The organism is Nocardiopsis sp. iso_237, from assembly GCF_056173345.1.
This window is the reverse complement of sequence record NZ_CM149669.1, coordinates 6,001,458-6,057,719: the sequence shown is the minus strand read 5'-3', so window position 1 is coordinate 6,057,719 and position 56,262 is coordinate 6,001,458. Positions and strand designations below refer to the sequence as shown.

The window sequence follows — 56,262 nt, the reverse complement described above, 5'->3', positions numbered from 1 at the left end:
GTACGACGCCGAGCGCTACGAGCAGGTCACCCGGGTGCCGCAGCTGGAACTGGAGAAGCCCGGCAGCGCCACCGACCGCCTCGTCGGGGAGCTGCTGCGGTCCCTGGGCAACGCCTCGGCCCACACGGACCTCCTCGCTGATCCGGAGTGACATTCGTGGGGTGAAGTCATGACACTCCGTCACTGTTGGTCGTCCGGAACACGGTGGATCCTGGAGGCGGACGACCAGGCAGGGTCCGGCCCCCCGGCACCCGGCCTCCGGAGAGCAACGAGAGGAACGACATGGCCCCGCTCGCCACGGACCCCATCGAGACCACGTCCCGCACCGCCGAGGCGGAGACCCCCGCCGAACCGTCCGTCGACCTCAGGCAGGAGGTGATGAAGGGGGTCGGAGGCCCGGTCGGGATGCTGTGCTCCGTCCTGCCGGTCGTGGTCTTCGCGCTGATCGTCCCCTTCTTCTCCCTGCTGGCCGCGATCGGGGGCGCGTTGGCGGCCGCCCTGGCGCTGACCGTGTTCCGGATCCGGCGCGGCGAGAAGCTCATGTCCGCGCTGGGCGGGGTCTTCGGCGTCGCCGCGGCCGGGGGTGTGGCCGCCGCGACCGGGTCGGCCAACGACTTCTTCCTGATCGGGATCTGGGCGTCCCTGGTCGGCGCGGTCGTCCTGTTCGTCTCGCTCGTCGTCCGCCGACCGCTGACCGGGGTCGTCTGGAACGCCGTGCACGGGGGCGGCCACGCCTGGCGCGAGGACCGGTCCGCGCTGCTCGTGCACGACCTCGCCACCGTCGCGGTGACGGTCATGTTCGCGGGCCGCTTCGCCGTACGGCAGTGGCTCTACGTCGCCGACTCCACGACCTGGCTCGCGGTCGCGGACACCGTGACGGGCCTCCCGCTGACGGCGCTGGCCGTCGTCGTGGTCGTCTGGGCGTTCCGCCGCTCCAGCCGTCGGCTCCTGGACTCCGGGGCGCGGGGCTGACCGGACGCCGCTCAGAGCTCCGACAGGGGCAGGGCACGGGTGGCGGTGATGGTGGGCAGCGCCCCCGGGGCGGACCGCCGGACCCGCCCGTGCACGGCGAGCAGTTCCGAACCGAACACCGCGCCGGCGGAGCGCCGCTGGGCCTCGGAGAACAGGACCACCTCGATGACCCCGCTGCGGTCCTCGACGCTGGTGAAGACCACACGCCTGCCGGAACGGGTGGGCGGGGTCTGGGTGCAGACCCGCACCCCGGCCACCAGGACCCGGGCGCCGTCCGGGAAGCGGTGCAGGTCCCGGGCCAGGACCAGGTTCCGGGTGGAGGCCAGCCTGGCGAAGTCCTCCGCATGGGCGTCCAGCCGGTGCCCGGAGAGCTCGTAGCCGAGGGCACGCAGCTCCTCGGTGACGCGGTCGGCGTGGGTCATCGGGGCGGCCGCCCCGGCGGGCACGGTCTCGGGGGTCTCGTCCAGGGAGAGCTGCCCGGGGGCGTCCCCGCGCCGGTGCTGGGCCTGGGCCAGGGAGTGCGCGTGCACGAGGACGTCGCGCCGGTCCGGGGCCCCCGGGGCGCCGGTGACCCCGGCCAGGGCGTCCAGCCCCCCGGCCAGGACGAGGTTGTCCAACGCCTCACGGGACAGCGACCCCCGCGCGAGGAGGTCCCGCAGACCGGTGAAGGGGCGCCGCGCCAGCAGGAGGTCGAGTTCGGCCCCGGTGACGGCGCCGAGGTCGGCCAGGGCCGGGCGCAGCCCCCAGCGCTCCCCGACCGGTTCCACGCCCCAGTGCCGCTGGGAGGCGTTCAGGTCCAGGCCGAGCACCCGCACCCCCATGCGGCGGGCGTCGTTGAGGAGCACCCGGCGCGGGTACATGCCGGGGTCGTGGGTCATCACCCCGGCGAAGAACGCGGCGGGGAAGTGCCGCTTGAGCCACGCGCTCTGGTACGTGGGCAGGGCGAACGCGGCCGCGTGGGCCTTGCAGAAACCGAAGTTGCCGAACGCGGCCACCAGCCGCCAGGTGTCGTCGACGGTACGGGCGTCGTGCCCCCGCTCGGACATCAGGGAGCGCACCTGTGTCTCCACCTCACGGCGGCCCTCCTCGGTGCCCAGCGCGCGCCGCATGGCCTCGGCGCGGTCCAACCCGCATCCGGTCATGGTGTCCACGGCGTGCAGGAGCTGTTCGTGGAAGAGCAGGGCCCCGCCGGTCTCGGCCAGCACCGGCGCGAGGTCGGGGTGGGGCAGCCGGGGCGGCTCGGAGCCCTCCCTGGCCCCGAGGTAGGCCGAGACCATGTCGGTGCCCATGGGTCCGGGGCGGAACAGGGAGATGTCCGCGATCAGGTCGGGCACCCCGTCCGGGCGCAGCCGGGACACCAGCTCCCTCTGCCCGGGGGACTCGATCTGGAAGCAGCCGAGGGTGTTCGAGGCCGCGACCATGTGCGCGGTGGCGGGGTCCCCGTCCGGCAGGGCCTCCAGGTCCGGGCGCCGCCCCGAGGTGCGGTCGATCTCGTCCAGGGTGTGCGCCAGGGCCGACTGCATGCGCACCCCGAGGACGTCCAGCTTGAGCAGCCCGAGGTGTTCCACGTCCTCCTTGTCCGCCTGGACCATCGGGTACCCGGCGCCGGAGGGCTGGGTGGGGACCCGGTCGCCCATGGCGTGGTCCGAGAGCACCAGCCCGCACGGGTGCATGGCCACGTGCCGGGGCAGGCCCGACAACCGCTCCGCGAGGGAGAAGAGCCTGCGCACGTGCTCGCTGTCCAGACCGTCCAGGCTCCGCAGCTCCGGGAGCTCGCGCGCGGTCTCGCTGATGCGGGAGGCCCGCACCCGGGGGAAGACCGAGGCGATGCGGTCCACCTCCACCGAGGGCAGCGACAGTGCCGCCCCGGCGTCCCGCAGGGCGCTGCGGGCGCGGTAGGTCTCCATCATGGCCACCGTCGCGCTGGCCCCCGGGTGGGAGGCGATGACCGCGTCGTAGGCCTCCAGCCGCCGGTCGGACTCCACGTCCAGGTCGATGTCGGGCAGGCCGGGGCGGCTCGGGGTGCAGAACCGTTCGAACAGCAGGCCGTGCTCCAGGGGGTTGATCGCGGAGATGCCCAACAGGTGCACGACGAGGCTGCCCACCGCGGAGCCCCGGGCGAAGCAGCGGATCTGCTTGTCCCGGATGGCCTGGGCGGCGTCGGCCACGGTCAGGAAGTAGCTCTCCAGCCCCAGACGGGAGATGACCTCCAGCTCGTGCCGGACCCGTTCGTCCGCGCGGCGGTCCCCCTCCAACCCGAGCAGGGCGGCGCCCCCGGTGACCCGGCCGCGCAGGTCGGCGGCGGCCTGGGGGCGTTCCGGCAGGTGCAGGCGGCCCCAGCCCAGGTCGGCGACGGGATCCAGGGCACAGGAGCTGCCCAGGGCGAGGGTGTGCGCGACCAGACGCCGGGCGCGCGTGCGGTCCCCGCCGCACACACCGACCGCGATCCGGAACATCTCCTCACCGGTGGCCAGGTGGGCGCTCTCGGTGCGCGGCGCGGGGCGGTAGCCGCCGGGGGCGTGCTGGCGGATGCGGTCCAGGGCGAGGGCCACCCCCGCCGACTCGGAGGTGGGGTAGCGCACGGCGTTGGTCAGCACGGCCAGGAGGTGCTCCTCGTCGGCCAGGCGCACCATGTCCCGGGCGGTGCGGCGCTGCCCGGAGGCGCCGTGGTCGTGCGGGGCCAGGGCGAGTTCCACACCCACCCTCCGCCAGGCGGTCACCAGGGCACGGGCGTGCAGGGGGCGGTCCTGGGCCACGGCGCGGCCCACGTCGGAGTCGGGCCCCAACAGGACCACCAGGCCCTCGTGGTGCTCGGCCAGCTGCTCCGGGAGCACGGCCACGGGCCCGGGAGCGCGGTGCACGGCGGTGACCAGGCGGCACAGGCTCGTCCAGCCCGGTGCGCCCCGGGCCAGCACCACGATCCGTCCGCCCTCGGGGGAGGCGAGCGCGAGGTCCACCCCCAGAGCGGGGCGCACCCCGGTCCGCTCACAGGTCCGGATGTGCTCGGCGACACCGAAGAGCCCGTCCCGGTCGGTGAGGGCCAGCACGGGCTGGCCGTCGAGCGCGGCGCGCTCGACCAACGCGGCGGGAGGGGCGGTGCCGTGCCGGAAGGAGAACGACGAGGCGGCGCGCAGGTGCGTGAACACCGGTCCTCCCCTCTCTGCGTGTGTTCACAGTCAGAGGGGAAGGCACTGCGATCGAATGCGTGTTCGATAACTGTAGCCTGAACTGGGCCAACGACAAGTCAAGAGGTTCCTGGGGGTGGGCCTGGCAGGATGGCCGCGAGGGCGGAACCGCCCCGTGAGACCGGAGGTCCCCGTATGGCTGGCAAGTTCACCGAGCTCGCGTTCGACTGCGCCGACCCGCACGCGCTCGCCCGGTTCTGGTGCGCGGTCCTCGACTACGAGGTGAAGGACGACGACGAGGAGGAGGGCTTCGTCTCCATCGGCGCCCCCGGCGAGGCCGGGGCGGGCCCGGTGGCCCCGATGCTGACCTTCGCGCGCGTGCCCGAGGGCAAGACCGTGAAGAACAGGCTGCACGTCGACGTCAACCCCACCGACAGGGAGCAGGACGAGGAGGTCCGGCGGCTGCTCGACCTGGGCGCCCGGCGCGCCGACGTGCCCCAGGACGACTTCAGCTGGGTCGTGCTCCTCGACCCGGAGGGCAACGAGTTCTGCGTCCTCTCCACCCGCCGCCCCTGAGAGGCACGTCGGCCCCTCCCGGCCCGGGGCACGTCGCCCCGGGCCGACCGCCCGCACTAGGCGGTCGAGGACCGTCCACCCAGGTGGCGGGCCAGGAAGCGTTCGAGCGTGCCGTACAGCTCGACGTTGCTGTCCGTGTTGACGAACCAGTGGCCCTCGGTCTCGTTCAGCAGGTACTCGACCTCGGCGCCCCGGGAGCGGAGCGCGTCGGCCACGCGGTCCGAGTGGCGGCGGTCGACCCGGACGTCGTTGGCTCCGTGGACCAACAGCACCGGAGCGGTGATGTCGTCGACCCGGCTGATGGGCGAGCGGGCGAGCATCTCGGCCTCCTGGCGGGGATCGTCCGGATCACCGATGTAGCGCAGGTAGCTGTTCTCGACGCCGCGGCGGGCGAACGGGACGACCGACCGGACCAGGTCGACCAGATCCGACATCCCGGTGTAGCTGACCGCGGCGGCGAACCGGTCGGGTGTGAACGCGGCCCCGACGAGCGCCGCGTAGCCCCCATAGGAGCAGCCGTAGACGGCGACCCGGTCCGGGTCGGTGTGGTCCTGCCCGACCGCCCAGTCGAGCGCGTCGATCAGGTCGTCGTGCATGCGTCCGGCGAACTGACCGATCGCGGCCTGCGTGTGGGCCTTGCCGTAACCGGTGGAGCCGCGGAAGTCGACCTGTAGGACCGCGTAACCGCGATTGGCCAGGAACTGGACCTCCGGGTCGTAGCCCCAGCTGTCCCGGTACCACGGTCCGCCGTGTACCAACAGCACGGTGGGTAGAGCACGCGGTTCGACCCCGGTCGGCAGGGTGAGGTGGCAGGGCAGGGGCAGGCCGTCGCGGGCCGTCAGCGTGATCGGGGCGACCGGGGTGAGTCGGTCCGGGTCCAGGTGCGGGAACGGCCGGAACAGGCGGCGCGCCCGCCCCGTCCCGTGGTCGTAGGACCAGGTGACCCCGGGATCGCGGTCGTGGGTGAAGTCGACGACCCAGCGCTGGGCCGTGGTGTCGCAGGACACGTGGGCCGGGTCGCCGTCGGACAGCTCCTCAAGTCGGGGCAGCACCGCGGCGAAGTGCGGGTCGAGCGCGTGGATCTCCTGACGTGCGCCGAGGTAGCGGGCGCCGAGGAGGTCCCCGGTGCCCGGGTGCAGGATGAGCGAGGACGGGAAACGCGGGTCGGCCTCGGGGCGGGGGGTGTCCAGGTCGAACTCGGGGTGGCCGTCCACCTCCGTCTCCTCGCCGGTCTCCAGGTCGATCCGGACCAGGCGGGTGCGGTCCGATCCGCGCGCGGATCCGGTCCACAGTCCCTCGCCGTCGGGGGTGAGGGCCACGGGCAGGAGCCCGAAGGGGGCGTCGGTGCCGGAGAACCGCGCGATCGGGCGCCGGTCACCTCCGAGCCATTCCGAGAGCACGTGGTCGCCCCCCTCCTCCATGGTGAAGGCCAGCAGCCGGTGCGGGGTGCGCAGCCAGCCCAGGACGTCGCCGGGGTTCTCCGCCACGCCGGTCAGTTCTCCGGTGTCCAGGTCGAGTTCGAAGAGGTCGATCAGGTCGGGACGGCGCAGGTTGAGCTGGACATGGGCCGTGCCGGGCCGACCCGGCGAGAGTTGCGTGCCGAGCAGCCGTACGCCCTCGTAGGGGGTCAGGTCGACCGGGGGCTCCTCGGGCCGGGTCGTGTCGACACGGTGCAGGTGCCAGTTCTCGTCGCCGTCGGCGTCCTGCTGGAACAACAGGTAGCGGCCGTCGGTACTCCAGTGGAAGGTCCCGACGTCGCGCCGGGTGTCCGAGGTGACGCGTCGGGCCCCCGGGGCGTCGGGGTCGGCCCAGTCCGAGTCCAGGTCACGGACGAACACGTTGAGCCGGTCCCGCCACGGGGCGAGGTAGGCGACCTTCGTGCCTCCCGGCGACAGCACGGCACGACTCCGGGTCGGCGGGCCGAAGAACTCCTCGACGGCCAACAGGGTGGGAGCGGTCATGGTGGATCCCTACGGTCGGGTGGGTACGGGCACCACCCAGTCCAGACCCCGACGTCGCGTCCGACTCAAGCCCCTTCGTCGTGGCGTGGGTCACGTTGGGGCCCGTTGGGCTGGTTCAGTCGCTGCTGGAGCTGGCGCAGCGCCCGCAGCTGCACGGGCCCGAGGTTCCGCTCGTTCAGCTGCTCCAACAGCTCCGGGGCCTGCGGGTCGAACGGGGGCAGCCCGTCCAGCCCGGCCATGACGGGCCTGACGTGCACGAGGAGCGCTTCGATCAGCGAGGAGACCTCGTCGTCCGAGGTGTCGGCGTCGAGCGCGTAGAAGCGCGCGGTGAGTGGCGCGGGCACGGCCAGACCGCCGAACAGGGCGCCGAACGCCTCCGGGCCGAGGAGGTGCGCGGCCAGGACCACCTGCTCGTGTTCGTGCCGGGCCATGTCCGTGGGGGTCCCCGTCTCGGGGGCGTGCCGCCATTCCGAGAGCTCCGGAGGCAGGTCCAACGGGGCGCCGCTGCGCCGCAGCGAGGCGATGTCGGCCCGTCGCCGGGTGAGCAGTTCGATCTCCGCCTCGGCCTGGCGGTCGAGCTCGTCGAGGAGCTCCTCCGCGGCCTCCGGATCGTTCAGCACCGAGGGCAGCGCGGACAGCTGGACACCCAGCGAGGCCATCCTGGTGATGCGCAGGAGGCGGACGAGATGGCCCACGTCGTAGCGCCGGTAGCCTCCGCTCGACCGGGGCGGCTCGGGCAGCAGCCCGATCTGGTGGTAGTGGCGCAGCGTGCGGACGGTGACGCCGGCCAGCGCGGCGAGTTCGCTGCTCAGCAACGGGCGGCTCCTTCGCTGAGGGTGGGTCCCCGGACACTGTCGCGCGGCCCTTCCCGGAAGCCGTCGAGCCCCGCTGGGAAGATCGCACACGATCCCGAGCGGGGTCCTCCCTGTCTCCCGACGAGGTTTGACTCTCGATCACGCTGTGGGAACGAACAGAGGACCGATGCGGCGATGGTACGGACACCGGGGGGCTGACTTTCCGTCGGCTCGGGTGTTCACCAGGCCTACGCGCACCGCCTTCACCTTCCCGACCTGGCACTCATCGGAGCCGAGTGGCGGTCGCGGCGGGTGGCGTGACCGGACGCCGCGATCGCCCGCCGCTGCGGTAGAGTTGTCCCGGCGACGGCCGGGAGTCAGGCTCCAGGCCGCAGCGCGGGCCTCTAGCTCAATTGGCAGAGCAACGGACTTTTAATCCGTGGGTTCAGGGTTCGAGCCCCTGGGGGCCTACCGAGAAACCTCAGGCCGAGCGTATTCGTCCCGCTCTAACCTCGAGTTTTCGATTATCCAGGGCCTGGCAGTGGTGAATTCGCACCTTGCCGTGGCCAGAACTCTCGTCCCGCGCGGAGGACTACTCGTCGCCCTGCGGCGTGTAGAGCATGATCCAATGGTCACGCTCGGGATCATGGAGCATCTCGATCTCGAATCGGGCCCACCCGTGGGTCGGGTGGCGCATCTGTTTGATCTCGGATCTCGAAACGCTGACTTCCCCGTTCTCCCAATGGTCGCGAAAGCTCTGGCTGGTCGCGGTGAGCTCGGCGAACAACGAGCGAAGGTAGCCGTCCTCGGGGTACCGTCCGAGCGCCGTGCGGAGTTCGGAGGCCGTGACCCGAAGGAACCGCTCCCCACCGTCGCCTCCGAGCACGTGCGACAGCACGGTGGTCGTGAAGGCCTGGTAGGCGATGTTGCGCTCGAACCGACCGACGCCGGTCAAGGGTCCGAGCAGCTCTTCTGCGGCCTTGTTGCGTGCCAGAAGATCGAGTCGTCCGTCATGCACGGTGACCGGCATCGTTGCGTCGAGGCCACGCAGCAGACGCAGCAACCCGGGTCGAATGACGGAGGCGGGAGAGGACGGTTCCGGCGGGGGCTCACCACCCAGCCGGAAGAGGTGATCGCGTTCGGCGTCCGAGAGCGCGAACGCCTGTGCCAACGAGGTGAGTGTCTCGCGCGACGGACGGGGCACCCTCCCCTGTTCGAGGCGCGTGTAGTACTCCACCGAGATACCCGCGATATCGGAGACCTCCTGGCGGCGAAGCCCCGGAACCCGCCGACGGGACGCCCGCACACCGCCTCGCGGCTCCGGCGGACCCATCGCGGCCCTGCGCCGCCTCAGGTACTCCCCGAACTCGGTCCGATCGCTGCTTGACATACCACCCATTGTCCCCGTCGTCCCGCCCTGTGCGGTGGTACAGCATGGCCCTGCCGGTACCAGCCTCAACGTGGCCTTCCTCCCCGGTTCGATGTTCCGCATCATCGAGAGCGCACCCGGTTCGTACGGAACCCGCTCCCGCGTGGAACACCATGATCGGAAATCCTCATGAATGACGAGACACGAGCACCCGCCACCCACACCGGGCTCGACACCGCCCGGGAGTTCATCCGCGCCGTCGAGGCCAAGGACATCGAAGCCGTGGCCCGAACCCTGGCCGACGACGCACGGCAGTTGTTCATGCACACCCGAAGTGCCACGGCCCCCGACGGCGTCGCGGACGTCATCGCTGGTCGCAGACGGGGCTTCTGCGTCGCGGACGTGAAGGGCAGGAGTGAGGTCCTCGCTTACACGCGCGCCATCTTCGACAAGTTCACCCCGCTCCTGTGGCGCGACCACACATGGCGCGTCTCACCCGATGGCGGCGAGCTGTTCTTCCACGGCATCGGTGACATGGTCGTCGCACGCACGGGCCAGCCCTACCGCAACACCTACGTGATCCGGTTCGACATCGAGAACGACCGGATCGTTCTCATGGCCGAGTACGGAAACGCCTTCATGTACGCCGGTCTGGGTGTCCGCCCCAACGGGGCCGAGTTCCGGGGCCTGCTGCGCGCGATGGGACGTATGGTCTCGCCACGGTTCTCCGCCCGGTCAGGCCGATGATCCTCCCGTCCTGACCAGCTCGGTGTCCCCCGCCCTACAGCCCACACCCCTGACCAGCAAAGGTGCCGCGGCCCAGAGAAACTTCCTCCAAGAAAAAAGCCGTGTTATCCCAGATCAGGTCCGGATTCCGCGCTCCAGGGAGATGAATTGCGCGGAACGGGGGCTTTCAAGGCTGGAGAGTGGGCACAGGAGTGTCGGTGCCGATCGCTTCTACGAGAACTGACGACTTCCTGTAGATTTGGCTCGAGTACCAGGATCACCGTGGGCCAGAGAGGAACGGCTGCCCCCTCACGGCGTCCGTCGGCGACGACGCATCTCCATCCCCGACCAGCACCGCTGGAATGGCGAGTTCCACTCGAAGGACGAGGAAGAACGATCATGGCACGTATCAGCAGAGACAACTTCCACGGCGGGTACCGGGTCACCGGGCTGGAGCACGACATCGCCAAGGCACGAGCGAACGCCCAGTACGAGCAGGATATGAGCCACATCGCTGGACGGGTGGTCAACGCCCCAGGCGACGCTTTTGTAGGCGCTGTACGAACGACCGGAGGCATTGCTGCCGGTGGTGTCGGTTTCGGGGTCAGAATGGTACGCGATCTGCGCTTCCGCTACATCATGCAGGCGGTGCTCCACTTCCCCATGGCGTTCATCGTGGCGTTCTTCCTCGCCTCCACCAGGATGTCCCAGACGTTCGGGCAGGGTGCCCTGGTCGGGTTGATCGTGGCCGTGGTGTGGACCGCTGCGTACATCCTCCTGCGCACGCGCCCGAAGCTGCGCCGACTGAACCAGTACTGAGGTCCGGGGGATCTCACCGGACCGGCGCGACAATACCGCGGCCGACGTAGGACATCCCAGTTCTTGGGCTGGGCTGTGGACCGCTCTCCGGGAGGGCGGAGTTTTGGCGTGGGCGGCGTTGTCGTCTCTTTCTTGCGCAAAATCATCATACATTGGCGAGAAGGGCCATTTGGGGCACGATAAAAGCCATGGAATATCGCTTGAAATAGAGCGAGTGGACTCACAGGGGATCGAACACCGAACCCGCGGACTGAAAGTCCGTTGCTCTGCCGGTTGAGCCCGGGCCCTGTGGCGTGCCCCGCTGGTCGGGGGAACGTCACGCAAGACGGGAGCCGTGCATCAGAGGATTCGCCTGTCACCACACGCATATGGGCGCCCCGGTGGTCCCGCCTCGAAGGTCGTAGGGGAGTGAGATGATCACCGGGCGTCGGCGGGGTGTGTCCCTGGGCGAACCCGGAGGGGCCGACCCTGAGGGGTCCCTGGGGTGCGCAAAAATACACATGGAGAAATATTGCGCGGACTGCAACCGTTGTTCGTGTAAGGGGAGGACCTATGGGGCTGCGAGAACGCAAGAAGCTGGCCACGCGCCGGGCTCTGCGGGAGGCCGCCGTGCGCCTCACCCTGGAGCGCGGTCTGGAGAACGTCACCGTGGAGGCGATCTCGGCCGAGGCCGACGTCTCGCCCCGGACCTTCTTCAACTACTTCGCCACCAAGGAGGACGCGCTCCTCGACGACGTCCCCGTCTCCCTCGACGAGGAGGCGCGTGCGGCGTTCGTGTCCGGAGGCCCCACCGGCGTGTTCACCGAGGACCTCGGTTCCCTGCTGATGGCCTCCCTCCTCGTCTCGGGCGACCTCGGCAAGCAGCGCGCCGACATCGCTCTGCGCAGACAGCTCGTGGACCGCGAACCCCATCTCCTGCCCGGTCTGCTCAGCCGTTTCCACGACGTCGAGCGGAGTGTGGCCGCGGCGATGGCCGAGCGCGAGGGGGTCGCAGCCGAAGACGCGCGCTCCCAGGTGGCGGCGGCCGCCGCCATGTCCGCCATGCGGCACGCCATGAGGATGGTTCCGGAGCAGGCGGAGGACGGGATCGACGCGTTGCGCGTCCACCTCGAAGAGGCCTTCCGGACGCTCGGTGAGGTCTTCGCCCCCGAGCGCTGATGTGCCCCACGTCTCAGGAACGCCCCGGCGGCCGGTGCCGTCGGACCCTTCGGGGGCGGAAGTCAGGGACCGCCCAGGGCTGTCCCCGATGGGAATCGTCGGCACCGGCGGGCAAGGTGGAGGTATGAACGAGAACTTCGCCACCAAGCGACTCCAGCGCAGCGAGACCGATCGCTTCCTGACCGGCGTTTGCGGGGGCATCGCCGCCTACACCGGTGTGGACTCCACGATCATCCGGATCGTCTTCGTGGTCCTGGCCCTGCTGGGCATGGCCGGTATCCCGATCTACGTCCTCGCCTGGCTGCTCATGCCGGCCGAGAGCGAGCGGCGTTCGCTGCTGGAGCAGATCATCCGTAACTTCCAGGGAAAGTCGAGTGAGAACTGATGTGGACCCTGCGCGCACACCCGGGTTGGCAGCGGCGTGAGCTGTGTGCCCCACGGGACGAACGAGAGACCGACCAGGCCCGCGAACAGCCCGCGGAGCACCGCGGCGAGCGCTAGGCGCTCTCCGACTCGGTGGCCTCCATCCGCTCCGCGACCTCCCGGGACATCCGTGCCCACGGGACGGAGAGGCAGATCGCGGAGAGCAGGGCGAGCAGCCCCGCGGCGGCGATCACCGTGCTGGTGCTGGTGAGCTCCACGAAGTAGCTGGACAGCAGGATGCCGATGCCCTGCGCGGCCTGGAGCCCCGAGGCGACCAGGCCGAAGGCCAGCCCGCGGCCCTCCTTGGGCACACAGAGGACGAAGGCCGCGTTGGCCACGAACTGGTAGGAACCGGCCGCCCCGCAGAGGGTCAGGGCGGCGATCATCATCCACAGCGGCATCTGGAACACCCAGAGCAACAGCGGCACGCAGGTGAGGATCGCCAGCGGGCCGAGGAGACGCGTGCGGGTCGGCGGGGGGATCAGCCGGGTGAGGACGAAGCCGCCCACGAGCGCCCCGATCGACTGGCCCGCCATGATGAACCCGGCCGCGGCGGGCCCGGCGCCCGCCTCGGTGGCCATGGGGTTGGCCAGCCCGTAGGGGATCGAGTACAGACCCGCGAGCCAGGCGAGCAGCGCCAGGACGCGCAGCTTGGGGTCGCTGAAGACGAGCTTGGCGCCGTCCCTGGTCATCGCCAGGAGGCCGGGGCCCTTCTCGCCGCCCTCCTCGCGCACCGGAGCCGGACGGGCCTTCACACCGAACCTCAGGATCAGCGCGGACAGGACGAAGAGCACGCCCGTGGACATCAGGGTGACGTTGGGGCTGACGAACGTGACGATCACACCGCCCGCGATCAGCCCGAGGAGCATCCCGATCTGCGCGGTCAGCTGGATGATCGCGGTGCTGGCCACGTAGCGCTCGCCCTGGACGATCTGGCTGAGCAGGGCCGCCCGAGCGGCCGAGAACGGGATCGACGGCAGGATCGAGACGAAGAGCAGCGCCCAGACGGCCCAGACCGGCATACCCGGTATGCCGACGATGACGATGACCACGGCCCTGATCACGTCGCAGGCCACCATCACCTGGCGGCGCGGCAGGATGTCCGCGAGCCCGGAGAACAGCGGGCCGGCGAGGATCGGCGGCAGGAACATCACGGCCAGCGTGATCCCGGCCGCGAAGGCCGAGTCCGTCAGTTGGTAGACCAGGACGCTGGAAGTGATGTTCAGCAGGTTGGTGCCGATCATCGACAGGGCGTGGGCCAACCACATGGAGCGGAACTCGGCTATCGCCATGACGTCGCGGTAACTGCTACGCCATTTGTTGTCCTGCTCCTTCGGAGATTCGTGGTCTCCTCCGTCAGCGGCCTTGTCGAGGCTCGGATTGCCCACCAGGCACTCCCTTACTGTCACAGGGGTGAATCACGCTGTGTCGTGCCCCCATGACCAACGGTTCCGGAAGAGCGTCGGACTGGCAAGCGGGTTGGGGGAATTCGTGTCTGATTCGTTGCTCCGAGTAATGTCTCCCGATGTGATTCGGTATCGCCCCCGAAGCTCGCTGTCCGGATCGTTTTCCCAGGTGGGTGCCGATGAGGGGGAGTGTCGTGTGCTCCCCGGGGGCGCCGGGTGGGAGGGGGCTTCCGTTACTCGCCGGAATGGTGACACGAATGTCTCGAATGCCGGAATTTATGGGATCGTCGGATCTCTATTTCTCCGAAATGTCGCTCTGGGTGAGCGTCAGCCCCATCCGAGTTGGGTGAGGCGGGCGTCGTCGATGCCGAAGTGGTGCGCGATCTCGTGGATGACGGTGATGAGCACCTCGTCCACCACCTGGTCGGGGGTCTCGCACATCGCGCAGATGTTGCGTCGGTAGATGAAGATCTGGTCCGGGAGCACCCCGAAGTAGGAGTCCCCGCGCTCGGTCAGCGGAATCCCCTCGTACAGGCCGAGCAGGCCCTCCGGAGACTCCTCCGCGACCGTGATGACCACGTTGTCCATGAGCCGGGCCAGCTCCGGCGGGATCTGGTCCAGGGCGTCGGCCACCAGTTCCTCGAAGTCCCTGCGTGTCAGTTCAACCACGCCTGCCATTGTGCTGCCTTGACGGGGTGTCGAGGAAGAGACATAACACTCTGGACGGGAGGAAACATTGGGAACGGCTCCAGTCAACGGCATGATGGTGGTGTGTTGTCTTGGGGAGAGATCCGCGCATACGACTACCGGGGGGCCCTCGAACGGTCCCGTGTGACCCTTCGCCGGTGGCGCGCCGGACGTGCGTGGCGGTGGAGCTGCGTCGTCGTCGCGGGACTGGTCGGGGGCTGGCTCGGGCTGGCCCTCGGCGGCCAGGTGGTCACACCGATCGGACCGGCCGACGTCACCTTCTCCCTCAGCCCCCAGTGGCACGGTGAGACCGTCGTCAACGTCGCTCCGCTGGGCCAGCTGGCCTTCGACACCCACACGGCGCCCCTGAGACTCGAGGCGACCATCACCGATATCCGCCTCTCGGCGGCCGAGGAGATGTTCGCGGACCCCGACGCCATCAACCGCATGGCCGCGGGGATCGGCGCCGACCTCACCAGCGGTGTGACCGCCCTGCTGCTGCGCTCGCTGCTCGTGGCGACCCTCGGCGCGGCCCTGATGGGCCTGCTGCTGTTCCGCAGCGGCTGGCGCGCCCTGGCGAGCGGGGCGACCTCCCTGCTCGTCCTCGTGGGCTTCGGCGGCCTCGCGGGGCTCACCTTCAACCCGAGCGCCATCGCCGAGCCGCGCTACACCGGGCTCATCGCGGGCGCCCCGCAGGTGGTGGGCAGCGCCGACGACGTGGTCAGCAGGTTCAGTGAGTACCAGGAGCAGCTGGCCGGGCTGGTCGGCAACGTGTCGATGATCTACGAGGCCACGTCCTCGCTGCCGGTGTACGACGACGACGAGTCGGTCATCCGGGTGCTCCACGTGTCCGACATCCAGCTCAACCCGGCGTCCTGGAGCATCATCAGCACGCTCCGGGAGCAGTACGGGGTGGACGTGGTCGTGGACTCGGGCGACCTCACCGACCGAGGCAGCGCGGCGGAGGACGTCTTCGCGGAGGAGATCGGGAAGCTGGACGTGCCCTACGTGTGGGTGCGCGGCCAGCACGACTCCATGGGCACCCAGCGCGCGGTGGCGGCCCAGTCCAACGCGGTGGTGCTGGACGGGGACGTCGCGGAGGTCGGCGGCCTCACCTTCTACGGGGCGGGCGACCCCCGGTTCACCCCGGACGCCACCCGGCTCAACCCCGACGCGGCGGGGGTCGCCGCGCTGGGTGAGGAGCAGGCGGCGTCGGTCAGGGGCGGCGGGGACGACGTGGACGTCGCGATCCTGCACACACGCACCCAGGCTCGGCCGTTCGACGGAGTGGTGCCGCTGGTCCTGGCGGGCAACGAGCACCTGCGCTCCACCGAGCTCACGGACCTGGGCACCAGGTTCCTCGTCCAGGGTTCCACCGGCGGCGCCGGACTGCGCGGCCTGGATCACGGATCCGGTCGGCCGACCCCGTACCAGGCCTCGGTCCTGTACTTCGACGCCGAGACCGGCCGCCTCCAGGCCCGTGACGACATCGACCTCGGGGGGATCGGGCTCACGTCGGCGCAGGTCGAGCGGCACATCGAGGCGGACCCCGACCGGCGGATCGGTGAACCGGAGGAGGAGGACGAGGACGCGACACCCACGGTGGAGGCCTCATAGGCCCGCGTCGTCGCAGGTCACGAAGGGTTTCGGTCGGCGGTGGCATTCGCTTTGGCGTTGGTGGGAATCTCCCCTATGCTTAGGCTGTCTACACGGGCCCCCATCGTCTAGCGGCCCAGGACGCCGCCCTTTCAAGGCGGTAGCGCGGGTTCGAATCCCGTTGGGGGTACGAAGCGGTTCAGAGCACTGCCGGGCGTCTGGCAGAATGAGAACCGCAGCGACACACACGGCCGCGAGGCCGGGTGTGACAACTGAACAAGGTCCTGTGGAGCAGTTAGGAGTGCTCGCCACCCTGTCAAGGTGGAGGCCGCGGGTTCAAATCCCGTCAGGACCGCGTGCGTCGCCGAGGGAATCGGCGCCGCGGCTAGGTAGCTCAGTTGGTACGAGCGTCCGCCTGAAAAGCGGAAGGTCGGCGGTTCGACCCCGCCCCTAGCCACAATCTCAAGACATGCAAAAAGGCCCCGCCACCTGCGAAAACAGGTGGCGGGGCCTTTTCGTGCGTCGGTGGCCGGTCGTGGGTCTCGGTGGGTGCCTACGGCCAAGGCGCGTCCACGTCCACCCCGCCCCTGTCCCTAGGTCCTGTCGGTGGACGCCGATAGCGTGCACGGCGAACACGCCCCCGGAGCCAGGAAGCGGGAACATGCAGCGGATCGAGCGCCACAGCGTCGATGAGGACAGGATCGTCCGAGCTCTCGACGACTTCCACGAGCGGGTCCGCGATCACTACATCGGCCTGAGGGACGGTTCGGGGCTGAAGGCGATGCGGACCATGGCTCTCGACCTCCACGGCCACGTGGCCGCCCGCTCCGTGGCGGACCCCGCACTCGGATCCGACCGGTCCTTCACCCAGGAGGTACTGACCACCGCGGCCGAGGCCTATTTCGGTGTGCTCAGCCTGGGCATCTGCCCCGAAGGCGATTTCGACGTCCCCTTCCCGCTCGTCGCCGGCAGGCTCACCAACCTGGCCGACAACTCCGAGGACAACGTCGACTACGAGTGCGGGATCGACCTGGCCCCCGGCCCCGACGCCTGGGTCGAGGCGTTCACCATGCTCGTGGTCAGCGGACACATCTGGGAATCGTCCCGGGTGTTCGGGCCCATGTTGCGCGGGGACCACGCACCGGAGATCCGCGACGGAGTCCCCGGCTCCTGGTTGGAGCCCGACCTCGACCCGGCGGACCTGGCGCAGATGGACGCGCTGTGCGTGTACCTGAACGACACCTTCCCACGGCACCCCTGTCCCGTGCTGTGCAAACCCGGCGCCGAAGAGCGCGGTCAGGCGGCCCGGGGGTTGGACGCCGTGGGCGAGCTGGGACCCGAGCAGCGCCTGCTGCGCGTTCTGTTGGAGGACGACCAGTCGGCGTTCGAGCGGGCACTGGCCGAACACCTGGAGAGCCACCGCGAACTGATGGAGGCCGACGCTGACGCCGTACCCGGCACCCTGCTGCCGGTCGGGGTGATCGCACTGGCCGCACTGGCGGTGCAGGTACACGGCTGGAAGCTGGCAATCACCTCGGACTACCTTCCCTCGGCTCTGCTGCACGCTCCCGAGGTTGCGGCCCTCTGAGGTGACGGCGCTGCCCGCCGGTCACCAGGTGACGCCGTGCCAGCTCACGTGGTGGTCGGTGTGGTCGGAGTCCTTCGTGCACCAGTAGGTGGTGCCGTCACGCAGCAGGAAGCGGTCGCAGGCGATCCCGGCGGCGCGGTCCTCGGCCAGCACGTCCAGGAGGTGCTCCGGGCTCTCGGGGAGGCGCCCCGGCTCTCCGAAGCTCTCCAGGCCGTCCAGGAGGAGCTCCTGGCGGGTCCGGTGCGGGGCCGGGTCCCGGTCCGTCAGGATCACCAGGGCGGTGGCGTTGTCGGTGCTCTCCGCCTCGCGGGCGGCGTCCACCAGGACCCGCACCAGGGTGTCGGGGTCGTGCGCGTGGTCGGCCACGAGTTCGGCCATCAGCCGTTCGTCCACGTAGTCGTGGACGCCGTCGCACGTGAACAGCGTGAGGTCGGCGGCGGGCGCGGTGGTGGTGCCGACGTCGTCGACGCCGGCGGTCGCCACGGAGGTGGTGACCGCGTGGTCGCAGGTCCGGGCGAGGTCGTCCGAGGCCCACCGGTCACGCAGCTCCTGGCCGCGCGTGTGGTCCCGCGTGTGCTGGCGCAGGCCCTGGCCGGGGCTCCAGGTCCAGACCCGGCAGTCACCGACCCACGCGATGTCTATGGGGTCGTCGGGGGCGTCCTGGCGGGCGTGCGCCATCACGCAGTCGGTCCCGGGGTGGACGCGGGTGATCGCCCGGGCGGCGGCCAGGACGGCGTCCACGGCCTCTCCGGGAGCGGAGGTGGCGGTGTCGGCGGCGAGCTGCGCGGCCAGCGCGGTGTCGGGGTGGTCACCGAACCCGTCGGCCACCGTGGCCCGCCAGCCGTCGGAGGCGGACTCGACCTGGTGGGCGCAGGCGTCCTGTTGGCACGCACGAGGGCCCTGGTCGGTGTCGGTGGCGATGACGGGGGAACTCATGCGCGCTCCTTCAACCGGTTCGGGTGGCCCTCACCCAAGGACGATGGGACCTGGGAAGATGCTCGCAGACGGGGGTTTGGTTCGCGGAGGAAGGTCACGAACGGATGAGGGCCGGTCCTCCGCCGGGATTGTCGGGTAGTGTCCGTTGACGTGAACCACGCGACCGCCGCAGACGGAACCCGAATCTGGTACGACGTCCACGGTGCGGGGGAGCCCCTGGTACTGATCCACGGGCAGTCCCTCGACCACGAGATGTGGGACGGGGTGTACGAGGACCTCGCCGAACGCCACCGGGTGGTGCGCGTGGACCTCAGGGGCACCGGGGGGAGCGACGCCCCGCTGGACCGCGCGTACAGCATGGAGCTGCTGGCCAGGGACGTCCTCGCGGTCCTGGACGACCTCGGGGTCGGGCGCGCGCACGTCTACGGTTTCTCCATGGGCGGGAAGGTCGCCCAGACCCTCGCCGCGATCGCCCCCGAACGGGTCGGCGCACTGGTGCTCGGCTCCACGGCTCCCGGCGGGGAGCACGAGGTGGAGCGTCCCGAGCACGCGTCCCTGGCGCTGCGCAAGGCCAGCGGTGACGAGGGGCGCGGACTCATCGGTCCGCTGTTCTACACGCCCGAGTGGGCGATGGCGCACCCGGAGACGGTCACCCGTGTGCTGCCCCGCAACCCGCTGCGCGCGCAGCGCCGCCACTACGAGGCCAGCCTCAGGCACGACGGCTGGGACCTGCTGCCCCTGGTCCAGGCGCCGACCCTGGTGGTGCACGGCGAGGACGACGAGCTCACCCCGGTGGGCAACGCCGAACTGCTCGCCGAGCGCGTCCCCGACGCGGAACTGCTGGTCCTGCCGGGCGTCCGCCACGGCTACCTGCACGAGGCCGCGCCCAAGGCCACCGAGGCCGTCCTGGCCTTCCTCGCCGCGCACCCCCTGGCCCCCGCGGTCGGGTGAGGGTCAGTTCTCCGGATTCCTGTTCCGCTGTGCCTGCATGATGGCGCTGACGGACTCCTGGGTGGGTTCCAGACCGAGGATGCGCAGCGCCGCCATCATGCGGAGGTTGTCACCCTGTGTCGGGTCGTTGAGCGACGAGGTGATGTCCATGACCCGGTCGATCGCCTCCTCCAGCCTCAGCTCGTCGTGCACCTTCTGTGCCTGTTCCGCGAGGTGCTTTCGGGACCTGTGGGCGTGGAGTGCCAGAGCGGTGCCCAGGGAGAGTATGGTGCCGCCCGTGACGCTGGAGGCGAGGACAGCGGTCGCGGAACCCGCTCCGGTTGAGGAGAGAAGGGTGAGGACGAGGCTCAGGACCACGCCGAGAGCGATGACCAACGCGCCCGTGCCCATGACCACCATGCTCATGCGGAACGAGTCGTCCGCGTGACGCAGCGCCTGTTCGTTGACGCTGACCAGGAAGTCCTGGGCGCGTCGTCGCCGGTCCGGGCGTTCGGCGGGCGATTCCTTCTGCGGGAGGGGGTGGCCCATCGCGGGGGCGTAGTGGTTGACCTGGTAGAAGTTCCCATGAACGGCACCGCTCACCTGGTTGTGGACGGTGTGGTCGGATCCCGCGGAGGACGGCCCCTGGGGTCGTTGGACGGGGGAGTTCTCCGGTGTGTCTTCGGGAGGGTTCTCGCTCTCCACAGTCCTGTCTCCGCGCGGGATCCAAAGGGGGTCCCCACCATCCTCGCCCAGGGAGACGGTGGACGCCAGGGGCCCTGGGGAGTGGGTTTTCAGGCCTGGGGTGGGAACTCCGTGCGGAGCCGGTCCAGTTGGCGGCGGTCCCGCTTGGTGGGGCGGCCCGCGCCGCGGTCCCGGCGGATCACCGGGGCGGTGGCCTGCGGCGGCTGCGCCGGGGTGCGGTCCACGTAGCAGCGGGCCGCGACCGGGGCGCCGACCCTCTTCACGATGACGTGGCTCACGTCGACGATCCGTGTGGTGCCGTGCAGGCGCACCCTGATCTGGTCGCCGACCTTCACCGCCATGGCGGGTTTGGCGGGGCGGTCGTTGACGCGCACGTGCCCTCCGCGGCAGGCCTGAGCGGCGTCGGCGCGGGTCTTGGTGAGGCGTACCGCCCACAGCCAACGGTCGACCCGCGTGGAGTCGGGGCCGGAGGGAAGGGGGGCGGACGAGTCGCTCACGCGGGGTCCTCTCACGGGTTCGGGTGCGTCGTGAGCCACTCTAGGTCGACCTCGGTACGAAGTGCTCCAAAGTCGCGCTAGAGTTGTTCTTGCAACGAGGTCCTGTGGAGCAGTTAGGAGTGCTCGCCACCCTGTCAAGGTGGAGGCCGCGGGTTCAAATCCCGTCAGGACCGCATCATCGAAGGCCCGGTGTCCCAGACACCGGGCCTTCGTCGTTGTCTGGGTGACAGGGGGGACAGTTGTGAGCTACCGGTACGCCACCGAGCGTGCGGACCACTCGGCCTTGGCGAGCGGGCAGGTGTTGCGGTCCGCGCCCGGATACCCGGGGTTCCCCGTGAGACTGGCGAGTGAGCTCCTCCAGCGGGCGATGGTGCACGTGGAGGGCGACCGGGTGCGGCTGTGGGACCCCTGCTGCGGCAGCGGCTATCTGGTGGCCGTGCTGGGGCTGCTCCACCGCGACCGGCTCACACACGTGCGCGCCACGGACGTGGACGGTGACGCGGTGGGGATCGCCGCGCGCAACCTGGAGCTGCTGACCGCCGAGGGCCTGGCCGAGCGGGAGCGGGAGCTGCGCCGCTCGGCCCGGGACTTCGGCCGGGTGGCGTTCGTGGAGCGGGCCGAGGCCGCCCGCGACCTGGCCGCCGGGTTGGCCGCCATGGGCGGCGACCTCCCGCACGAGTCCGGGGTGGCCGACGTCTTCACGGCCGCCGACCCCGTGGACGCGGACCTCGTGATCACGGACGTCCCCTACGGGGAGATGACCCACTGGGAGGGGAGCGTCCCCGACGACCCGATCCGGGCGCTGCTCGCCTCGATGGGGAGGGTCCTGCCCCGGAGCGCGGTGGTGGTCGTGACGGCGCGGACCCGCCGGGTGCCGCTGCCGGAGGGCGTACGGGCGCTGGAACGGGTGAAGGTCGGCAACCGGTCGGCGGTCCTGGTCCGCGCCCGGGACCTCGCGGCGCTGTGAACCTCAGGTGACGTCGCGGAAGGCCCGCGTCGTGTACAGCGCCACGACCAGCGCGACCACGGCGAGCAGCACGAAGCCCAGCGTGTACGCGCCCGTGGCCTGGTACACCACGCCCATGAGCAGCGGCGGGAAGTAGCCGCCGAGGCCTCCGGCGGCGCCCACCAGGCCGGTGACCGTACCCACGCGGGACGGGTCCACGAGCTTGGCGACCAGGGCGAACACCGCGCCGGTGCCCAGGCCCAGGGTCAGCGCGATCAGCACGAACGACAGCCCCGCCGGGAACTCCGCCGGCGGGTGCAGCGCGAGGACGACGGCGAAGGCGCACGTGCCGAAGAAGGAGATCAGACAGACCCTCACCGGTCCGATCCGGTCCGAGAGGACGCCGCCGACCGGACGGGCGACGACCGCCGCCACGGCGAACCCGGCGGTGCGCATGCCCGCGTCGGTCTGCGCGAAGTCGTAGGCGGTGGTCAGCAGGGTCGGCAGGTAGGTGGAGAAGGCCACGAAGCCGCCGAACACCAGCGCGTAGAGCGCCGAGGCCTGCCAGGTGGCCCTGAGGCCCAGCGCCTCGCGCAGGCGGGGCAGGGCGGGTTCGGTCCGCGGACTCCACTCGGGTGAGTTCCGGGCGAACAACCACATGACGGCGGCCATCGCGGCGAGGGCCACGCACATGAGCAGGTGGGTGGTGAACACGCCCAACGCCTCCACCAGGCGCGGGGTCAGGAAGGCCGACAGCGCGGTGCCGCCCATGCCCGCGCCGAACACGCCCGTGGCGAACCCGCGCCGGTCGGCCTGGTACCAGGCGTTGACGAACGGGATGCCGATGGCGAAGGAGGTGCCCGCGATCCCGAGGAAGAAGCCCCAGACCAGCAGCATGGGGTACGAGTTCGCGGACAGCCCGACCAGGAGGGTCGGGACGATGCTGAGCAGGCAGACGGCCGTGAACATCACCCGGCCGCCGTAGCGGTCGGTCAGGGTGCCCACCGGGATACGCCCCAGAGAGCCCACCAGCACGGGGAAGGCCACCAGGATCGACGTCTGCGTGGGCGTCAGGCCCAGGTCCTCGCTGTAGCTCCGTGACAGCGGGCCGATCAGGTTCCAGGCCCAGAAGGTCAGCGCGAACGCCGCCGTGGCCAGGGCGAGGTTGCCGCCCGCGGTTCCGGAACGGGTCGTCCGCTCCCCAGCTTCCGCACGCATTACGGCTCCTTCGTCAGTCGGTCTGCGGCGATTGTCGCCCCCTGCGGTGTGGGAAACGTGACATCCGTGCCGGAACAGGCATATTCATTAACGGAATGTGGTCGGAGCTGGGCTTTGACTCCGTGCTCCGGGCAACGGTCGGGCAAACGAGGTGTTTTCCTTATGGCGGCACGGAGTAAACGCACGGGAGCGGGCGACAGCCTTCTCCGGTTGGGAAACTACCTGACCCGTTCGGAGTCCCTGGACGGGGACCGTGCCCAGGTCAGACACGGTGGGCGTGAAGGTGACGTGTTCTACCGGGACCGCTGGAGCCACGACCGGGTGGTGCGTTCCACGCACGGCGTGAACTGCACCGGATCCTGTTCCTGGGATGTTTATGTCAAAGACGGAATCATCACCTGGGAAACCCAGGCGACGGATTATCCGTCGGTCGGTCCGGACCGCCCCGAGTACGAACCCCGGGGTTGTCCGCGCGGCGCCGCCTTTTCCTGGTACACGTATTCTCCGACCCGGGTGCGCTACCCCTACGCGCGCGGCGTGCTCGTGGAGATGTACCGGGAGGCGCGCGAGCGGCTGGGCGACCCGGTCCTGGCGTGGGAGGAGATCACCACCGACCCCGAGCGGCGCCGCCGCTACCAGCGGGCGCGGGGCAAGGGCGGCCTGGTCCGCACCACCTGGGAGGAGGCCCTGGAGATCGCGGCGGCCGCACACGTCCTGACGATCAGGGAGTACGGCCCCGACCGGATCGCCGGGTTCTCGCCCATCCCCGCGATGTCGATGGTCTCCCACGGCGTGGGCGCCCGGTTCGTCAACCTGCTCGGCGGCTCGATGCTGTCGTTCTACGACTGGTACGCGGACCTGCCGGTGGCCTCCCCGCAGGTGTTCGGTGACCAGACCGACGTCCCCGAGTCCGGGGACTGGTGGGACGCCGCCTACCTGGTGCTCTGGGGTTCCAACGTCCCGGTGACCCGCACCCCGGACGCCCACTGGATGGCCGAGGCCCGCTACCGGGGCCAGAAGGTCGTGGTGGTCGCCCCGGACTTCAACGACGCCGCCAAGTTCGCGGACGAGTGGCTGGCACCGCACCCGGGCACGGACGGCGCCCTGGCGATGGCCATGGGGCACGTGATCCTCAGGGAGCGTTTCGTCGAGCGACCCACCCCGCGGTTCACCGAGTACGCGCGCACCTACACGGACCTGCCCTTCCTCGTGGCCCTGGACCGCAGGGACGGCCGGTTCGTGCCCGGCAAGTTCCTCACCGCCTCGGACCTGCCCGACAACACGGACGGGGCCAACCCCGACTGGAAGCCCGTGTTCTGGCCGGAGGGGGAGGACAGGCCGGTCGCCCCCAACGGCACCGTCGGCCACCGCTGGGGCGAGGACGGTGCGGGGAAGTGGAACCTCGACCTGGAGGGCCGCGTCCCCGAACTCACCTTCTACGCGGAGGGGGCCGAGGCGGCGGAGGTCGCCCTTCCCCGCTTCGACACCCCCGACGGCACGGCCGAGGTCGACACCCGGGGCGTCCCCGTCCGCAGGGTGGGCGGCCGCCTGGTCACCACCGTGTTCGACCTGGTCCTGGCCCAGTACGGGGTGTCCCGCCCCGGCCTGCCCGGGGTCTGGCCCTCCGGGTACGACGACCCGGACGCCGCCTGCACCCCGGCCTGGCAGGAGGCCCTGACCTCCGTCCCCGCCGACCGGGCGGTGCGCATCGCCCGCGAGTTCGCGGACACCGCCGAGGCCAGCGGCGGCCGGGCCATGATCGTCCTGGGCGCCGGGACCAACCAGTGGTTCCACGGTGAGAACGCCTACCGCGCCTTCCTGTCCCTGCTGCTGCTCACCGGCTGCCAGGGGGTCAACGGCGGCGGCTGGGCGCACTACGTGGGCCAGGAGAAGTGCCGCACGGCCACCGGCTGGGCCGCCTACGCCTCGGGCATGGACTGGTCGCGCCCGCCGCGCTTCATGGCCGGGACCGCCTACTGGTACTCCCACACCGACCAGTGGCGCTACGACACCTACCGGGCCGACGCCCTCATGTCGCCGCTCGGGCCCGGGCGGGTCCGGGGGCAGCACACCGCCGACCTCGTGGCGGCCTCCGCCCGCATGGGCTGGATGCCGTCCTACCCGACCTTCAACCGCAACCCGATCCGGCTCGGCAAGGAGGCCGCCGAACGGAACAGGGACCCCGCCGAGTACGTGGCCGACCAGCTCCAGGACGGCACGCTCCGGTTCGCGGCCGAGGACCCGGACGACCCGAAGAACTGGCCCCGCACCCTCACGCTGTGGCGGTCCAACCTGTTCGGGTCCTCCGCCAAGGGCAACGAGTACTTCCTGAAGCACCTGCTGGGCACGCACTCCAATCTCCGGTCGGAGCCCGCCGGACCGGACGACCGGCCCGAGGACGTGACCTGGCGGGAGGAGGTCCCCGAGGGCAAGCTCGACCTGCTGCTCACCCTGGACTTCCGGATGACCAGCTCCACGCTGCTGTCCGACATCGTGCTGCCCGCCGCCACCTGGTACGAGAAGCACGACCTCTCCACCACGGACATGCACCCCTTCGTGCACGCCTTCAACCCGGCGATCGACCCGCCCTGGGAGACCCGCACCGACTTCGACGCCTTCCACGCGCTGGCGAAGGTGTTCAGCGAACTGGCCGCGGACCACCTGGGCGAGGTCACCGACCTCGTCGCGGTGCCCCACCAGCACGACACCGAGGGGGAGCTGGCGCAGCCGCACGGGGTGCCGACGGACTGGAAGGCGGCGGGGGAGCGGCCGGTTCCCGGGAGGACCATGCCGAACATCGTCCCGGTCCGCCGGAACTACTCGGCGGTGGCCCAGAAGCTCGCGGCGCTCGGCCCCCTGGCCGAGGGGAAGGGGCTGCCCGTCAAGGGCGTGTCCTTCACCCCCGACGAGGAGGTCGAGTGGCTGCGCCAGCGCAACGGGACCGTGCGCGGCGGGGTCGCGGACGGCCGCCCCTCCCTGGACACCGACGTCAAGGCCTGCGAGATGATCCTCGCGCTGTCCGGCACCAGCAACGGACGCCTGGCCGCGCAGGGGTTCGAGCGGCTGGCCGCGCGCACCGGCACCGACATGGACGAGCTGATCCACCACGCGGAGGGGCGCCGGGTGGTCTTCGACGACGCCCGGCACGGTCCGACCCCCGTGGGCACCAGCCCGGAGTGGTCCGGCAAGGAGGCCGCCGACCGCCGGTACTCGCCCTTCACCATCAACGTCGAGCACGACAAGCCCTGGCACACGCTCACCGGACGCCAGCACTTCTACTTGGACCACGACTGGATGCACGAGTTCGGTGAGGCCCTGCCGGTCTACCGGCCCCCGCTGGACATGGGCCGCCTCTTCGGGGAGCCCCGGATCGGCCCGACCGGGCAGCGCGAGGTGGTCGTGCGCTACCTGACCCCGCACTCCAAGTGGTCCATCCACTCGGAGTACCAGGACAACCTGCTCATGCAGACCCTGTCCCGGGGCGGCCCCACGATCTGGATGAGCGTGGCCGACGCCGAGGCGATCGGGGCGGCCGACAACGACTGGGTCGAGGCGGTCAACCGCAACGGGGTCGTCGCCGCGCGCCTGGTGGTCTCGCACCGTATGCCGACCGGGACGGTGTACATGCACCACGCCCAGGAGCGCACCATCGACGTGCCGAAGACGGAGACCACCGGCCGTCGGGGCGGCATCCACAACTCGCTCACCCGCCTGCTGGTCAAGCCGACGCACCTGATCGGCGGCTACGCCCAGTTCACGTACGCCTTCAACTACCTGGGACCGACCGGGAACCAGCGCGACGAGGTCACGGTCGTGCGCAAACGGACGACGGAGGTGCGTTACTGATGGCGGGGCGGAGCAGGGAGCGGACGGGCGGAGCCACCCGGGACTCGGCGGGGCGGCCGATCGGCCGGGTCATGGCACAGGTCGCCATGGTCATGAACCTCGACAAGTGCATCGGGTGCCACACCTGCTCGGTCACCTGCAAGCAGGCGTGGACCAACCGGAGCGGCGTCGAGTACGCGTGGTTCAACAACGTCGAGACCCGGCCCGGACAGGGGTACCCGCGCACCTACCAGGACCAGGAGCGGTGGAAGGGCGGCTGGGTCCGGCGCCCCGACGGTCGGCTCGTGCCGCGCGCGGGCGGCCGGATCAGGCGGCTCGCGACCATCTTCGCCAACCCGGTGATGCCCTCCATCCAGGACTACTACGAACCCTGGACCTACGACTACGAGACCCTGACCAACGCGCCCCTGGGCGACGACTTCCCGGTGGCCAGCCCGCGCTCGGCGCTCACCGGCAAGCCCATGCGGGTGAGCTGGAGCGCCAACTGGGACGACGACCTGGGCGGCGGCCCCGAACTCGCCTCCCAGGACCCGATCGTGCGCAGGCTCGGGGACAGGGTGAAGCTCTCCTTCGAGGAGACCTTCATGTTCTACCTGCCGCGCATCTGCGAGCACTGCCTCAACCCGACCTGCGTGGCCGCCTGCCCGAGCGGGGCGCTGTACAAGCGGGTCGAGGACGGCATCGTGCTCGTGGACCAGGACCGCTGCCGGGGCTGGCGCATGTGCGTCACCGCCTGCCCGTACAAGAAGATCTACTTCAACCACAGGACGGGCAAGGCCGAGAAGTGCACCTTCTGCTACCCGCGCGTGGAGGTGGGTATGCCCACCATCTGCTCGGAGACGTGCGTGGGGCGCCTGCGGTACCTGGGGGTCGTGCTCTACGACGCCGACCGGGTGGGCGAGGCCGCCGCCGTCGAGGACGAACGCGACCTGTACGAGGCGCAGCTGGACGTGTTCCTCGACCCCGCCGATCCGGCCGTGCGCGCGGCCGCCCGGCGCGACGGCGTCCCCGACCGCTGGGTGGAGTCCGCCGGCCGGTCCCCGATCCTCGCCCTGGCCAAGCGCTTCCGGGTGGCACTGCCGCTGCACCCGGAGTTCCGCACGATGCCGATGGTCTGGTACGTCCCGCCGCTGTCGCCCGTGGTGGACGCGCTCACCAGGACCGGTCACGACGGCGAGGAGGCCGACCACCTGTTCGGGGCCATCGACGCCCTGCGCATCCCGATCGAGTACCTGGCCGAACTGTTCACGGCGGGGGACACCGGACCCGTGGACCTCGTGCTGCGGCGGCTGGCGGCCATGCGGTCGTACATGCGCCGGATCAACCTCGGCCAGGAGCGCGACGAGTCGATCGCCGAGGCGGTCGGGATGACCGGGTCGGAGATCGAGGACATGTACCGGCTGCTGGCGCTGGCCAGGTACGACGAGCGTTACGTGGTGCCGACGGCCTTCGGGGTGGACGAGGCCGACAAGGGGGTCATCGAGGAGGTCGGGTGCAGCCTCGACTTCGACGGCGGCCCCGGGATGGGCGGGATGGGCGACGTCCCCTTCGGTGAGGCCTCAGGGCGCCCGGACGCGGCCACGGTGGAGACCTTCCACGCCCTGCGCGACCGCCAGACCGGCGAGGGCGGGCCCGAGGGGCCCGCGACGGGCGGCCGCGTCAACCTGCTGAACTGGGACGGCAACGGTCGTCCGAGAGGACTCTTCCCACCCCGACCGGGTGGCGGTACCGACGACGGCGGCGGGCGGGGCGGGGACCCCGGGCCGCTCGAAGGGGGTCGACCATGAGCACCAACACCAACACCGACGGCACGGACGGCGTGTCCGGCGAGGGTCGGGTCGGGGACGCGTTCGGCGCCCGTCCGGTGATCCCGAGCCAGGACGGCCGCGACCCGGACGGGCCGGGGCGGACGGGCTGGCTCGGCGCGGGCCGGGCCACACGCAGGGCGCACGCCCGGGCGGTCACCCACCAGGCGGCGTCGGTCCTGCTCGGCTACCCGGACGCCCTCTTCTTCGAACGGCTCCCGCTGGCCGCGCGCGCCGCCGCCGAGCTCCCGAAGAGCCAGTCCCGGACACTGCTGCTGGAGTTCTGCGAACACGCCTCCAGCACTCCCGAGCTGGAACTGGCCGAGCACTACGTGGACGTGTTCGACCTGCGCCGCCGACGCGCGCTCCACATGACCTACTACACGGACGGCGACACCCGGCGCCGTGGCCACGCGCTCGCCGAGATCAAGCGGGTCTACAGCGAGGCGGGGTGGCGGGTGCACGCCCGCGAGCTGCCGGACCACCTGGCGGTCATGCTGGAGTTCGCGGCCCGGGGGGACGCCGAGGCCGGGCAGGAGCTGCTGGTGGACTTCCGCTCGGGCCTGGACCTGCTCTCCCGGTCCCTGGAGGAGCACGGAACGCCCTACGCGCGGGTGGTCGACGCGGTCCGGTACACCCTGCCGGCGCCCCGGCGGGCGGACGAGGAGCGCGTGCGCCTGCTCGCCCAGGAGGGTCCGCCCGCCGAGGACGTGGGCATGGAGCCCTACGGCGCGCGCCCCCGGGTCCCGCTGCCCCTGACCGACGTGACCAGGCGACCGCGGTGAACCCCGGGACGACCGGGCCGGTGGACCTCGTCCTGTGGGGCGTGCTGCCCTACGTGGTGCTGGTGCTCGTGGTGGGCGGGCTGGTCTGGCGCCACCGCTACGACCGGTTCGGCTGGACCACCCGCTCGTCGGAGCTGTACGAGTCCCGGCTGCTGCGGATCGGCAGCCCGCTCTTCCACTTCGGCCTGCTCGTGGTGATCGTCGGGCACGTGGTGGGCCTGCTGGTCCCGGACACGTGGACCAGGGCGCTGGGGGTCTCCGACACCGCGTACCACGTGACCGCGCTGTCGATGGGGATCGTGGCGGGCGTGTGCACGCTCGCCGGGATCACCCTGCTCATCTGGCGCAGGCGCACCACCGGACCGGTCTTCAGCGCCACCACCCGCAACGACAAGCTCATGTACGTGGTCCTGGTGCTGGCGATCGTGACCGGTCTGGGCATGACCGTCCACTTCGCCGGGGTGGCGCTCGCGGGCGGGCACTCCGGCGACTACCGGGAGACGGTGTCGCCGTGGTTCCGGTCGATCTGGATCCTGCGTCCGGACGTCGCCGCGATGGCGGCCGCCGAGGCGCCCTACAAGCTGCACGCGCTGATGGGCCTGGCCCTGTTCGCGCTCCTGCCGTTCACCCGGCTCGTGCACGCCTTCAGCGCGCCCGTCGGCTACCTGTTCCGTCCCTACGTCCTCTACCGCACGCGCGACCCGCACTCGCCCGCCTCCGGGCAGGCCGTGCGGACCGCCCGTCGGGGCTGGTGAACCGGCCGTTCCACGCCGCGCCGCCCATGTGAACCGACCAGGAGAACCGTCATCATGGAGCTGTTCCCCGCGTTCCCGCTCGACGAGTGGTACGACACCAAGCAGACCCTGCACCGCTTCGAGCAGATCGTCGGCAAGGTCCGGCTGGCCCACAGCCCGCGCCGCAACCACTGGTGGAACGTGCCCTTCCACCTGACCGGCAGCGGTGTGACGTCCCGTCCGATGGGGCTGGTGGACGGTAACCCGGTCTTCACCGTGGACTTCGACTTCGTCCGACACGAACTGGTGGCGTCGAACCTGGAGGGGCACACCGCGACCTTCCCGCTCCAGGGACACAGCGTGGCCTCGTTCTACCTCCAGTTCCAGTCGGCCCTGGACAGCCTGGGGGTGGACGGCAGCATCCCCCGGGCCACCCCCTTCGACCTCCCGGACTCCGGCCGCCCCTTCGTGACGGACCATCAGCACGCCACGTACGTGCCCGAGCACGCCAACCGGTACTGGCGGATCCTGAGTCAGGTGAACCTGGTGCTGGAGGAGTTCGCGTCGTCCTTCTCCGGCAAGACCAGCCCGGTGCACCACTTCTGGCACACGTTCGACATCGCGGTCACCCGGTTCTCGCCGCACCGGATCCGGCAGCCGGAGAGTGCGGGCGGCCTGGTGCGCGAGGCCTACTCGCGTGAGGTGGTCAGCTTCGGGTTCTGGTTCGGCGACGACGCCGTGCCCGAACCCTGCTTCTACGCCTACGCGGCGCCCGAGCCGGAAGGGCTCACCGAGGAGCCGCTCAGCCCCGTCGAGGCGGAGTGGCGGACGAGCGGGCAGGGGCACCTGGCGCTGCTGCGCTACGCCGACGTCCGCGAGCAGCCCGACCGCCGGGCGGCGGTCCTCGGGTTCCTGGAGAGCGCCTACCGTGCCGGGGCGGGGCGGCTGGGGTGGGACGTGGACGCCATGGCCTGTCCGGGCGGGGTCACCGACCCCCACCTGGCGGGGCACTGACCTCCTCGGGAGGGTGTACGCGGGTGGGTCCGGCAGGGAACATGACATCCTGTGGGGCCCACGACGCGCGCACCACGCGCGTGTGACACGCACGAGGCAGGGGAAGTGGCCATGGAGTTGTCCGTCGTCGACGTGCCGGAACGATCCCGCTACGAGGTGAGCGCCGACGGCAGGGTGGTCGGCTTCTCCGCCTACCACCTCATATCCGAGGGGGTCCTGGCCCTTCCGCACGTGGAGGTCGAGTCCGCCTTCGAGGGCAGGGGCGTGGCCAGTGAGCTCATGCGCCGGTCCCTGGACGAGATCCGGGAGCGGGGGCTGAGGATCGTGCCCGTCTGCCCCTTCGCGCGGGCCTTCCTCAAGCGCAACCCGGAGTACGCGGACCTCGTTCACGAGGGCTGATACGACCGGGACAACCGAATAACGGAAGTATCACCATCCGGGTACAGTGCGGCCCGGATGGTGTTTCGTGCCCTTTCCGGGGCATGGGTCGGCGGTTGTCCTCGTTTGGAGCGAAGGAGCCCCACCCCCGTGCTACTGGCAGACGCAGTACCCACCCTCGATGCCCGCGTCACGGACGCGATCGGCACGTTCAACGACGACTTCTTCTGGGCCTGGGTCCTGATCCCGCTCCTGATCGTGGTGAGTGTCTACATCACCCTCCGGAGCGGCCTCGTGCAGTTCCGGATGTTCCCGGAGATGTTCCGGGTGCTGAAGAGCAAGCCCGAGGTCGCGCCCGACGGCAAGAAGGCCGTCTCCTCGCTTCAGGCCTTCTTCATCTCGGCCGCCGCGCGGATCGGCACGGGCAACATCATCGGCGTCTCGATCGCCATCTCCCTGGGAGGCCCCGGAGCGGTCTTCTGGATGTGGGTGATGGCCCTGGTGGTGTGCGCCGCGAGCTTCGTGGAGTCCACGCTCGCGCAGCTGTACAAGGTCCGCCACTCGGCCGGGTACCGGGGTGGGCCCGCCTACTACATCGAGCGCGGGCTGGGGCAGCGCTGGCTCGCCGTGGTCTTCGCGGTCATCCTCATCATCACCTTCCCGATGGTGTTCAACGCGGTGCAGAGCAACACCATCACCAACACGATCGCCAACTCGGCGGGTGAGCTGGGCGCGGAGACCAACCTGGTGTTCTCCGTGGTCGTCGGCGCCCTGCTGGTGGTCCTCACCGCCCTGGTGATCTTCGGCGGCGTCCGCCGGATCGCCAACACCGCGCAGGCGCTGATCCCCTTCTTCGCCGGGCTCTACATCGTCATCGGCCTGATCGTCATGGCGCTGAACTGGCAGCTCGTGCCGGGCATGTTCGCCTCGATCATCCAGAACGCGTTCGGCCTGGGCGAGTTCGCCGCCGCCGCTCTGGGCGTGGTGATCATCCAGGGCGTCCGACGGGGCATGTTCTCCAACGAGGCCGGTCTCGGTTCCGCGCCGAACGCGGCGGCCAGCGCCTCGGTCACGCACCCGGTCAAGCAGGGCCTGGTGCAGACCCTCGGCGTCTACGTGGACACCCTGGTGGTCTGCTCGGTGACCGCCTTCATCGTCCTGCTCGGCTACCAGGGGACCCTCGACGGCACCATGGAGGGCGACCTCACCCAGATGGCCCTGATGGCCATGCTCGGGCCCTGGGCGATGCACCTGATGACGCTCATCATCTTCCTGGTGGCGTTCACCTCGGTGCTCGGCAACTACTACTACGGCGAGTCCAACGTCGAGTACCTGACCGGCAACGGGAACGTGCTGTTCGGCTACAAGGTGGTCTTCCTCGTCGCCACCTTCCTGGGTTCGCTGGGGTCGATCGACCTGATCTGGACGCTGGCCGACACCACGATGGGCCTGATGGCACTGGTCAACCTGATCGCCATCGCCCCGCTGACGGTGATCGCCTGCCGTCTGCTCAAGGACTACACGGACCAGCGCAAGCAGGGGCTGGACCCGGTCTTCACCAGGGACCGGATGCCGGACGTGCGCGGGGTGGAGTGCTGGGAGCCGGCCGAGGACGCCGAGGCCCGGGAGAAGGAGGGCCTCTCCTCCTGACCGGGGGCTGACGGGGGGCTGACGGGGGGCGCGTCCGAGCGGTTCGGGCGCGCCCCCGCGTTGTTTCCCAGGGGCCCCAGACGGCTCAGACGGCACTTGGTTCACTCCCGAAAGCACACAAATCCCTAACGGTAGGAGCTTTCAGGCATCCGTGTTCTTTCGGTCACCGCGGATCATCGCTAGTGTGCTGGATCACAGTTGTGGCGGTCAGAGTTGTGCCTCGCGAGGGAGTCCGATGTCCATCGTCTCAATCGAGCCCGCCACCGCCGAGCGGTGGGATGACCTGGAGAACCTGTTCGGACCGACCGGAGCGTACGGGCACTGCTGGTGCACGTTCTTCCGAAGACGCGCCAAGGACCACACGGCGAGCGTGTCCTGCGACCGGTCCACGCGGGGTCTGGACAACAAGGAGGAGTTGCGTCGACTGACCCTGGACGGACGGGTTCCGGGGCTGATCGCCTATGACGGGGACGGCCCCTGCGGCTGGGTCTCGGTCGCTCCGCGGGAGGACTTCATCCGCCTGTCCCGCTCGCGGACGCTGCGTCCCGCCGATCCCGACGAACCCGGGGTGTGGTCCCTGGTGTGCTTCTGGCTGCCGCCGCGCAGGCGCAAGCGCGGGATGGGCAGCCGTCTGCTGGACGGCGCGATCGAGTACGCCCGCGCGGGCGGGGGGAGGGTCCTGGAGGCCTACCCCGTGGACACGGCGGGCGGGCGCGCCCCCAGTGCCGAGGTCTACACCGGCACGGTCGAGATGTTCCGCAGGGCCGGTTTCACGCTGGAGGGGCACCACCTGAGTGAGCGGGTGGTGGCCCGGCTGGAGCTCAAGGCCGAGTAGCCCACCCACGTTCCCCCGTCCCCCACGTTCCCCCGTCCCCCCCCTGGGTCCCCCGTCCCCCACGTTCCCCCGTCCCCCTGAGTCCCCCGTCCCCCACGTCCCCCCTTCCGTCCCTTTCCTCCTCCGGCCGCCCCAGGCGGTGGCCGACAAACGGGGGGAGGGTATCCGGAACACGACTTCTCCCGGTCAGCGCGGGTGTGTCGCCGTCGTGGCGGCCCCGGGGTGTCCGATGATCCAAGGGGTCCCCGCGTGCGTCGCGGGGGCCCCTTCGCGTGCGCCTGCCCGCTCGTGGCAGGGGTTTGATCGGCGCTTGGTACCCCCCTGGGGTAAGCTGGGCTGCGCGTTCCGAGTCGAGGCGTCGCCGGTGTTTGACAGATGCATACCCCAGGGGGGTATATTGGGCCTCGTTGGAACGCGAGTCCGCGCACCGGCGCGGCAGAACCCACCAGGAGGCAGGAATGGCCAGCACCGCCGTCTACACCGTCGAGGGCATGAGCTGCGGACACTGCGTCAACTCGGTCACCGAGGAGGTCAGCGGGGTCTCCGGAGTCACCGACGTGCAGGTCGACCTGGAGAGCAAGAAGGTCACCGTCACCGGCGAGAGCCAGATCGACGACGCGGCCGTGCGCGCCGCGATCGACGAGGCCGGGTACGAGGTGGCGAGCTGACATGGGTGTGACCACGAAGCTCGCGCTGTACGCGGTGGGTCTCGTGGTCGTGTTCGTCGCGGCGTTCGGGGCCGGCACGCTGGTCGGCCCCGTCCTGCCGGACCAGACCGGAGGGCACGCGGAGAGCGTGGAGTTCCCGGTCCCCGCCGAACAGGACCACGACGGCACCGAGCGGGACCGCGTCGACGACGGCGTCGACCACTAACCATCCTGGAGCGGCATATGAGTAGCAGCAAGACGGCGTCCGCCGCGGTGGAGCCGGTGGAACTGGCGATCGGCGGGATGACCTGCGCGGCCTGTGCCAACCGGGTGGAGAAGCGCCTCAACAAGTTGGAGGGTGTCACCGCCACCGTCAACTTCGCGACCGAGAAGGCCCGCGTCACCTTCGAGGGCGCGGCGATCCCGGTCGAGGAACTGGTCACCCAGGTCGAGAAGGCGGGCTACACCGCCGCCGTGCCCCGGACCGACCCCGAGGCCGCCGCCGGGGCGTCCGAACCGGCCGACCCCACCCAGGCCCTGTGGAACCGCGCCCTGGTCTCCATCGTGCTGTCCGTCCCCGTCATCGCGATGGCGATGGTCCCCGCGCTCCAGTTCACCTACTGGCAGTGGGCCTCGCTCGCGCTGGCCGCGCCGGTCGTGGTCTGGGGCGCGCTGCCCTTCCACGTCGCCGCGTGGAAGAACCTCAGGCTGGGCACCGCCACCATGGACACCCTGGTGTCCCTGGGCGTCACCTCGGCCTTCCTGTGGTCCCTCTACGCCCTGTTCCTGGGCACGGCGGGAACCCCGGGCATGACCCACCCCTTCGAGTTCACCATCGCCCGCACCGACGGGTCGGGCAACGTCTACCTGGAGGTCGCGGCGGGCGTCACCTCCTTCATCCTCCTCGGCAAGTTCTTCGAGGCGCGCTCCAAGCGGCGCGCGGGGGCCGCGCTGCGCGCGCTGCTGGAGATGGGCGCCAAGGAGGTCGCCGTGCTGCGCGGCACGGGCGCCGCCGCCCGTGAGGAACTGGTCCCCGTGGACCAGCTCGCGGTCGGTGACCGGTTCGTGGTCCGCCCCGGCGAGAAGATCGCCACGGACGGCGCCGTGGAGGAGGGCACCTCAGCCGTCGACATGAGCATGCTCACCGGCGAGTCCGTCCCGGTCGAGGTGGCGCCCGGCTCCGCCGTGGTCGGCGCCACCGTCAACGCCGGCGGCCGCCTGGTCGTGCGGGCCTCGCGGGTCGGCTCCGACACCCAGCTCGCGCAGATGGCGCGCCTGGTCGAGGACGCCCAGAACGGCAAGGCCGCCGTGCAGCGGCTCGCCGACCGGGTGTCCGGGGTGTTCGTCCCCGTCGCCATCATGATCGCCGTCGCCGCCCTCGGTTTCTGGCTCGGCACCGGCGACCCGGCCGGGGCTGCCTTCACCGCCGCCGTGGCCGTGCTGATCATCGCCTGCCCCTGCGCCCTCGGCCTGGCCACCCCGATGGCCCTCATGGTGGGCACCGGGCGCGGTGCCCAGCTGGGCATCCTGATCAAGGGCCCCGAGGTGTTGGAGAGCACCCGGCGGGTGGACACCGTGGTGCTGGACAAGACCGGCACCGTCACCACCGGCAAGATGGCCCTGGCCGGGGTCACCGTCGCCGAGGGGGAGGACGAGGCCGAGGTCCTGCGCCTGGCGGGCGCCCTGGAGAACGCCTCCGAACACCCGATCGCCCGCGCCGTCGCCACGGGGGCCGTGGCGCGGGTCGGGGACCTGCCCGTCCCGGAGGACTTCGCCAACGTCGAGGGCCTGGGCGTGCAGGGCGTCGTGGAGGGCCACGCCGTCCTCGTGGGCCGGGCGGCCCTCCTGGAGGAGTGGTCCCAGCCCCTGACCGACGACCTGACCCGGGCCATGCGGGCCGCCGAGGCCGAGGGCCGCACCGCCGTCGCGGTCGGCTGGGACGGACGGGCCCGGGGCGTGCTGGTGGTGTCCGACACCGTCAAGCCGACCAGCGCCGAGGCGGTGCGCCAGTTCCGCGACCTCGGGCTCACCCCGATCCTGCTGACCGGCGACAACGAGGCCGTGGCCCGCTCGGTCGCCGCCGAGGTGGGCATCGACGAGGTCATCGCGGAGGTCCTGCCCAAGGACAAGGTGGACGTGGTCACCCGGCTCCAGTCCGAGGGCCGCACGGTGGCGATGGTCGGTGACGGGGTCAACGACGCCGCCGCGCTCGCCCAGGCCGACCTGGGGCTGTCCATGGGCACCGGCACCGACGTCGCCATCGAGGCCAGCGACCTCACCCTGGTCCGGGGGGACCTGCGGGCGGCCGCCGACGCGGTCCGGCTGTCCCGGCGCACGCTCGGCACCATCAAGGGCAACCTGTTCTGGGCCTTCGCCTACAACACCGCGGCGCTGCCCCTGGCCGCGATGGGCCTGCTCAACCCGATGCTCGCCGGGGCGGCGATGGCGCTGTCGAGCGTGTTCGTGGTGACGAACAGTCAGCGGTTGCGCCGGTTCCGTCCACTGACCGGAACCGGTCAGATCGACACTTAGTAGTGGCAATGTGACGCAGGTCTCGCATCCATCGCGGGCGGGCCGCTAGGGTTGCGCCGAGTCCCACCCCCTGTGGGGCTCCGCGTCGATCCGGGCGGCCCGCCCGCGCGTTGTCGTCCCCCAACCGAACACGAGAGAGGACGTCCGCTCCGCAGCCGCCCCCGCACAGCCGAGGTCCCTCCCGTGACATCTGGATGCCCCCGCGCGAAGCTGTACCACCACGAAGCGCGACCCGACCCCTACGCCGTGTACGAACGCATGCGCGCCGAGCACGGACCGGTGGTCCCGGTGGAGCTCGAACCCGGTGTGCACGGGTGGCTCGTCACCGACTACACCACCCTCATCGCGTGGTCGCGGGACACCACCACGTTCGGGCACGACGCCCGCCTGTGGAAGGACTTCCACGAGGGCCGCGTCAGCGCCGACGCGGCGGTCCTGCCCATGATGGCCCCCCGCCCCAACGCGCTCTTCGTGGACGGGACCGAGCACCAGCGCTACCGCAGGGCGATCACGGACAGCCTCGGCGCGATCAGCTCCGACCGCTGGGTCGAGGTCACCGCCCGCTACGCCAACGGGCTCATCGACCAGTTCTGCGAGCGCGGCCGGGCCGACGTCCTCAACGAGTACGCCCGGATGCTCCCGCTCCTCGTCATCAACGAGCTGTTCGGGTTCGACCGCGACCAGGGCGTGCGCTTCGTCGAGGCCATGCGCAACCTGTGGCTGGGGGTCGACACCGAGCGGTCCAACTCCCAGGCCGAACTGGCGCTCTCCGAGGTGGTCACCGCCAAACACCGCGAACCCGGCGACGACGTCACCACCCGCCTGATCCGGCACCGCGCCGCGCTCACCGACGAGGAGGTGATCATGCAGCTCCTGCTGGTGGTCGCCGCCGCCAACGAGCCGACCGCCAACCTCATCAACGCGGGCGTGCGCGAGGTCCTGGCCGACCCCAACGCTCCGACCGACCGCGCGCCCTCCCCGACGATGCTGGCCGACATCGTCGACCGGGTGCTGTGGCGCGACCCGCCCATCACCAACTACCCCGTCATCTACCCGCGCGTGGACGTGCCGCTCGGCGGCGGCCGCACCATCGAGGCGGGTGCCCCGATCCTGCTGGGCTTCGCCGCGGCCAACCGCTTCTACGTGGAGGAGAACGCCGAGCGGATGGAGGAGTCCCGCAACCGGGCCCACGTGGCCTGGGGCGCCGGGCCGCACCGCTGTCCGGCGCGCGAGGAGGCCACCACGATCACGATGGTCGCGCTGCGCACCCTCCTCGACCGCCTGCCGGGGCTCAGGGTGGAGGTGCCGCCGGAGGACCTGCGCTGGCAGCTGTCCGCCCTGTCCTGGATCCCCGTCACCCTTCCCGTGCAGTTCACCCCCCAGATCCCCCCGCCCCCCACCCCCGTCGAAGGAACTCCATGGACCGCGTCAGACTCGCGCCCGGAAACCTCCGCGCGCAGAGCACCCACCTCCGGAAGATCGCCCCTGTCGTCCCTGTCCGCCTTCCTGGTGAGGTTGACGCGTGGGTCGTGACCACCCACGAGGCCGTCAGCGCGGCCCTGGCCGACCCGCGCGTGCAGAAGGACAAGAAGTACTGGACCGCCTTCAACGCCGGGGAGATCCCGGCGGACTGGCCGCTGATCTCGTGGATCATCAACGAGAACATGCTGTCCAAGGACGGTGAGGACCACACCCGTCTGCGTCGGCTGGTCTCCAAGGCCTTCACCCCGCGCCGGGTCGAACTGCTCCGCGAGGGGGTCGTCGCCATCGTCGAGTCGCTCCTGGACGACCTGGAGAGGGCGGCCGAGGAGAGCCCGGACGGGGTCGTGGACCTGCGCGCCGTCGTCTCCCAGCCGCTGCCGCTCACCGTGATCAGCGAGCTGTTCGGGGTGGACGAGGCGACGCGGCCCCGGCTGCACGGGCCGGTCGGCGTCTTCTTCGACCAGAGCGTCACCCCCGAGGAGGCGATGGCCACCTTCTTCGAGCTGTGGGGCGTGCTCACCGAACTGGTGGAGACCAAGCGCGCCGCGCCCGGCGACGACCTGACCACCGCCCTCATCGCCGCCCGCGACGAGGAGGACCGGCTCACCGAGGACGAGCTCATCTGGAACCTGGTGCTGTTCATCAGCGCCGGATACGAGACCACGATGAACCTGATCTCCAACGCGGTGCGGGCGCTCACGAACCACCGCGACCAGCTCGACCTGGTCGTGGCGGGAAAGGTGGAGTGGTCCAGGGCCGTCGAGGAGGTGCTCCGCTGGGACCCGCCCGGCCAGTACGTGCCGATGCGCTACACGACGGAGGACCTGGAACTGGCGGGGGTGCCGGTCCCCAAGGGCGAACCGCTCCTGCTCGGCTACGGCTCGGCCAGCCGGGACGACGCGCGCCACGGGCCCACCTCCGAGGAGTTCGACGTCACCCGTGAGGACAGCTCGCACCTGTCCTTCTCCCACGGCCGCCACTACTGCCTGGGGGCGAGCCTGGCCCGGATGGAGGTGAACGAGGTGCTGCCGCGCCTGTTCGCGCGCTTCCCGGACCTGGACGTGGCGGTGGACGACGCCGACCTGGTCCCGGCCCCGTCGATCATCGCCTCCGGGGTCGAGGCCCTCCCGGTCCGGCTGCGCTGACCCTGCCCCTCGATCCCGTCGGAGGTCACCCCGGTGGCCCCGGCGGGATTCGCGCATGTCAGGGATGATTCCGGGGGATGTGTGACCGACGGCAACGGGGTTGGCACCTCCGGGAGAGCACCGAGGAGCGGGTCCCGCCTCCTAGACTCGGCAGGGTCCCCCCGACCTCCTCCCGACGACCCCCTGCCCTGTCCCGCCCTCCTCCCACGGAAGGCCCCCTCCCCCGAAGAGGATCGCGCGCACATGAACAGTTCGGAATCCGACCCCGGCCGTGTCCTGGTCAACCGGTACCGCCTGGACGAGGTCATCGGCGCGGGCGGCATGGGCCGGGTCTGGCGCGGCACGGACACCCTGTTGGACCGCCCGGTCGCGGTCAAGGAGCTGACCACGCCGCCGAGCCTGCCCCCGCACGAGGTCGACGTCCTGCGCACCCGCATGATCCGCGAGGCCCGCAGCGCCGCCCAGCTCAGCCACCCCTCCATCATCACCGTGTTCGACGTGGCCGAGGAGGACGGCCGCCCGTGGATCGTGATGGAGCTCGTCCGGGGGCCCTCCCTCGGGGACCTCATCAAGGACGAGGGCGCGCTGGAGGTCCCCCGCGCCGCCAACGTCGGTGAGCAGATGGCCGCCGGTCTGGCCGAGGCGCACGACCGCGGCATCGTGCACCGCGACATCAAGCCCGGCAACGTCCTCATCGCCGGGAACGACCGTGCCGTCCTCACCGACTTCGGCATCGCCCACCTGGACGGTTCCACCCACCTGACCAGCACCGGACTGCTGATCGGGTCACCGAGCTACCTCGCCCCGGAGATCGCGCACGGCCGCGCGGCCACCCCCGCCTCCGACATGTGGGCGCTGGGCATCACCCTCTACCAGGCGGTGGAGGGCGCGCTGCCGTTCGACCGCCCCACCCCGATGGCCACCCTGACCGCCATCGTCACCCAGGACCTCCCGGAGACCCCCAACGCGGGCGCGCTCCGTCCGGTCCTGGAGGCCCTCACGGAGAAGCGGCCCGAGGACCGGCCGTCGGTCAACGAGGTCCGTGCCCTCCTGCGGGAGATCCGGGACTCCGGTTCGACGAGCACCACCATGCTGGTTCCCTCCCTGGGACCGGCTCCGGAGGACCCCTCGGAAGGGAACCGGGTCACCGACCAGGGCACCGCGCACCGCGCGGTCGGCGCCGCCGAGGCCGCTCCCGCACCCGCGCCGCCGCTCGCCGACATCCCCCGGCGCCCCCGGGAGCACACGGCCGGATCACGGGGCCGGACGCTGCTGGTCGCGGCGGCCGCCGTCGTCCTGCTGCTGGCGGTCGGCGCGACCACGCTGTTCGTCAGCATGAACCGTTCGGACGACGCCGACGCCGGGCTGGCCGGTTCCAGTGAGGAACAGGCCGCCGGAGGCGCCCCGGAGGAGGATCCCGCCGAGGAGGGCTCCGAGACCCCCGCCGAGGGCGGGGACGGCGCGGACGAGGAGGCGGCGGAGGAAGAGGAGGAGCAGGAGGACGACCAGTGGGACTTCCTCGACCGCCACGAGGACTCCAGCGGCTTCTCCGTGGACGTCCCCGGGAACTGGGAGGTCGACCGCCAGGGCCACATGGTCTACTTCCGCAACCCGGACGGCGGTTACCTGCTGGTCGACCAGACGGCCAACCCCAACGACGACGCCGGTGACGACTGGCGTGACTTCGAGCCGACCGGCCGTCAGAACTTCTCCGGCTACTCGCTGATCGGTATCGAGGACGTGGACACGGCCTGGGCCGACGACTACGTCAGCGCCGCCGATTGGGAGTTCACCTTCAGCGGCCGCGACGGCGAGATGCACGCCATCAACCGAGGCTTCCACACCGAGGACGTCGGATACGCCCTGTTCCTGGTGAGCGCCGACGAGCAGGACTACAACCACGAACTCCTCGACCGCATCTCCGAGTCCTTCGAGCCCGCCTCCTAGGAGCCCGGGGGCAGGACGGCCGAACCGGCGCCGTGGTTGAAGCCGCCCGCCTCGTCCCGCGTGAGCGAGGGCGTGGGCGGGTGGCCGCGCAGGTGTTCGATCGCGCGCTCCAGGTCGGCCAGGAACAGGTCGGCCATGTCGTGGCTGAAACCGTGCCGCACCAGTACGCGCTGGATGACCTCGTCCTGGCGGTCGGCGGGCAGCGGGTAGGCCGGGACCAGCCAGCCCCGGGTGCGCAGGCGGTCCGCCAGGTCGTACAGGGTGAAGGGCTCGTCGCCGACCATCCGCCACGCCACGGCGCTGATGCCCCGGTCCGGGTCGCCGCCGTGGATGATCTCGAACGGGCCCATCGCGGCCACCCGCTCGGCCAGGTGCCGCGCGGTCTCCAGCTGGGCCCCGTGCACGAGCCGGTAGCCCTCGTGGCCCAGACGGACGAAGTCGTAGTACTGCGAGATCACCTGCCCGCCGGGGCGCGAGAAGTTCAGGCTGAAGGTGGCCTCGGTCCCGCCCAGGTAGTTGACCTGGAACACGAGGTCCTCCGGCAGGTCCTCGGCGGTGCGCCAGACCGCCCAGCCCGCGCCGAGCGGGGCCAGGCCGGTCTTGTGCCCGGAGGCGTTGACGGAGCGGACCCGGGGCAGCCGGAAGTCCCACACCAGGTCGGGGTTGGAGAACGGGGCCACGAACGCGCCGTTGGCGCCGTCCACGTGGATGCGGATGTCGTGGCCGGTGCGCTCCTCGAACCGGTCGAGGGCGGCGGCGATGCCCCGGACGTCCTCGAACAGCCCGGTGAAGGTCTGACCGAAGTTGCAGACCACCATGATGGTGTTCTCATCGCAGTGGCGGTCGACGTCGTCCGGTTCCATCAGGTACCGGTCGCCGCGCAGGGGGACCTGGCGGAGCTCGACGTCGAAGTAGCGGGCGAACTTCTCCCAGCACACCTGGACCGGACCGCAGACGAGGTTGGGCCGGTCGGCGGGTTTGCCCTCCGCCGCGCGGCGCCGGCGCCAGGCGAACTTGGCCGCCAGGCCGCCGAGCATGGCGGCCTCGCTGGAGCCGGTGGTGGAGGTGCCCGGGGCCCCGGCCGGGTCGGGGGAGTGCCACAGGTCGGCCAGCATGCGCACGCAGCGCTTCTCCAGCTCCGCCGTCTGCGGGTACTCGTCCTTGTCGATCATGTTCTTGTCGAGCGACTCGTCCATGAGCCGGTGCACCTCGGGCTCCACCCAGGTGGTGCAGAAGGTGGCGAGGTTCATCCGGGAGACGCCGTCGAGCATGAGCTCGTCGTGGACCAGCTGGTAGGCCACCCGCGCCTCGGTGCCCCGCCGGGGGAAGCCCTCCTTGGGTGCGCCGTGGCGCATCAGCCGCTCCGCGTAGACGTCCGCGTCGCCCTCGTGATCGCCCATCGATCCCCCCTGTCACCGTGACCGGTCACCAGTATGCGATCCGGAACCCCGATGAGCGGGGAGGACCCGCGCGGGGTCAGCCCTCGTCGATGAGTCTGGCGTCGTGCACGAGGAGGGCGATCTGCACGCGGTTGTTCAGGTCCAGCTTGGTCAGGACACTCGACACGTGGGTCTTGACCGTCGGCACGCTCAGGAACAGCCGCGCGGCGATGTCCGCGTTGGACCGCCCCTCGCCCACCGCCACCGCAACCTCGGTCTCCCGCGCGTTCAGCAGTGACAGGCGGGCCCGGGCCCGGTCCGCGCGCCCTCCCTGGTCGCTCTGGGCGACCCGGTCCATCAGCCGCCGCGTGACGTTCGGGGACAGCACGGGGAACCCCCGGGCCACCCGCCGGACCGACTCCACGATCTCCTCCGGCGGGGTGTCCTTGAGCAGGAACCCGGCCGCCCCCGCCCGGAGGGCGCGCAGCACGTGTTCGTCGGCGTCGAAGGTGGTGAGCACCAGCACCTCCGGCGGGTCGGGCAGCGCCCGCAGCCTCTCGGTGGCGGTCAGCCCGTCCACCGTGGGCATGCGGATGTCCATCAGGACCACGTCCGGGGCGTGCCGCTCGACGAGCTCCTGGACCGCCGCCCCGTCCTCGGCCTCCGCGAGCACGCGCACGTCCGGGGCGCCGCCCATCATCATCACCAGGCCGACCCGCACCAGGGCGTCGTCGTCGACGATCACCACACCGATCCGACGGTCCACGTCCCGCTCCGTTTCGCTCATGAGGGCCACGGTAGCCAGGCGGACAGGCGCCAGCCACCACCGGCGGTCGGGCCGTACTCCAGGCGGCCGGAGGCGAGGGAGACCCGCTCGGTCAGGCCGACCATGCCCTGACCGCCCCCGGGCGCCTCCGGGGCGCGGACGGCGGGTCCGTTGCCCACCTCCACGTTCAGCCCCCGGCCCGGGGACCCGGAGATCCGCACGGACGTGCGGGCGCCGGGCGCGTGCTTGCGGGCGTTGGTCAGCCCCTCCTGGACGATCCGGTACGCCGCGCGCCCGGTGCGCTCGGGGACCTCGCCCGAGTACTCCTCCACGAAGTCCACCCCGGCTCCGGTGTCCCCGGCCTCGGCCACCAGCTGGGCCAGGTCGGCCATGGTGGGCTGGGGGAGCTCGCCCACCGGGGCGCGCAGCACGCCGATCACCTCGCGCAGGTCCTGGAGGGCCTGGTGCGCGCTCTCCCGGATCACCCCGGCGGACCGGGCGACCTCCTCGGCGGGGGCGTCCGGCCGGTACTCCAGGGCGCCAGCGTGCACGCTGAGCAGCGACAGCCGGTGCCCCAGGACGTCGTGGATCTCCCGGGCGATGGACTCGCGGACCCGGTGCTGGGCCTGCTCGGCGCGCAGCTGCGCCTCGGCCTCGGCGTGCGCGGCCCGCTCCCGCAGTGAGTCGAACAGCTGGCGCCGGTGCTGCACCGACAGGCCCCACCCGGCGGCCGCTCCCTGGAACACCGCGCCCAGCAGGAACGTGGTCACCACGGGGGTCCCGTACGGGTCGGGGTGGACCAGGGCGCCCACGTAGGAGGAGAGGAAGCTCAGACCGAGCACCGTGAGCCCCACCCTGGGAGGGCGGTGGACGCACAGGGAGAACAGGGCGACGAGCATCGCCCCTCCGGCCAGCGGGAACACCCCGGAGACCACGACCAGGCCCACCGCGATCCCCACCGGCCAGCGGCGCCGCCACCACAGGGACGCGCAGCAGGCCAGGGCGACCAGCTGCTCGGTGACGCGCAGGGGGTCGGGCGGGGTCGGGGGCGGGGGTTCACCGGGCAGGGTCACCGCGCCCAGGAGCCCGAAGCCCAGGGCGGTCAGGAACATCAGGGTGTCCACGACCCAGTCCCGCGCGCCGCGCCGGTACCGCTGCCGGGAGGAGGTCGTCTCGTTCATCGTCTCGGAGTCTAGGGAGTGGAGGCCGCGCAGGTGGGGGGACGGGGCGGACTCGATACCGAAGGCCGCGCGGGACGCTACTTTGGTCGTGCGGGGACCACCCCCGCGGCCGATCCGCCGGAGGGGAGCCGCTGCCTAGGGTCGTGCCATGCGCACCGCACTCCAGGGCCTGGGCGCCCTCCTCACCCTCATGGGGGTCAGTGGGGCCGTCGACCACCTCTGGACCCAGCCGATCCTCGGGATCGTGCTCAACTCCTTCAACCGCCTGGTGGTCCGGAACGTCGCGGCGCTCCAGGAGAACGCCCTGCTCGCCAACCTGGGGCTGGCCGCCTGCGGGATCGTCCTCGTCGTCGCCGTGGAGTCGCTGACCGCCTCCCGGAGGCGCGGCTGAGGGGCCGGTGTCCGGGTGGTTCCACCGTTTCGCGCTCGTTCCGCCCCCGGGAGTGGGTACCGTCAGCAGGCGGAGCACCCGCGCGTGAACCTGGGGGATCACCCGATGAGCACACTGGTCACCGGCGCCACCGGACAGGTGGGTCGACGTGTCCTGACCGAACTGCGCAGACGCGGCCTGCCCGCCGCCGGTGCCTCCAGGGACGGTGAGGTGCGGCTGGACTGGACCGACACCACCAGCTGGGAACCGGCGCTGAAGGGGGTGGAGAGCCTCTTCGTGACGGTTCCCATGGCCAGCGGGCTGGCCGACCGGGCCGGGGCCTTCCTGGAGAGGGCGGCCGGGGCGGGGGTCCGGACGGCGGTGCTGACCACCGCGATGGGGACCGAGGACGGGCCGCCCGACTCCGAACAGCGCGTGTTGGAGCGCCGGGTCCGCGAGCTGTTCGACCACTGGACGGTGGTCCGCCCCAACTGGCTGGACCAGGACTTCACCGAGGGCCTCTTCGCCCGGCTGGCGCGCTCGCGCAACGGGCGGCTGGAGCTTCCGCTGCGCAAGCGCGCGGAGGTCAGCTTCGTGGACGCGCGCGACGTCGCCCACACCGTCGTCGCGGCCCTCACCGACGACTCCCTGCACGGGCGCGAGTACACGCTCACCGGCCCCGCCCCCGTCTCCTTCCGCGACTTCGTGCGGATGACCAAGGGGACGGAGAGCCCCGTGTGGCGGTACAAGAAGGTCGACGAGGCCGGGTTCTACTTCCGGGCCACCAACATGGGCTGGTCGGACCGGTACGTGGACACCCTCAACGAGCGGTTCCGGGCCGTCGCCAACGGCCGGGCCGCCGTGGTCACCGAGGACGTCCGCCGCGCCCTGGGCCGCGACCCCGTCCCCGTGGCCAAGTTCGTACGCGAGTCCGTGCACTGACGCGCCGGACGCCCGCCTCCCCGGTGCGGGAGACGGGCGTCCGGGCGGGGCGGCGGCCTACTTGAGGAGCTGGCGGGCCATCACCATGCGCTGGATCTGGTTGGTGCCCTCGTAGATCTGGGTGATCTTGGCGTCGCGCATCATCCGCTCCAGCGGGAAGTCCTTCACGTAGCCGGCGCCGCCCAGCAGCTGCACGGCGTCGGTGGTGATCTCCATGGCGGCGTCGGAGGCGAAGCACTTGGCGGCGGCGCCGTAGAAGGCGAGGTCGTCGTCCCCGCGCTCGGACTTGGCGGCGGCCACGTAGACCATCTGCCGGGCGGTCTCCAGCTTCATGGCCATGTCCGCGAGCATGAACTGGATGCCCTGGAAGTCGGCGATCGACTTCCCGAACTGCTTGCGCTCCTTCACGTAGGCCACGGCGTGGTCCAGGGCGCCCTGGGCGATGCCGACGGCCTGCGCGCCGATGGTGACGCGGGTGTGGTCCAGGGTGCGCAGGGCGATCTTCAGGCCCTCGCCCGGCGCGCCGACCATGCGGTCACCGGGGAGGTGGACGTCGTCGAAGAACAGCTCGCGGGTGGGGGAGCCCTTGATGCCGAGCTTGCGCTCGGGCTCGCCCAGGGTGAACCCGGCGTCGTCGGCGTGGACCACGAACGCGGAGATGTTGCGGCCGCGCCTGCCCTCGGGGTCGGTGACGGCCAGGACGGTGTAGTACTCGCTGACACCGGCGTTGGTGATCCAGGACTTCTGGCCGTTCAGGACCCAGTCGTCGCCCTTGGGGGTGGCCAGGCTGCGCATGGAGGCCGTGTCGGAACCGGCCTCGCGCTCGGACAGGCCGTAGGAGAACATCGCCTCGCCGCGCGCGACCGGCGGCAGGTAGCGCTGCTTGACCTCCTCGGAGGCGCCGAGGATCAGCGGCATGGTGCCGAGCTTGTTCACCGCCGGGATGAGGGAGGAGGAGGCGCACACGCGGGCGACCTCCTCGATGATGACGCAGGTGGCGAGCGCGTCGGCGCCCACGCCCTCGTAGTCCTCGGAGATGTGCGCGGCGTGGAAGTCGGTGGCGACCAGGGCGTCCAGGGCGTCCTGCGGGAAGGCGGACCGCTCGTCCACCTCGGCGGCGTGCGGGGCGATCTTGTCCTCGGCCACGGAGCGGACCGCCGCCCGCAGTTCCTCGTGCTCCTCGTTGGTCTTGAACAGGTCGAAGTCGCCCATCACGCTCTCCTCGGTCTGGCACCGCGTGCCTGAATATGGCATTCGGTGCCAGGGTAGGAGATGATCGGGACGAAGTACACAGACGGGGTCGGATACCTTGGCGCCGGGAAGGGGAGGTGGGCGTGGCGACGACACGTGTGTCGACCCGCGAGGCCGTGCTGGCGGCCGTGCGACTGTTCACCGACGAGGGCTTCGACGGCACCACCATGGACGGCATCGCCGCCGCCACGGGCGTGAGCCGACGCAGCCTCTTCCGCAGGTTCGGCTCCAAGGAGGACCTCCTCTTCGCCGAGCACGACGAGCTCTTCGAGACGGTCGTGCGCTACATGGACGCCTCCCCCGAGCCCCCCGCGGACACGGTGGCCGCCGCCGCGCGCCTGGTCTTCCAGGGCTACGTCCGCGACCCCGAGATCACCGTCCCCCGGTACCGGCTGGTCCGCGCCCACCCCCGGCTGCGGGACCGGGAGGTGGCGATGACCGCGCGCTACCAGGCCGCGTTCAGCCGCTACCTGGCCCACAGCGCCGGGGAGGACCGCCCGTCCCTGGAGGTCGAGATGGTCGCCGCCGCCGTCATCGCCGCCCACAACCACGTGCTGCGCGGCTGGCTGCGCGAGCCGGACGACGGACGGGTGTGGGACCGCTTCGACGCGGCGATGACCAGGGTCACCGACCTCGCCGCGCCCCTGCTCGGCGGCCCCGGCGGCGCGCGTGGCCGGGCTGCCGACGCCCGAGGGGAACGGGTCCTCGTGGCGGTCTACCCGCGCGGAGCGGACACCTCCGACCTGCTGCGACGGGTCTCCGAGGCGGTCGAGCGGGACCGCTAGCCCGATCGGGTCCCAGCCACGTCCGCGCGCGCGTAGGCTGGACGGGGCCGAAAGCAGGGCAGCGAACGAGGCGGGGCGGACAGCGCAGATGAGCGTGGACACGGCGGGAGCGACCAAGCAGGAGTCCGAGGTCGCCCATGAGGCGGAGCGGCGGCGGACCTTCGCGGTCATCTCGCACCCCGACGCCGGTAAGTCGACGCTCACCGAGGCGCTGGCGCTGCACGCCGCGGCCATCTCCTCCGCCGGCGCGGTGCACGGCAAGGGCGACCGCAAGGGCGTCACCTCGGACTGGATGGACATGGAGCAGGACCGGGGGATCTCCATCACCTCGGCCGCGCTGCGCATCGACTACGACGACCGCGTCCTCAACCTGCTGGACACCCCCGGCCACGCCGACTTCTCCGAGGACACCTACCGGGTGCTCTCGGCGGTCGACTGCGCGATCATGCTGCTGGACTCGGCCAAGGGCCTGGAGCCGCAGACCCTCAAGCTCTTCGACGTGTGCCGCGCCCGCAGGATGCCGGTCATCACGTTCGTCAACAAGTGGGACCGCCCGGGCCGCGAGCCGCTGGAGCTCCTCGACGAGATCGAGCAGCGCATCGGCCTGCGCCCGACCCCGCTGAACTGGCCGGTCGGCATCGCGGGCGACTTCCGCGGCCTGGTCGACCGCACCAGCGGCACGTACACCAAGATGACCCGGACCCCCGGCGGCGCCCAGAAGGCGATCGAGGAGGTCCTGGACGCCGACCGCGCCGCCGAGGTCGAGCTGGACGCCTGGGAGCAGGCCCAGGAGGAGATCGAGCTCCTGGAGGCGCTGGGCGCCGACTTCGACCACGAGTCCTTCATGGCGGGCGAGTCCTCCCCGGTGCTGTTCGGCGCCGCGCTGTCCAACTTCGGGGTGGGCCAGCTGCTGGACACGGTCGTGGGCCTGGCCCCCGCGCCGTCGGCCAAGGTCGACGACAAGGACCGGCCGCGCAGGGTGGAGCAGCCCTTCTCCGGCCAGGTCTTCAAGATGCAGGCCAACATGGACAAGAACCACCGGGACCGGATGGCGTTCGTGCGGGTCAGCTCGGGCCGGTTCGACCGGGGGATGGTGCTCACGCACGCGCCCACCGGCCGCCCCTTCGCCACCAAGTACACCCAGGCCGTCTTCGGCTCGGACCGCTCCACCATCGACACGGCCTACCCGGGTGACGTGATCGCCCTGGTCAACGCGCACGCGCTGGCGGTGGGGGACACCCTCTTCGACGGCCCGAAGGTCGCCTTCCCGCCGATCCCCAGCTTCGCTCCCGAGCACTTCGTGGTGGCGCGCGCGGTGGACGCGGGCAAGTACAAGCAGTTCCAGCGCGGTATCGCCCAGCTCGACGCCGAGGGCGTGGTGCAGGTGCTCACCTCCGACGTGCGAGGCGAGCAGGCCCCGGTGCTGGCGGCGGTCGGCCCGCTCCAGTTCGACGTCGTCAGGCACCGGATGGAGCAGGAGTTCCGCAGCCCGATCGAGGCCTCCCCGCTGGAGTACTCGGTGGCGCGGCGCACCGACGAGGAGTCCGCGCCGACCCTGCACTCCCTGTCCGGGGCCGAGGTCCTGCGCCGCCGCTCGGACGGTGAACTGCTGGTGCTGGTCCACAACAAGTGGCGGCTGCGCGTGATCGAGCGGGACCACCCGTCGCTGTTCATGCAGGCGTTGCTCGCCGGTGGTGTCGACGAGGGCGAGTAACGCCCCGTCACCCGCTGTCAACGCGGGGGTCGGATTCTCCGGCATTGCGCGAAGTCATTGTTTACCGGCGGTGAATGCCGGTCACCCGTTGTCGACTTCGGTCACGTTCGGTGCGCCATTCGCGGTGCCCCGTTCGGGCCCCTCGGCCCGGACGTGACGAGAGGGACGAATACCACGTCGGGGAAGAGTGTGAACTCTCGTGCGCGGGGCACATACCGAGGTCCCCGGAGCGCCGGGGGACGGCGCCCGCCGAGTCGCCGCCGCACCCGGACCGGGGCGGCAGAGGCCAAGATCACCGAGTCGGGGGTGCCCCGCCTCAGCCCTTGTGATCAGGGCGAAGGTACTCTGATAGCAGGCCGCTAGGGCGTGTTCGAACACCTGGCCGCACCGAGTTCTGTTCAGGTCTGTCCGCATCTGTGAAGTGCGGGCCGAAGGACGGGCCCACGTGCGTCCCGCGTGGGGTTCGGTGCGCCCAGGGGACCGGTTCAGGAGACCAGGGACGGGTGGCGGGAGAACCCCGCCGGCGTCCGTGAAGTCTCAGGGCGATCACGGCGTTATCGACGTTCGGCAAAGTCTGTAAATCTTCACTCCGTGGTAATTCTGATCACGTCTGGGTATGTGTTGCATGTCACCTGTTCGTGAATCGGTGAAACTTATATGATTTTGCTTAACCGTCGTTTAACAAAACAGAACAATAACGAGTGAACAAGTCGCGGCGGCGGATCGCCTCGCGTCTGACGCACCTCACGTATCCCCCGCCTGGAAAGGTTGACCTCGGGCATGAGCGATGACAAAGAGCGCACGGTGGAGCTCCACTACGAGGGCGGCGTGCTGAAGCTGCCGGTTTTCACCGGTACCGAGGGTGAGAGCACCATCGAGCTGAAGACCCTGCTGGGGTCGACCGGTATGACGACCCTGGACCCGGGGTTCGGCAACACCGCTTCGTGTAGCTCGAAGATCACCTACATCGATGGGGCCGCGGGCATCCTGCGTTATCGCGGGTACCCGATCGAGGACCTCGCGGTGCACAGCACCTTCCTTGAGACCGCCTACCTGGTGATCTACGGCGAGCTGCCGGAGCCCGGCCAGCTCAAGGAGTTCTCCGAGAAGCTGCGCGACAACGCCGACATCCCGGCCGAGATGGGCGCCTTCATCGACGCGATGCCCCGCAACGGGCACCCCATGTCGCTGATCGCGAGCGCCGTGAACACCCTCGCCGCGTACTACGACGACAGCGTGGACCCGGACGACGAGGACCAGGTCGAGCTCGCCACGATCCGGCTGATGGCCAAGCTGCCGACGATCGCGGCCCGCATCTACCGCAACTCCATCGGTGAGACGCCGATCGAGCCGGACTCCTCGCTCGACTACGTCGACAACTTCATCCGGATGACCTTCGGCGACAAGGCTCCCACCGGTGAGCTCGGCGAGCTGTTCAACAAGGCCGTCGGCATGCTGCTGGTGCTGCACGCCGACCACGAGCTGAACTGCTCCACCGCCACCGTGCGCGTGGTCGGTTCCTCCAAGGCCGACATCTACGCCAGCGTCGCCTCGGGCGTCAACGCCCTGTCCGGCCCCTCCCACGGCGGCGCCAACCAGGCCGTCCTGGAGATGCTGGAGGAGATCCGCGACTCGGGCATCTCGATCGAGGACTTCCTGGAGAAGGTCAAGGCCCGCGAGATGCGTCTCATGGGCTTCGGCCACCGGGTCTACAAGAACTTCGACCCGCGCAGCAAGGAGATCAAGGTTCTGGCCAGCCAGATCCTCGACCGCCACGACAACCCCGACGAGCTCTTCGCGCTGGCCCTCAAGCTCGAGGCCGCCGCGCTCCAGGACTCGTACTTCACGGAGCGCAAGCTCTACCCGAACGTCGACTTCTACACCGGCGTCATCTACCGCACCATGGGCTTCCCGAGCAACATGTTCACCGTGCTGTTCGCCATCGGCCGCCTGCCCGGCTGGGTCGCCCACTACCGCGAGCAGCTGACCGACCCGGCCTTCCGGATCGCCCGCCCGCGTCAGCACTACGTCGGCTCCGCCGAGCGCCGCTACCCCGGCCAGGGGTAGCCCCCGCCGCAGTGCCCCGACCGCCCGCCCACGTCACCGACGAGGGCGGGCGTTCGTGCGTCCGGGCTGACTCGGCGCGTACTCCGCACCACCTCGTGCCAGGTGAAGAACTTCCCTTTCCGTGTATTTTGCGTACTTTCTGTCATCCGTATGCGACGTTGAGGGAAGTTGCAGAGGGTGACCCCGCATCGCGCGGGACCCACACGAGGAAGGGGGCCTGGTCATGGTCCGGTACGCGTTGACAGGCGACATACTCGGAGAGCTGAGCCGGCACTGGTGGGTCCTGGTCGTACGCGGTGTGCTCGCGGTGGTCTTCGGTCTGGTGGCCCTCGTCTGGCCGGGCGCGAGCCTGCTCGCCCTGGCGATCATTTTCGGTGTCTTCGCTCTGGTGGACGGGGTCGCGCTCGCGTTCACCGCCTACCGCGCCGCCCCGGGGAGCCGGATGCCGCTGGGCGTCCAGGCCGGTCTGAGCATCGTCCTGGGTCTGCTCGCCCTCACCTGGCCGATGGCCGCGGTCATCGCCATCGTCTTCCTGATCGGTGCGTGGGCGATCGTCACCGGTGTCGCGGAGATCGTCACCGCCGTGCGGCTGCGCGCCCGCATCAGCTCCGAGTGGCTGCTGATCTTCGTCGGCGCCCTCTCGGTGATCTTCGGCCTGCTGATGTGGTTCTGGCCGCTGGCGGGCGCCGAGGCGATCATGCTGGTCGTCGGTGTCTACGCCATCGTGTTCGGTGTGGTCATGGCGGTCGCGGGCTTCCAGCTGCGCGGTGCCTCGGACGGCGCGGTGACCACCGGTGAGCAGGACACCGTCGCGGACGCCGGCCTCGACGACGCCGACGACGCCGAGGACGGGACGGAGGCCGCCGAGCGGCCCGGAGCGGAGGCCACCGGTGACGCCGACCGCCCGGTGAGCGCGTTCGACGAGGGGTACGCGGGCGGCTACACCGACGGCTACCGGGGCGAGGGACGTGACACCGGGCAGGAGCCCGGGGACGACGAGACGGCCGCGCCCCGCACGGGACGCCACCGGGCCCCGAAGGACGGCCGGAACGACCCCGGGACCCCGTAGGAGGGACAGGAGCGGCTCAGCCGCCGCTGACGAGGAGGGGGCCGCGCCGGTCGACCTGGCTACCAGGGACGACCAGCGCGGCCTTCTCCTTCTGCCATGCCAGGAAGTGCGGGCTCCGCCGGTGCTCCGCCAGCGCCGCCTCGTCCGCGAACACCTCGTACACCCAGAAGGCGTCCGGGTCGTCGGGGGAGCCGACCACGTCGAAACGCAGGCATCCGGGCTCGTCCCGCAGGGCGTGCGCGGCGTTGCGGGAGATTCCGGCGAGGAAGTCCTCGCGGCGGCCGGGCAGGGCCCGGACCGAGATGACCAGTGCGACGGGGGACGGGGACACGTGGGGCCCTTCCTGCTGGGGGCGCCTCGAAAAGGCGCTGGACGCCCGGGGGAGGGCTGCCCTAGCCTAGGCCGCATGTACTTCCAGCAGATCTACGGCTAGGACCGGGCGTCCCCGACGCTCCGCGCCGCCCCCCGAGGGGACCGGCGCCCCTCAGGCCTACCCGTAGACGACCCCTGGAGAAGTACCTTGACCCGCCGCCTTCACATCGCCATGGTCGGCGTCCCCGCCGTGAGCCACGTCCTGCCCAGCCTGGAGATCATCCGGGAGCTGGTCGCCCGGGGCCACCGCGTCACCTACGCCAACGACCCCGTGGACCGCGTCGGCGAGCTGATCGCCTCGACCGGCGCCGAACTCGTCCGCTTCACCACCACGCTGCCCACCGGGGACGAGGAGTGGTCCGAGGATCCCGTCGAGGGGATGGACACCTTCCTCGACGACGCGATCAACGCGCTGCCGGTCCTGCGGGACGCCTACGACCACGACCGGCCGGACCTGTTCCTGTACGACATCGGCGGGTACGCCGCACGGGTCCTGGGCCTCGAATGGGGTGTTCCCTCCGTCCAGCTCTCCCCGACCTACGTGGCCTGGGCCGACCACGGGGACACCGTCATGGCGTGGCTGCGCGGCCTGCCCGGAGCGGCCGAGCACTTCGCGAAGTTCGACGCCTGGCTGGCCGAGAACGGCGTCACGGGGCTGGACCACGCGACCTTCGCCGGGGCCCCGGACCGGGCCCTGGCCCTGATCCCGCGCGAGATGCAGCCCTTCGCCGACACCGTCCCGGACACGGTCACCTTCGTGGGACCGTGCCTGGGGGCGCGTGAGGACCAGGGCACCTGGCGGCGGCCGGAGGGGGCCGAGCGGGTGCTGCTGGTGTCCATGGGATCGGCTCTGACCCGGCTGCCCGCCTTCTACCGTGAATGCCTCCGGGCCTTCGGTGATCTGCCCGGGTGGCACGTGGTGCTCCAGGTCGGCCGGTTCGTGGAGGCCGAGGAGCTGGGGGAGGTCCCCGCCAACGTCGAGGTGCACCCCTGGGTGCCGCAGCTGGACGTCCTCCGCCAGGCGGACGCCTTCGTCACCCACGCGGGGATGGGCGGCTCCAGCGAGGGCCTGTACACGGCCACGCCGATGATCGCGGTGCCCCAGGCGACCGACGGCTTCGACAACGCCGACCGCCTCCAGGCGGCCGGTGTGGCCCGCCGGATCGACGCCGCCGACGCCACCGCCGAGGCGCTGCGCACCGCCCTGCTGGAGCTGACCTCGGACCCGGAGGTGGCCGCGCGTCTGGCCGCGATCAGCGCCCGCCTCCGGGAGGGTGGTACCTCGTACGCGGCCGACCTCGTGGAGGCCGAGGCCGGGGTCACGGCGTAGCCCCGGCCCCACCCCCTCCGTCACGGCGGTGCGCCGCGCCCCCTCGGGCCCGGCGCACCGCCGTGTCGTTCCACTCCGTCCGCCTCGCGGCCGCTCCTCACCGGCCGCGCTCACCAGGAGGAACCACCATGGACCACCTCGTCGTCGTCACCGGCGGCCCGGGTTCGGGCAAGACGACGCTGATCGACCACCTGGCCGGGCTCGGCCACCGGCGCACGGTCGAGGCGGGCCGCGCGATCATCCGCGACCAACGGGAGATCGACGGCCCCGGCCTGGCCTGGCGGGACGACGCCCTCTTCGCCGAGCTCATGCTGGCCTGGGAGATGCGTTCGCACCGCGAGGCCGTCGGACTCGACGGGCTGGTCCTGTGCGACCGGGGCGTGCCCGACCTGGTCGGCTACCACCGTCTGCGCGGGCTGCCGGTCCCCGACCACCTGTGGGAGGCCGCCCGCAGGTTCCGCTACCGGCGCACGGTGTTCGTCGCGCCGCCCTGGCCGGAGATCTTCACCGGCGACGCCGAGCGCCACCAGTCCCACGAGGAGGCCGAACGGACCTTCGAGGCGATGTGCGCCGCCTACCCGGACTGCGGGTACGAACTGGTCACCCTGCCCCGCGTCCCCGTCGTCGACCGGGCCCGCTTCCTCCTGGACCACCTGGCCGCGCCGGACCACTAGGGCTCCAGGGACATGCCCCGGGCGTTCAGGAGATCGCTCAGGATGTCGGTCCCGGTGGGGCCCATGCCGTGCAGTCGCAGCAGGTCGGTCTCGCTCACGCCGTCCAGCTGTTCGAGACGCGTGTACCCGGCCCGGTTCAGGGCCCTGCGGGCCGGGGCGCCGATACCGGGGAACTCTTCCTCTGTTCTGTCCATGCCGTTGTCGTACCCATCGCATGGGATGCCTGAGATGACATGTGTGTTGCGTTTGTGGCCGCTCGTGGCCGTAAAACCCTGAGTCCCTTGTGGTTCCGGAAGGGCGCGGCCACACTCTTGTCTAGACCAAAGGAGATGACGGAGCGGCTCACGGTCCGCTGGAGGTGATTCGTCGGGTGGGGTGGGACGCGGAGCCGGGTGCGACGCCGATGAGCTGGGAGGTGCTCGACCACGCTCTCAACGGCGTGCGGGGCGAGGCGGACCGCATCAGGCTCCGCCTCGCGGACCTGGAGCAGCACGTGGGATACCGGCTGCTCAGGGACGCCGACCTGGTGGGCGGGACCCGCGAGCGGTGGGAGCGCGCCGACGTCCGCCTCCACCGGCTGTGGACGGTCCACGACGCCTTCGCGCTCGTGCTGGACCGCGCGAACCACGTCCGTGAGCTCGGCGGCGAGGACCCCCAGAACGAGCTCGCCTTCCTGCTCAGGGGCGAATCCGTCACCCTGTCGCTGGAGCCGCGGTCCCTGGCCGAACGCGGCCTGCTCGACCCCGACACCGAACGCATCACCACGGCCGACGCCGTCGCGCGGATGTCGGCCGACTACGAGGCCGCCACGGAGGTCATCTCCGCGGTGGAGACCGCCTGGGACGTCCTGCACCCCCGTCTCGCGGAGCTGGAGAACATGTGGCAGGAGGTCTGCACCCTCTCCGACCAGGTGGAGCTGGACGAGGACGAGCACGAGGAGCTGCGCGAACAGCTCTTCCGGGTGGGGGAGACCGTCCGCCGCGACCCGCTCTCCCTCGTCGTCGGCACCCGCGTGGACACCTCGTCGCTGGGCCACCTGAGGGGACTCCTGGTCCGTACCCGGGGCGAGCTCCGCGACGCGCTGAGGATGCGCGACTCCTACACCCAGAGCGTCGCCCACCTGGTCTCGG

The 56,262-nt window shown here is 71.0% G+C and carries 50 protein-coding genes and 5 tRNA genes (2 of these 55 running past the window's edge); 39 read left to right on the top strand and 16 right to left on the bottom strand.

The window, feature by feature from the left end; genetic code table 11:
* Together AC0VYM_RS27270 and AC0VYM_RS27265 are read left to right on the top strand one after the other, a co-directional pair.
* Window positions 1-151, top strand: partial view of an AlbA family DNA-binding domain-containing protein gene (locus AC0VYM_RS27270; protein ID WP_475456857.1) — the end only. The gene continues 1,052 nt to the left of window position 1, outside the view; 151 of the gene's 1,203 nt are visible here — the last part of the coding sequence; its start codon lies beyond the left edge, outside the window; the stop codon is at window positions 149-151.
* A gap of 131 nt (window positions 152-282) precedes the next feature.
* On the top strand, window positions 283-972 hold the full coding sequence (locus tag AC0VYM_RS27265; protein WP_475456855.1) for a DUF3159 domain-containing protein: 690 nt from the start codon (window positions 283-285) through the stop codon (window positions 970-972).
* 11 nt (window positions 973-983) lie between these two features.
* Here AC0VYM_RS27265 and dnaE read toward each other — a convergent pair whose 3' ends face one another.
* Window positions 984-4,118: a DNA polymerase III subunit alpha gene (gene dnaE / locus AC0VYM_RS27260; protein WP_475456853.1), complete on the bottom strand. Its 3,135-nt coding sequence runs from the start codon at window positions 4,116-4,118 to the stop codon at window positions 984-986.
* A 174-nt stretch (window positions 4,119-4,292) separates the two neighbouring features.
* On the opposite strand from dnaE, the gene AC0VYM_RS27255 reads away from it, so the two are divergent.
* Window positions 4,293-4,673, top strand: a complete 381-nt coding sequence (locus tag AC0VYM_RS27255) for a VOC family protein (RefSeq protein WP_475456852.1) — start codon at window positions 4,293-4,295, stop codon at window positions 4,671-4,673.
* 56 nt (window positions 4,674-4,729) lie between these two features.
* On the opposite strand, the gene AC0VYM_RS27250 is transcribed toward AC0VYM_RS27255, so the two are convergent.
* Window positions 4,730-6,634, bottom strand: a complete 1,905-nt coding sequence (locus AC0VYM_RS27250) for a S9 family peptidase (RefSeq protein WP_475456850.1) — start codon at window positions 6,632-6,634, stop codon at window positions 4,730-4,732.
* 65 nt (window positions 6,635-6,699) lie between these two features.
* Window positions 6,700-7,449: a MerR family transcriptional regulator gene (locus AC0VYM_RS27245; RefSeq protein ID WP_475456848.1), complete on the bottom strand. Its 750-nt coding sequence runs from the start codon at window positions 7,447-7,449 to the stop codon at window positions 6,700-6,702.
* A gap of 377 nt (window positions 7,450-7,826) precedes the next feature.
* Between AC0VYM_RS27245 and AC0VYM_RS27240 the strand changes: the two genes are divergently transcribed.
* Window positions 7,827-7,899: transfer RNA gene (locus AC0VYM_RS27240), tRNA-Lys, on the top strand.
* Window positions 7,900-8,020: 121 nt separating this feature from the next.
* Here the strand turns inward: AC0VYM_RS27240 and AC0VYM_RS27235 are convergent.
* Window positions 8,021-8,818: a helix-turn-helix transcriptional regulator gene (locus AC0VYM_RS27235; RefSeq protein WP_475456846.1), complete on the bottom strand. Its 798-nt coding sequence runs from the start codon at window positions 8,816-8,818 to the stop codon at window positions 8,021-8,023.
* 168 nt (window positions 8,819-8,986) lie between these two features.
* Here AC0VYM_RS27235 and AC0VYM_RS27230 point away from each other — a divergent pair, with 168 nt between their 5' ends.
* The 4 genes from AC0VYM_RS27230 (at window position 8,987) to AC0VYM_RS27215 (ending at window position 11,885) form a co-directional block, all read left to right on the top strand.
* Entirely contained in the window at window positions 8,987-9,544 is a 558-nt protein-coding gene (locus AC0VYM_RS27230) for a nuclear transport factor 2 family protein (protein WP_475456844.1), read from the top strand.
* A gap of 378 nt (window positions 9,545-9,922) precedes the next feature.
* The gene (locus tag AC0VYM_RS27225; protein WP_475456842.1) at window positions 9,923-10,342 is read left to right on the top strand and encodes a hypothetical protein; all 420 of its coding nucleotides are present in this window, start codon (window positions 9,923-9,925) and stop codon (window positions 10,340-10,342) included.
* A gap of 552 nt (window positions 10,343-10,894) precedes the next feature.
* Window positions 10,895-11,500, top strand: a complete 606-nt coding sequence (locus AC0VYM_RS27220; protein ID WP_475456840.1) for a TetR/AcrR family transcriptional regulator — start codon at window positions 10,895-10,897, stop codon at window positions 11,498-11,500.
* A 124-nt stretch (window positions 11,501-11,624) separates the two neighbouring features.
* Window positions 11,625-11,885: a PspC domain-containing protein gene (locus tag AC0VYM_RS27215; protein WP_378736091.1), complete on the top strand. Its 261-nt coding sequence runs from the start codon at window positions 11,625-11,627 to the stop codon at window positions 11,883-11,885.
* Window positions 11,886-11,997: 112 nt separating this feature from the next.
* On the opposite strand, the gene AC0VYM_RS27210 is transcribed toward AC0VYM_RS27215, so the two are convergent.
* Window positions 11,998-13,311 (bottom strand): MFS transporter, encoded by a 1,314-nt coding sequence (locus AC0VYM_RS27210; RefSeq protein WP_475456837.1) that lies wholly within the window; start codon window positions 13,309-13,311, stop codon window positions 11,998-12,000.
* Window positions 13,312-13,656: 345 nt separating this feature from the next.
* Window positions 13,657-14,007: a metallopeptidase family protein gene (locus AC0VYM_RS27205; protein ID WP_475456835.1), complete on the bottom strand. Its 351-nt coding sequence runs from the start codon at window positions 14,005-14,007 to the stop codon at window positions 13,657-13,659.
* A 96-nt stretch (window positions 14,008-14,103) separates the two neighbouring features.
* Between AC0VYM_RS27205 and AC0VYM_RS27200 the strand changes: the two genes are divergently transcribed.
* The 5 genes from AC0VYM_RS27200 (at window position 14,104) to AC0VYM_RS27180 (ending at window position 17,200) form a co-directional block, all read left to right on the top strand.
* Window positions 14,104-15,633, top strand: coding sequence for a metallophosphoesterase family protein (locus AC0VYM_RS27200; protein WP_475463267.1), 1,530 nt, complete (start codon window positions 14,104-14,106; stop codon window positions 15,631-15,633).
* Between the two features lie 96 nt (window positions 15,634-15,729).
* A tRNA-Glu gene (locus AC0VYM_RS27195) sits at window positions 15,730-15,802 on the top strand.
* A gap of 90 nt (window positions 15,803-15,892) precedes the next feature.
* Window positions 15,893-15,967 (top strand) — tRNA-Asp (locus tag AC0VYM_RS27190).
* A gap of 28 nt (window positions 15,968-15,995) precedes the next feature.
* Window positions 15,996-16,069 (top strand) — tRNA-Phe (locus AC0VYM_RS27185).
* 204 nt (window positions 16,070-16,273) lie between these two features.
* Complete coding sequence (locus AC0VYM_RS27180; RefSeq protein WP_475456833.1) at window positions 16,274-17,200, top strand: immunity 49 family protein; 927 nt, start codon at window positions 16,274-16,276, stop codon at window positions 17,198-17,200.
* A 21-nt stretch (window positions 17,201-17,221) separates the two neighbouring features.
* Here AC0VYM_RS27180 and AC0VYM_RS27175 read toward each other — a convergent pair whose 3' ends face one another.
* Window positions 17,222-18,136 (bottom strand): PP2C family protein-serine/threonine phosphatase, encoded by a 915-nt coding sequence (locus AC0VYM_RS27175; protein ID WP_475456831.1) that lies wholly within the window; start codon window positions 18,134-18,136, stop codon window positions 17,222-17,224.
* A gap of 150 nt (window positions 18,137-18,286) precedes the next feature.
* Here AC0VYM_RS27175 and AC0VYM_RS27170 point away from each other — a divergent pair, with 150 nt between their 5' ends.
* Window positions 18,287-19,087 carry an alpha/beta fold hydrolase gene (locus AC0VYM_RS27170; protein ID WP_475456829.1) on the top strand — a complete coding sequence of 267 codons (801 nt, stop codon included), beginning with the start codon at window positions 18,287-18,289 and terminating at the stop codon, window positions 19,085-19,087.
* 3 nt (window positions 19,088-19,090) lie between these two features.
* Here AC0VYM_RS27170 and AC0VYM_RS27165 read toward each other — a convergent pair whose 3' ends face one another.
* Together AC0VYM_RS27165 and AC0VYM_RS27160 are read right to left on the bottom strand one after the other, a co-directional pair.
* Window positions 19,091-19,669 (bottom strand): TRADD-N-associated membrane domain-containing protein, encoded by a 579-nt coding sequence (locus AC0VYM_RS27165; protein ID WP_475456827.1) that lies wholly within the window; start codon window positions 19,667-19,669, stop codon window positions 19,091-19,093.
* A 191-nt stretch (window positions 19,670-19,860) separates the two neighbouring features.
* The gene (locus AC0VYM_RS27160) at window positions 19,861-20,268 is read right to left on the bottom strand and encodes an RNA-binding S4 domain-containing protein (RefSeq protein ID WP_475456825.1); all 408 of its coding nucleotides are present in this window, start codon (window positions 20,266-20,268) and stop codon (window positions 19,861-19,863) included.
* 98 nt (window positions 20,269-20,366) lie between these two features.
* Between AC0VYM_RS27160 and AC0VYM_RS27155 the strand changes: the two genes are divergently transcribed.
* Window positions 20,367-20,441 (top strand) — tRNA-Asp (locus AC0VYM_RS27155).
* 68 nt (window positions 20,442-20,509) lie between these two features.
* Window positions 20,510-21,235: an rRNA methyltransferase gene (locus AC0VYM_RS27150; protein WP_475456823.1), complete on the top strand. Its 726-nt coding sequence runs from the start codon at window positions 20,510-20,512 to the stop codon at window positions 21,233-21,235.
* 3 nt (window positions 21,236-21,238) lie between these two features.
* On the opposite strand, the gene AC0VYM_RS27145 is transcribed toward AC0VYM_RS27150, so the two are convergent.
* Window positions 21,239-22,432 carry an MFS transporter gene (locus tag AC0VYM_RS27145; protein WP_475456821.1) on the bottom strand — a complete coding sequence of 398 codons (1,194 nt, stop codon included), beginning with the start codon at window positions 22,430-22,432 and terminating at the stop codon, window positions 21,239-21,241.
* Window positions 22,433-22,594: 162 nt separating this feature from the next.
* Between AC0VYM_RS27145 and AC0VYM_RS27140 the strand changes: the two genes are divergently transcribed.
* The 14 genes from AC0VYM_RS27140 to AC0VYM_RS27075 all read left to right on the top strand — a co-directional run bounded on the left by AC0VYM_RS27140 (window position 22,595) and on the right by AC0VYM_RS27075 (window position 41,232).
* Window positions 22,595-26,278, top strand: a complete 3,684-nt coding sequence (locus AC0VYM_RS27140; RefSeq protein ID WP_475456819.1) for a nitrate reductase subunit alpha — start codon at window positions 22,595-22,597, stop codon at window positions 26,276-26,278.
* Window positions 26,278-28,065: a nitrate reductase subunit beta gene (narH, locus tag AC0VYM_RS27135; protein ID WP_475456817.1), complete on the top strand. Its 1,788-nt coding sequence runs from the start codon at window positions 26,278-26,280 to the stop codon at window positions 28,063-28,065. Before AC0VYM_RS27140 ends, narH begins: the two co-directional genes overlap by 1 nt.
* Window positions 28,062-28,868 carry a nitrate reductase molybdenum cofactor assembly chaperone gene (gene narJ / locus AC0VYM_RS27130; protein ID WP_475456815.1) on the top strand — a complete coding sequence of 269 codons (807 nt, stop codon included), beginning with the start codon at window positions 28,062-28,064 and terminating at the stop codon, window positions 28,866-28,868. The genes narH and narJ overlap by 4 nt, the downstream gene beginning before the upstream one ends.
* Window positions 28,865-29,623: a respiratory nitrate reductase subunit gamma gene (narI, locus tag AC0VYM_RS27125; RefSeq protein WP_475456813.1), complete on the top strand. Its 759-nt coding sequence runs from the start codon at window positions 28,865-28,867 to the stop codon at window positions 29,621-29,623. Before narJ ends, narI begins: the two co-directional genes overlap by 4 nt.
* A gap of 54 nt (window positions 29,624-29,677) precedes the next feature.
* Window positions 29,678-30,616, top strand: coding sequence for a DUF5996 family protein (locus AC0VYM_RS27120; protein WP_475456811.1), 939 nt, complete (start codon window positions 29,678-29,680; stop codon window positions 30,614-30,616).
* Between the two features lie 111 nt (window positions 30,617-30,727).
* Window positions 30,728-31,015, top strand: coding sequence for a GNAT family N-acetyltransferase (locus AC0VYM_RS27115; protein ID WP_475456809.1), 288 nt, complete (start codon window positions 30,728-30,730; stop codon window positions 31,013-31,015).
* A 129-nt stretch (window positions 31,016-31,144) separates the two neighbouring features.
* Window positions 31,145-32,644 carry an alanine/glycine:cation symporter family protein gene (locus tag AC0VYM_RS27110; protein WP_475456807.1) on the top strand — a complete coding sequence of 500 codons (1,500 nt, stop codon included), beginning with the start codon at window positions 31,145-31,147 and terminating at the stop codon, window positions 32,642-32,644.
* A 235-nt stretch (window positions 32,645-32,879) separates the two neighbouring features.
* Window positions 32,880-33,479 (top strand): N-acetyltransferase family protein, encoded by a 600-nt coding sequence (locus AC0VYM_RS27105; RefSeq protein ID WP_475456805.1) that lies wholly within the window; start codon window positions 32,880-32,882, stop codon window positions 33,477-33,479.
* A gap of 458 nt (window positions 33,480-33,937) precedes the next feature.
* The gene (locus tag AC0VYM_RS27100; RefSeq protein ID WP_475456803.1) at window positions 33,938-34,147 is read left to right on the top strand and encodes a heavy-metal-associated domain-containing protein; all 210 of its coding nucleotides are present in this window, start codon (window positions 33,938-33,940) and stop codon (window positions 34,145-34,147) included.
* A 1-nt stretch (window position 34,148) separates the two neighbouring features.
* Window positions 34,149-34,352 (top strand): hypothetical protein, encoded by a 204-nt coding sequence (locus AC0VYM_RS27095; protein ID WP_475456801.1) that lies wholly within the window; start codon window positions 34,149-34,151, stop codon window positions 34,350-34,352.
* Between the two features lie 17 nt (window positions 34,353-34,369).
* A complete protein-coding gene (locus AC0VYM_RS27090; protein WP_475456799.1) occupies window positions 34,370-36,658 on the top strand; it encodes a heavy metal translocating P-type ATPase in 2,289 nt (762 codons plus the stop codon).
* A gap of 246 nt (window positions 36,659-36,904) precedes the next feature.
* On the top strand, window positions 36,905-38,191 hold the full coding sequence (locus tag AC0VYM_RS27085) for a cytochrome P450 family protein (RefSeq protein WP_475463265.1): 1,287 nt from the start codon (window positions 36,905-36,907) through the stop codon (window positions 38,189-38,191).
* Window positions 38,188-39,285: a cytochrome P450 family protein gene (locus tag AC0VYM_RS27080; RefSeq protein WP_475456797.1), complete on the top strand. Its 1,098-nt coding sequence runs from the start codon at window positions 38,188-38,190 to the stop codon at window positions 39,283-39,285. Before AC0VYM_RS27085 ends, AC0VYM_RS27080 begins: the two co-directional genes overlap by 4 nt.
* 243 nt (window positions 39,286-39,528) lie before the next feature.
* Complete coding sequence (locus tag AC0VYM_RS27075) at window positions 39,529-41,232, top strand: serine/threonine-protein kinase (protein ID WP_475456795.1); 1,704 nt, start codon at window positions 39,529-39,531, stop codon at window positions 41,230-41,232.
* Here the strand turns inward: AC0VYM_RS27075 and gad are convergent.
* From gad to AC0VYM_RS27060, 3 genes are all read right to left on the bottom strand, one after another.
* Window positions 41,229-42,632 carry a glutamate decarboxylase gene (gad, locus tag AC0VYM_RS27070; protein ID WP_475456793.1) on the bottom strand — a complete coding sequence of 468 codons (1,404 nt, stop codon included), beginning with the start codon at window positions 42,630-42,632 and terminating at the stop codon, window positions 41,229-41,231. The genes AC0VYM_RS27075 and gad overlap by 4 nt on opposite strands.
* A 76-nt stretch (window positions 42,633-42,708) precedes the next feature.
* On the bottom strand, window positions 42,709-43,398 hold the full coding sequence (locus AC0VYM_RS27065) for a response regulator transcription factor (RefSeq protein ID WP_475456791.1): 690 nt from the start codon (window positions 43,396-43,398) through the stop codon (window positions 42,709-42,711).
* Complete coding sequence (locus AC0VYM_RS27060; protein ID WP_475456789.1) at window positions 43,395-44,558, bottom strand: sensor histidine kinase; 1,164 nt, start codon at window positions 44,556-44,558, stop codon at window positions 43,395-43,397. The genes AC0VYM_RS27065 and AC0VYM_RS27060 overlap by 4 nt, the downstream gene beginning before the upstream one ends.
* A 148-nt stretch (window positions 44,559-44,706) precedes the next feature.
* On the opposite strand from AC0VYM_RS27060, the gene AC0VYM_RS27055 reads away from it, so the two are divergent.
* Both AC0VYM_RS27055 and AC0VYM_RS27050 read left to right on the top strand, forming a co-directional pair.
* A complete protein-coding gene (locus tag AC0VYM_RS27055) occupies window positions 44,707-44,949 on the top strand; it encodes a hypothetical protein (RefSeq protein WP_475456787.1) in 243 nt (80 codons plus the stop codon).
* A 105-nt stretch (window positions 44,950-45,054) separates the two neighbouring features.
* Window positions 45,055-45,870 (top strand): NAD(P)H-binding protein, encoded by an 816-nt coding sequence (locus AC0VYM_RS27050; RefSeq protein WP_475456785.1) that lies wholly within the window; start codon window positions 45,055-45,057, stop codon window positions 45,868-45,870.
* 57 nt (window positions 45,871-45,927) lie between these two features.
* Here the strand turns inward: AC0VYM_RS27050 and AC0VYM_RS27045 are convergent, their stop codons facing one another.
* Window positions 45,928-47,082: an acyl-CoA dehydrogenase family protein gene (locus AC0VYM_RS27045; RefSeq protein WP_475456783.1), complete on the bottom strand. Its 1,155-nt coding sequence runs from the start codon at window positions 47,080-47,082 to the stop codon at window positions 45,928-45,930.
* A 116-nt stretch (window positions 47,083-47,198) separates the two neighbouring features.
* Between AC0VYM_RS27045 and AC0VYM_RS27040 the strand changes: the two genes are divergently transcribed.
* The 4 genes from AC0VYM_RS27040 (at window position 47,199) to AC0VYM_RS27025 (ending at window position 52,756) form a co-directional block, all read left to right on the top strand.
* Window positions 47,199-47,906 (top strand): TetR/AcrR family transcriptional regulator, encoded by a 708-nt coding sequence (locus AC0VYM_RS27040; protein WP_475456781.1) that lies wholly within the window; start codon window positions 47,199-47,201, stop codon window positions 47,904-47,906.
* Window positions 47,907-47,994: 88 nt separating this feature from the next.
* Complete coding sequence (locus AC0VYM_RS27035) at window positions 47,995-49,620, top strand: peptide chain release factor 3 (RefSeq protein WP_475456779.1); 1,626 nt, start codon at window positions 47,995-47,997, stop codon at window positions 49,618-49,620.
* A 780-nt stretch (window positions 49,621-50,400) separates the two neighbouring features.
* Window positions 50,401-51,687 carry a citrate synthase gene (locus AC0VYM_RS27030; RefSeq protein WP_475456777.1) on the top strand — a complete coding sequence of 429 codons (1,287 nt, stop codon included), beginning with the start codon at window positions 50,401-50,403 and terminating at the stop codon, window positions 51,685-51,687.
* A 223-nt stretch (window positions 51,688-51,910) separates the two neighbouring features.
* Complete coding sequence (locus tag AC0VYM_RS27025) at window positions 51,911-52,756, top strand: HdeD family acid-resistance protein (protein WP_475456775.1); 846 nt, start codon at window positions 51,911-51,913, stop codon at window positions 52,754-52,756.
* Between the two features lie 16 nt (window positions 52,757-52,772).
* On the opposite strand, the gene AC0VYM_RS27020 is transcribed toward AC0VYM_RS27025, so the two are convergent.
* Window positions 52,773-53,087, bottom strand: a complete 315-nt coding sequence (locus tag AC0VYM_RS27020) for a putative quinol monooxygenase (protein WP_475456773.1) — start codon at window positions 53,085-53,087, stop codon at window positions 52,773-52,775.
* 213 nt (window positions 53,088-53,300) lie between these two features.
* Between AC0VYM_RS27020 and AC0VYM_RS27015 the strand changes: the two genes are divergently transcribed.
* Together AC0VYM_RS27015 and AC0VYM_RS27010 are read left to right on the top strand one after the other, a co-directional pair.
* Complete coding sequence (locus AC0VYM_RS27015) at window positions 53,301-54,458, top strand: macrolide family glycosyltransferase (protein ID WP_475463263.1); 1,158 nt, start codon at window positions 53,301-53,303, stop codon at window positions 54,456-54,458.
* A 128-nt stretch (window positions 54,459-54,586) separates the two neighbouring features.
* The gene (locus tag AC0VYM_RS27010; RefSeq protein WP_475456771.1) at window positions 54,587-55,132 is read left to right on the top strand and encodes an AAA family ATPase; all 546 of its coding nucleotides are present in this window, start codon (window positions 54,587-54,589) and stop codon (window positions 55,130-55,132) included.
* On the opposite strand, the gene AC0VYM_RS27005 is transcribed toward AC0VYM_RS27010, so the two are convergent.
* Window positions 55,129-55,326 carry a helix-hairpin-helix domain-containing protein gene (locus AC0VYM_RS27005; protein WP_378739030.1) on the bottom strand — a complete coding sequence of 66 codons (198 nt, stop codon included), beginning with the start codon at window positions 55,324-55,326 and terminating at the stop codon, window positions 55,129-55,131. The genes AC0VYM_RS27010 and AC0VYM_RS27005 overlap by 4 nt on opposite strands.
* 209 nt (window positions 55,327-55,535) lie before the next feature.
* Here AC0VYM_RS27005 and AC0VYM_RS27000 point away from each other — a divergent pair, with 209 nt between their 5' ends.
* Window positions 55,536-56,262: the 5' portion of a hypothetical protein gene (locus AC0VYM_RS27000; RefSeq protein ID WP_475456768.1), read on the top strand. Its footprint extends 527 nt past the window's final position; only the first 727 of its 1,254 coding nucleotides appear in the window; its start codon is at window positions 55,536-55,538; its stop codon lies off the right edge, out of view.

Excerpts from the sequence above, each read along its gene's own strand:
- narJ (WP_475456815.1), top strand. The coding sequence starts at position 28,062 with ATGAGCACCAACACCAACACCGACGGCACGGACGGCGTGTCCGGCGAG.
- AC0VYM_RS27005 (WP_378739030.1), bottom strand. The coding sequence starts at position 55,326 with ATGGACAGAACAGAGGAAGAGTTCCCCGGTATCGGCGCCCCGGCCCGC.
- AC0VYM_RS27215 (WP_378736091.1), top strand. The coding sequence starts at position 11,625 with ATGAACGAGAACTTCGCCACCAAGCGACTCCAGCGCAGCGAGACCGAT.
- AC0VYM_RS27010 (WP_475456771.1), top strand. The coding sequence starts at position 54,587 with ATGGACCACCTCGTCGTCGTCACCGGCGGCCCGGGTTCGGGCAAGACG.
- AC0VYM_RS27175 (WP_475456831.1), bottom strand. The coding sequence starts at position 18,136 with ATGAGTTCCCCCGTCATCGCCACCGACACCGACCAGGGCCCTCGTGCG.
- gad (WP_475456793.1), bottom strand. The coding sequence starts at position 42,632 with ATGGGCGATCACGAGGGCGACGCGGACGTCTACGCGGAGCGGCTGATG.
- AC0VYM_RS27145 (WP_475456821.1), bottom strand. The coding sequence starts at position 22,432 with ATGCGTGCGGAAGCTGGGGAGCGGACGACCCGTTCCGGAACCGCGGGC.
- AC0VYM_RS27055 (WP_475456787.1), top strand. The coding sequence starts at position 44,707 with ATGCGCACCGCACTCCAGGGCCTGGGCGCCCTCCTCACCCTCATGGGG.
- AC0VYM_RS27140 (WP_475456819.1), top strand. The coding sequence starts at position 22,595 with ATGGCGGCACGGAGTAAACGCACGGGAGCGGGCGACAGCCTTCTCCGG.
- AC0VYM_RS27230 (WP_475456844.1), top strand. The coding sequence starts at position 8,987 with ATGAATGACGAGACACGAGCACCCGCCACCCACACCGGGCTCGACACC.
- AC0VYM_RS27050 (WP_475456785.1), top strand. The coding sequence starts at position 45,055 with ATGAGCACACTGGTCACCGGCGCCACCGGACAGGTGGGTCGACGTGTC.
- AC0VYM_RS27255 (WP_475456852.1), top strand. The coding sequence starts at position 4,293 with ATGGCTGGCAAGTTCACCGAGCTCGCGTTCGACTGCGCCGACCCGCAC.
- AC0VYM_RS27120 (WP_475456811.1), top strand. The coding sequence starts at position 29,678 with ATGGAGCTGTTCCCCGCGTTCCCGCTCGACGAGTGGTACGACACCAAG.
- AC0VYM_RS27090 (WP_475456799.1), top strand. The coding sequence starts at position 34,370 with ATGAGTAGCAGCAAGACGGCGTCCGCCGCGGTGGAGCCGGTGGAACTG.
- AC0VYM_RS27060 (WP_475456789.1), bottom strand. The coding sequence starts at position 44,558 with ATGAACGAGACGACCTCCTCCCGGCAGCGGTACCGGCGCGGCGCGCGG.
- AC0VYM_RS27035 (WP_475456779.1), top strand. The coding sequence starts at position 47,995 with ATGAGCGTGGACACGGCGGGAGCGACCAAGCAGGAGTCCGAGGTCGCC.
- AC0VYM_RS27075 (WP_475456795.1), top strand. The coding sequence starts at position 39,529 with ATGAACAGTTCGGAATCCGACCCCGGCCGTGTCCTGGTCAACCGGTAC.
- AC0VYM_RS27205 (WP_475456835.1), bottom strand. The coding sequence starts at position 14,007 with ATGGCAGGCGTGGTTGAACTGACACGCAGGGACTTCGAGGAACTGGTG.
- AC0VYM_RS27265 (WP_475456855.1), top strand. The coding sequence starts at position 283 with ATGGCCCCGCTCGCCACGGACCCCATCGAGACCACGTCCCGCACCGCC.
- AC0VYM_RS27180 (WP_475456833.1), top strand. The coding sequence starts at position 16,274 with ATGCAGCGGATCGAGCGCCACAGCGTCGATGAGGACAGGATCGTCCGA.
- AC0VYM_RS27025 (WP_475456775.1), top strand. The coding sequence starts at position 51,911 with ATGGTCCGGTACGCGTTGACAGGCGACATACTCGGAGAGCTGAGCCGG.
- AC0VYM_RS27100 (WP_475456803.1), top strand. The coding sequence starts at position 33,938 with ATGGCCAGCACCGCCGTCTACACCGTCGAGGGCATGAGCTGCGGACAC.
- AC0VYM_RS27225 (WP_475456842.1), top strand. The coding sequence starts at position 9,923 with ATGGCACGTATCAGCAGAGACAACTTCCACGGCGGGTACCGGGTCACC.
- AC0VYM_RS27065 (WP_475456791.1), bottom strand. The coding sequence starts at position 43,398 with ATGAGCGAAACGGAGCGGGACGTGGACCGTCGGATCGGTGTGGTGATC.
- AC0VYM_RS27235 (WP_475456846.1), bottom strand. The coding sequence starts at position 8,818 with ATGTCAAGCAGCGATCGGACCGAGTTCGGGGAGTACCTGAGGCGGCGC.
- AC0VYM_RS27115 (WP_475456809.1), top strand. The coding sequence starts at position 30,728 with ATGGAGTTGTCCGTCGTCGACGTGCCGGAACGATCCCGCTACGAGGTG.
- AC0VYM_RS27250 (WP_475456850.1), bottom strand. The coding sequence starts at position 6,634 with ATGACCGCTCCCACCCTGTTGGCCGTCGAGGAGTTCTTCGGCCCGCCG.
- AC0VYM_RS27015 (WP_475463263.1), top strand. The coding sequence starts at position 53,301 with ATGGTCGGCGTCCCCGCCGTGAGCCACGTCCTGCCCAGCCTGGAGATC.
- AC0VYM_RS27045 (WP_475456783.1), bottom strand. The coding sequence starts at position 47,082 with ATGGGCGACTTCGACCTGTTCAAGACCAACGAGGAGCACGAGGAACTG.
- AC0VYM_RS27220 (WP_475456840.1), top strand. The coding sequence starts at position 10,895 with ATGGGGCTGCGAGAACGCAAGAAGCTGGCCACGCGCCGGGCTCTGCGG.
- AC0VYM_RS27030 (WP_475456777.1), top strand. The coding sequence starts at position 50,401 with ATGAGCGATGACAAAGAGCGCACGGTGGAGCTCCACTACGAGGGCGGC.
- narH (WP_475456817.1), top strand. The coding sequence starts at position 26,278 with ATGGCGGGGCGGAGCAGGGAGCGGACGGGCGGAGCCACCCGGGACTCG.
- AC0VYM_RS27095 (WP_475456801.1), top strand. The coding sequence starts at position 34,149 with ATGGGTGTGACCACGAAGCTCGCGCTGTACGCGGTGGGTCTCGTGGTC.
- AC0VYM_RS27105 (WP_475456805.1), top strand. The coding sequence starts at position 32,880 with ATGTCCATCGTCTCAATCGAGCCCGCCACCGCCGAGCGGTGGGATGAC.